This is a genomic window from Streptomyces sp. NPDC018029, assembly GCF_044327655.1.
Lineage (GTDB): Bacteria > Actinomycetota > Actinomycetes > Streptomycetales > Streptomycetaceae > Streptomyces.
Map to the genome: position 1 here is coordinate 57,672 of NZ_JBIRFV010000014.1, position 56,576 is coordinate 114,247.

Sequence of the window (56,576 nt, forward strand, 5' to 3'; positions counted from 1 at the left end):
CGGCCTGAACGTCCTGCGCACGTCCAACCGTCTCTGCCGAGGAGATCGCTCCCGGCGAGCGCACCGGCCGTTTCCGGATCGGCGGCGACCAAGTGATCCGGCGCCGCCCCGGCCGCAGCCGCATCTCAGCGGAGGATGCCGCCCTCGCCCTGGTCGACGAGGTGGAACTGCCCCGCTTCGCCCAACGCCGCCGGAGCGCTCGGGTGCACCTCACGCTCGATGCGCGGCATGATCTCGGGCAGATAGATCTTCTGGATGGCTTCGCCGGCATCGTGGGTCTCCCAGTGGCCCCGAGTCGCCCAGCGCTCGACCAGGACGAACCGGGCCGGATCCTCGTGCGAGTGGTACGCCTCCCAACTGACACAGCCGTCCTCGGCAAGGCACAGCGGGCGCATGCGAGCCAGGGCGTCGAGCCGCTCACGCGTGCCCGGCGCGGGCATCCGTGGACGGGCTGTCGTTCTCCGCCGGGTGGCGTGAGCGAGCGTTCGAGCGTCCGGTCATTCGTCTCATTCGTCGCGCAGGCCGTCGGGACGCATCATGCGCCACATCGCCGGCAGGCTCAGCAGCGTGACCAGGAGGACGACTCCGCCACCGATCCCGGCCATTCCCGCAATGCCGCCCCAGGACACCGCGAGCGGCAGGCCCGCCATCTTCAGCAGCATCGAGCCGAGGCCCAGGCCGCCGACGACGGCCAGGGTCAGGCCGAGCAGGACCGGCAGCGCGGTCTGCCACAGCACCGACAGGCCGAGCGTCGAGCGCGGGGTGCCGAAGGCGACGAGCACCGCGAGCAGCTTCCTCCGCTCACGGAGCTGGTCCAGCATGATCACGAGCATGCTCGCGCCGATCAGCAGCAGCGTGACGGTCGCACCGATGAACAGGCCGCGCTTGATGTTCCTGAACTCCGGTGCCTGTTCGTTCTCCACGTTCTCTTGGACCTCGAGCAAGGGGTCGATCCGCGCGGCGGTGTTGCGGACTCGCTCGGCCGCGTCGCGGTCGGCAGGGTCCAGCTTCACCAGCAGTTCCGTGCCGGCGTCCGCCAGGTCGCGGGTCCTGATCGCCTCGGGCGTGGTGAAGACGCCGGTCGTGAAGGACCCCGCCGGGTCCGGCACCACCTGTGTGGCACGGGCGGTGGCGGGGACGGTCCACAGCTTGGGCGCGGCCTTCGGGGAACCCTCCTCCGAGGCGGCCAGGTCGACCTGTTCGCCCGGGTCGGGGGTGTACACGCCGCCCTTCAGGGGGTCCTCGCCCAACTCGTCGGCGACGGTGTAGACACTGCCGGGCCGGCAGCCTGGGGCCTCGACGACCTGCCGCAGGCTCGCGCAGTCACCGACGATCACGAAGGCTCCGGGCGCGTCGCTGCCGGGCTCGGCGGCATGGCCGAGCGTGTAGGTCAGGGCGGATGTCACGCCGGGCGTGGCCCGCAGGGCGGCCAGGTCCTCGCGCTGCCGGTTCTCACCCTCGTACGCCCCGGTGATCCGCAGCTCGCCGCGGACCGGGCTGCGGCCGGTGGTGTGCGTGTAGCGGCTCTCCAGGCCCGAGAACAGCATGTGCACGGCGATCGCTCCGGCCACCGCGAGGGTGATGCCGCTGACCATGCGTGCGGCCGTGCCGCTGTCCGCCTGCAGGCGCCGGCCGGCGAGTTGCAGCGACAGCGGACCGCCCCGCAGCCGTCCGACGGCGGCCTCCATCGCCCAGGGCAGCAGCGCCGTGACCCCCGCGAGGAGCAGGATCGCGCCCACCGCGATCTTCGGTTCGTTGACCCGGATCTCCGGATCAAGGCCGTCGATCATCGGGAAGAGCAGCGCCACCCCGGCGGCCGGCAGCAGCAGCCGCCACCACAGCCGCCGCTTGACCGTACCGGCGTGCCGTACGACGCCGAGCGGTTCGACGGCGACGGTGCGCAGCGCGAACAACGTGACGGCGACGGCGAGTACCGGCACGCCGACCACGATCAGCGCGGCGAGCACCGGGTCCGGGGCCACGTCGGAGGCGAAGACGCTGATCCGCCACAGTTCGACCGTGCCGATGAGCCGCCGTCCGCCCACGAAGAGCCCGAGGCCCACGGCGAGTCCTGTCAGCGCGCCCACCAGGGCCTCACCGGCCGCGATGCGCCGGATCGTCGCGGTGTCCGAGCCGACGAGGCGCAGCGCTGCCAGCCGCCGGTCGCGGCGCTCGCCCCCGAAGCGGACGGCCCCGGCGATGAGCACCGCCACCGGCATCAGCAGCACCACGATGGCGATGACGAGCAGCAGCATGAGGAACGAGTCGAGTCCCTCGGAGGGGCTCGGGCCGCCGAAGTGGTCGGTCCGCGTCGGGTTGTCGCCCTTCGGGGTCAGGTCGTTCGCCCCCGCGTAGTAGGCCAGTTCGTGTGGGCCGAGCAGTCCCGCCTCGCCGATGGTGCCGGTGACGCGATGGTCCAGACGCTTCTTGAGCAGGGCGCCCTCGGCGGAGTGGAGCAGTTTCTTGAGTTCGGGGGAGACGACCATCTCGCCAGGGGCGGGCAGTTCGTCCAGGCCCGGCGGCAGGACCGGCCTGTCGCCGTCCGGCCGGACGAGCCGCCCGTAGATGTCCTGGCCCCGGTAGGTGGTGTTCGCGCCGCCGGTGACGACCGTCTCGTCGGTCGGTCGCATCGGCGTGCCGTACACGAAGTCGTTGCGGGCCGCGCCGCGGTCGTCCCGGGCGCTCAGCACGGCCGGAACGGCGGAGGCGAGGAGCAGCAGGGCCACGCCCAGGCCGACGCCGACGGCGGTCAGCAGCGTGCGGGTCCAGGCCGGGCGTCCGCCGCTCACCGCGAACCAGGCGCCGAACGCGAGGTCGCGTGCCCAGGCCGCCGGGCTGGTGCGGGCCTCGCTTCGGGCCGCGCGCCGGCGCTTCAGGCGGTCGCGGGTGCGGTGGCCGCCCCTCACGCGGTGCGCTCCATGTCCCGGGACCTGCCGTCGCGTACGACGATCTCGCGGTCGGAGTGGGCGGCGACACGCGCCTCGTGGGTGACCAGGACGACGGCCGCGCCCGTGTCATGGGCGGCTTCGGTGAGCAGTCCGAGGACGAGTTCGCCGGTGAGGGAGTCCAGGGCGCCGGTCGGTTCGTCGGCGAACAGGACGCGGGGCTCCGCGACGAGGGCGCGGGCGAGGGCGACCCGCTGACCCTGGCCGCCGGATATCTCTCCGGGACGCCTGCGGGAGAGGTGGTCGATCTCCAGGCGCTCCAGCCATGCGAGGGCTCGGCGCATGGCGTCCTTGCGGGGGGTGCCGTTCAGCCACAGCGGCAGCGCCACGTTCTGCAGACACGTCAGTTCGGGCACCAGCTGCCCGAATTGGAAGAGGAACCCGAACTCGCTCCGACGCAGCCTGCTGCGTCCGGCGTCCGACAGCGTCGACATGGCCCGGCCCTTGTACGTGACCCGGCCGGCGTCGGGCAGGACGATGCCGGCGAGGCAGTGCAGGAGGGTCGACTTTCCGGAGCCCGACGGACCCATGACGGCGACGATCTCGCCCGGCCGGATGCTGAAGTCGGCGCCATCCAGGGCGTTGGTCGAGCCGTAGGCCTTGCGCAGGCGGGTGGCGGCCAGGATGGGGGCGTTCATGGACGGATCTTCGTGGCGAGCGGGCCGAGACGGGCGACGGTGAACTCTCCCGCCCCCAGAAGTGCGGTGCGGGCGCGACTGCTTGACATGCGGCGCACTCTACATGGCATGTATACCCGGCATGTATACCTGGCTTGTATAGCTGGCTTGTATAGCTGGCTTGTATAGCTGCCCGGGCTCTCCGCCGGGGCGGGGGGCTTCGACCGTCTTGGGGGGCGGGGCTTGAGACTTGGGGGCAGGGCTTGAGGTGGAGGTCCAGCCCTGGCCTGGGGGGCCGGCCCGAGCCGGGGGCTCCGCCCGCCGGGAGGTGACTCCGCCGGGCCTGGCGGTCCGGCCCGTCCCCCGGGCGAATCTGGTCCGGCGTGAGGGTCCCGGAGCGTGGAAGGCGAGTGGGCGCATCTGGCGGGTCTGCTGAGCGAGGACGCGCCTGCCAGCGCGGGCGAGGCGGCGAGTTGGCCCGGAATGCAGTTCCACAGCGGGCGGACTCATGCAGAACAGGCGAGGCAGCCGGAGGACGACCCGCAGAAGCTGTTCACCGAGGCTGTTCTGCACGGGCTGAAGGCGCGGCTGTGCGCCGACGTCGACTCGCTGGACAGCTATCTGCCGCCGCAGGTGGCCGCGATGGCCCGTCGCGTGGCCGAAGCTCTCGAAGTGCCGGAGCCGGCTGCGACGTAACGCCGAGGCCGCACGGTCGCTGGGCAGCGCGAACCCATACGGATACCGGGGATGTCATGGCTGATTCCCCGGGGCCCGTGGTGTGCCCGGCTCGGGGTCAGCTCTTCCCGGCCGCCGTGTCGGCGAGCCAATCGGCGGCTTCGGCGTCGGTCATCATCAGCAGGGCCTGCGTCGGGTGTGCGGTGCCCGGCCTTGGAGGTGTGCTCGGACGGCTGCGCCCGTGGCAGCGGGCGGGCGACGGGGTGGCCAACACGAGCGGGCAGGGCCACTGGAGCTGATTCACCGAGCATCCGTTACACGGCAATCTGTACTTGCTGAGCACTTGCGCGAGTACGCCGACACTCGCCTTCGAGACGGTGATATCCCGCATCCGCCTGCCCCACGCCGGCCCGCGAAGGCCACGGGCCCGGCTCCTGGCCGTTCTGGCCGACCGCGCGTATGCGTCACCTGCCATCCGCAGCCGTCTGCGGCGCCGAGGTATCCGTGCGGTCACCCCACAGCCGTCCGACCATGTCGGCCACCGCCTGCGACAAGGCCGACCCGGCGGCCATCCGCCCGGCTTCGACAGCGAGGCATACCGCACACCGCAGATCAGGTCGGCTCACACACCGCCCCGCATCCCTCAACCTCAACCCATCCCCCCCCCGGCCACCGGCTGGTAACACAGCCACAACGGCACGGCCCACGACGTCACCAACAGCGCGCACCTGCCGTGTAGGGACGGGAAGAGGGTGCCCGCCCCTCAGGGCGAAAACTGCTCTGCACCGTGCAAGATGCTTGTTGCTAAGTGTTTGGTGTGACACCCATAGTGAGCAGGGGCACGAGTTGCTGGGCACTCGTTCGTGTCCCCGGGCCACGGGCCCAAGCAGCCAAGGGGCGACTCCAAGAAATGCGGCATGAACGGACAGCAGGAGGGCTGGTGCAGAACAAATTGCTGTGCGTGGGAATCAAGAGGAGAGTTCTAGGGTGATGGAGAACAAGGTCGCGCAGCGACAGTTGCTGCGGTGGAAAAGAGCACAGATAGACCCGGTAGAGCTCGGATGGCCCCTGCGTACGGGACGAGGTCGGCGCACCAGCGGGCTCTCTCAGGCTCAGGTAGCGCAGGCCCTGTTCGTATCTGAACGCACCTATGCCGATCTCGAGCGCGGCGAAATCGCGTCACCTACTGCGGAACTACTCGACAGCGTGGCCAAAGTTCTCCGCATGAACGAGTCCGAACGGGCCGCCATGTACGTCTACTCTCTGGGGCACCAACCTCCCACGCCCATGGATCCGATGGCCGGCACGACGGTCTATCCGGCATGGCACCAGGCCGTGAGAACCGTCACCGGGCAGCCGTGCTTCATCGTGGACGTAGCGTGGAACGTCCTCGCAGCCAATGATGAGTTCATCCACATGTTTCCGCAGACGCCCGGCGGACCGGTAGCGCTGCCCGAACGAAACTTGATGCGATGGATGCTGCTGCGTGAAGAAGCGCGTGAGCATCACTTGGTGAACTGGGAGAAGGAATGGGCCCCTGCGGCCGCGTCGCAACTGCGCACCGCCGTTGCCGCCCATCCGGACAATGAAGACCTCCAACGCCTGGACAGAGAGATTTACGAGGATCCGGTCGTCGGCCCTATATACCGCAACCCCAGCATGGACTACGTGCATCCCGACGGAGATGCGTGCCCTGTGCGCCATGCAGGATTCACCAACACGGTCAGAGTTTCCAGCGAACAGGACCGCTGTTGCGACAAGCATGCCCCTTCTCAGTTCGGAATGGTGACGATGTGCGTCGCCCAGCCTCTTGCCTCTCCTGGCGCCCGCTTCATCTTCCTTGTGTTCACCCCTGCCTCACCACCAAGCGGGCACAAAGCGGCGCGCTAAGTCTCGGTTCCGTATAGCCCCCCGCCTCCACGACACCCGCGAAGGGCCGACAATCACCGCGCGCCCGAAGTGCTCCCCGCCACTCGACGATCCCGCATGATGCCCGGATGCCCAAACGCCAACCATGCCCGAAGTGTTACGTGATGCGAAGGGCGGCCTCACCAACTCCGGGCTCCCTGGCCAGAAGCAGGGATCATCGTGGTCTCGACCAGCCATGTGGTGCCGCCCGTACGGGAGTGCGGGCAGCACCAGCCAGAACAGCGGCCGGGGGAGGCCGCGTTCGGCACCTGCGCTTCCGCTCCCCCCCGCTACGAGACGGCGCGGCAGGCACAGGAATCAAACGACATCACAAGTCCGCAGCGCAATGACCAAGCTTGCCGAGCCGGAGCACATTTTGCTCACCGGATGAGATCGCGCACGGATTCGGCTCAGCGAAACCGTGGCAAGTCCAGTGCGGGTGCCGGCCCGGTGACGTAGTGATGCCAGCCGCGCCAGCGCGACGTGGCAGCACACCGTTCCATCGCCCGTGTCGCGCCGGCTTGCTGTTGGGCAGTACGGCCGACTTCCTTGCCCGGCGGCCTCACCTGCAACACCGCAAAGTGCAAGGTCAAGTACCCTTGCTGCCTTGTCGCCAGGTGACTTTCTGGAACGCGGTGGCATCGTCCACCAGGCCAGGCGGCTGGTGGGGCACCTCGCGGTAGCGAGGCGCGACCGGTGACTCCGTTCCGCCATAGTCGATCTGCAACGGCTCGGCACCAACAGGCCGTGCGGTCCCTTTACGCCGAGAGCCATAACGTAGGCCCAGCCCTATTCTCCCCGCGCGATGCAGGAAGGAGACACTACGGCGATATCTGGCACCGGCCACGCCCAGTCGGCCAGCCGTTCCATCAAGCCCTCGACGACCAGTGCCTGCACGTGGCAGTGGGCCGTCGCCTGGGGGTGGCCGAGCCAACAGGGCAATGGCAGGGTTACCACTCGGCCCGCGCGCGCCACCGGCAGCTCGACTGCGTCCAGGGCAGTTGTTCCGTCGGCAGTTGCACCACCCCGCTTGGGATCGGTGGTGACGAGGTGGTAGGAGTCGGTGCCGGTTTCCGCGCAGCCTTCGTCGACCGTCTCACCTTCGGCGGCGACATCATGAAGGTGATGGCGGCACTGTTCTTCTCCTCGTGTTCGGTCATGACCTTGAAGAGGCGTACGGCGCCGCGGCGGTCGAGTTCCATGAAGCCCAGCTCGTCGATGCACAGCAGGTCGCCGCGTCCCTAGCGGTTGGTGGTCTTGGTCAGCTGCTTCTCGTCGGCAGCTTGCACCTACTCGTTGACCAGCTTCGTCACCAACACGTACTTGATCCGGTCGACCGACCATTGCGGCTCGGCGTCAAGCGCGATCGGCGGAGTGTGACTTGCCCGTGCCAGGGTCGTCGATGAGACAGAGCGGCAGCCCCTTCTTGATCCATTCGCACTTGGCGCGGGTGTGCACCATGGCCGCCCAGGGCATCGGCCGTTCGCCCCTCTGAGTCTCCGAGATTCCTCCTCCTACGCGCGGAGCCCGGGTAGCGCAAGCCCATATACAGGAACAGGGATTTCCTGATTTTCCCCTGCCGGAAAAAAGTGTTCCTGGCGGCTGCCACCCGAGGGTGACGACAATGGCCGCTCGGATCTGCACGCGCTACGGGAGACGCGTCGGTCCTCGACCGCGAGGGGGAGTTCGTGATGCTGCATCGTGCTGCCGTCATACCGCTGGAGCGGGCAGGCGGCGCTGTGGGACGCACGCTCGCCATCCTGCGAACGATGCGCCAATTGGGTCCGGGTACTCATCCCCTGGCGGCCATCGCTCTGCGGGCCGGCTTGCCCACGGCGACGGCCCACCGGTGCCTGCAGGCACTGCTGAGCGAAGGCGCGGTGGAACGGCAAGGCCCACGCGGCCACTACGCCTTAGTGGAGACACGGCATCTGTTCGCCGACTTCTCCCCCAATTTCGCCGACGACCCTCCAACTGGGCTTAGTTCACCCGGCGTTCGTACTGAGTTGATCACGTTGCAGTCGCGGACCGGCCAGGTCGCGCTGGCGTACGCGGCGATTCTCTTTGGCAGACCGCTGCGCGTGCACGCAGAAAGAGCCCTCGGAGCGCGCGCGGATCAACTAAGTGCCGCTCCCCGCGCATCACTTCAGGCTCTGTGGCGCGCACCTTTGGAGACCGATGCGTCCGGATGGGTCATTCAGGCCTGTCTGGGGGACTCCACTGCAGCTCGGCCATCTCTCCAACGCATCCGTGAGGACGGCTTTGCCGTTGGGTCCTCCCCCGTCATGGGCCGGGACATCCTCGCTGCGCCGGTCTGGCGGGGATCGACCGTAGCAGGCTCAGTCACTCTCCTTGTCGCACACCGCCACTTGCGCAGCACCGTGGTGCGGGACCGCTTCACTTCAGCAGTGATGGACACTGCCGGTGCTGTCAGCCGGCATCTGACCGGCAGCGGACTACCAACCCTCCCGCGCTGACCGTTCCCCCAGCTCCTCCTCAATCTCCACAGGACCCGACTCAGAAGGAATTCCCTTCGTGTCCCGTTCCGTTCCCTTCACCGGCAGCAGCTGCGGTATCGGCCTTGCCTCTGCCCGGCATCGAAAACAGCAGCCGACCGAGTTGCCGTGACATATTGCACGACTGAGCCACCTCAGATCTCCTTACGATCCGCTTCGGCATCATGGACACCGGTGCGGCCGGGCGCCGGGCGCAGTCGATAGTGCCCGGTGTCCTGCTGCTTTCCTTGGGACGAGGATGCGCAGGCGCCGTGCTGGGGGACGCCAGTGCGCAGTATGTCGCGGCGGAACTGGCGTGAGCTCCACGGCGGACACCGTCGAATCAAGCTGAGTTCGTGTCAGCAACCGCGGGGTCGGGGTTTTTGTGCCACGGTCTTCAGGTGGCCTCGGTACCAACTCCCCCACCTTTCAAGCAGGTCGATCGTCTCCCGCAGGCTTTCCCCGGCCTCGGTGAGTGAATACTCCACCCGTGGAGGGACTTCGGGGTAAACCGTTCGTGACACGAGGCCGTCGTCCTCCAATTCCCGGAGCTGCCGGGCGAGCATCCGGTGAGTGACTGTCGGCATATTGCGTTGGAGTTCGCCGAATCGGTGCGTTCCTGACAGGAGATACCTGAGGATCAGCAGCTTCCACTTCCCGCCGATGACCGACAGGACGACCTCGGTGTTGCACCAGTCGGCCATCTCGTCCACGCGCTCACGTACTCGCCTCATGGCCAACACTGTAAGCAGGTATACCGAGCGACACTATGGGGCCGGAAGGGCACCGATGCACATTCAAGACCGTACTTGTGTCGCAAGTTTCATACAGCACACAGTGGTTGTGTGCTGACAGAGACTGAACGGACGACGCCGCACCGGTGGGCAGCGCTGGGCGTGCTGTGTGCCAGCCTGCTCATGGTCGGGATGGACCTGACGGTGCTGCATGTGGCGGTTCCGACGATCTCCAGAGAGCTCTTGCCGAGCGGGGCCGAACTCCTTTGGATCGTCGACAGCTATGCGCTTACCGTCGCTGCCGGGCTGATCACCTGCGGGACGCTCGGGGACCGGTTCGGCCGCAAGCGGATGCTGATGGGTGGCTTCGCGGTCTTCGGCCTCGCGTCGGTGGGTGCCATGCTGTCCGTCACGCCGGTGCAGCTGATCGCCGCTCGGGCGGCCCTCGGTGTCGGGGGCGCGATGATCATGGCGAGTACGCCTGCGATCATCAGGGCTCTCTTTCCCGACAGCCGCGAACGGGCGCTGGCCGTCGGCCTGTGGACCGCCGCGAACAGCGTGGGAGTGTCGGTAGGCCCGCTGTTGGGCGGTGTGCTGGTCGAACACTTCTGGTGGGGTTCGGTTTTCCTGGTCAATGTGCCGGTCGTGGTGCTCGCCCTGGCCGGCGGCGCCCTGCTGGTCCCGGAGTCGCGCAACCCCCGCCCGCACCGATGGGACGCGGTCAGTGCCGTGCTGTCGGCCGCCGGACTCGCTGCCGTGGTGTTTGCCTTTCAGCAGTTGGGAGAGCATGACGGGGTGCCGTCGGCCGTCTGGGGGGTCGGGCTCGTCGGAGCAGTGCTGCTGGTCGGTTTCGTCGTACGGCAGCGCCGGATCGCTGATCCGCTGCTGGACGTCACGCAGTTCGCCGACCGTGGTTTCTCTGTGTCGGCGCTGTGCATCATGGGGTGTTACGGGGCGTACACCGCGCTGTTGTTCCTGCTCACCCAGCGCTTCCAACTCGTGGACGGCTACTCGCCTTTGAGGGCGGGGCTGGCGCTGGTGCCGCTGGCGGCCGCCAACGCCGTCGGTGCGGCCCTGGCGCCGCGCTTCGCGGCGCGGTTCGGTCACCATCGTGGCTTGTGCGGCGGCTTGCTGCTGTGCGCGCTGGCACTGGCGGCGTTCGCGGTGTTCGGCGCCACGGGCAACTACGCGGCCCTGGTCGTCGTGGGGCTCGGCTCCGGGACGGTCATGACGTTGGGGTCGGACTCCATCCTGGGTGCGGCGAGGCTTGAGCGTACCGGTGAGGCCGGAGCCGTTCAGGAGACCGCCTTCTCTCTGGGGGCGGGGCTGGGACTCTCCTTCTTCGGGACCGTGCTCTCCCTGGCCTACCGCTCCGACTTCGATCCAGTGGCCAGCGCCTCGGCGCAGCAGTGGGAGACAGCGCGCAGTTCGGTGGGGGCCGCGTCCGAAGTGGCCGCGCGCGTCGGGGGAAAGGTCGGTGATGGGCTGCTGAACAGTGCGGAGCACGCCTTCGACACCGGCTTCGCGGTAGCGACCGGAAGTGCCGCTGCTGCCCTCGCGCTGCTGAGCGCCTTGGCCTGGAGAGCGTTGCGCGTGCCTGGTGGCAAGCACGAACCCCGGTAAGCGGGAGCGCGGGTAAGGGCACGCGGTGAGCGGGTCACCTTCTACGGCGGCTACGGCGAGGAGCGGGACCGACTCGCCCACGGAGAGCTCACCGGAACATCGGTCGAGCCAACGGAGGTCAGCGTGCTCACCCTGCCCAATGGCCCTGCTCCCCGCCGCCGGCGGGTCGTCAGCCGAGGAAGCAGGATCTACGTCCAGGCCGAGCCATTCACCGCGTGGGGCCTGTTCGACCTCAGCATCTGATATCCAGCCCTGGCAGGACCAATTCGCCCGGTCGCCGACCGTCCGACGCCTGTCCCGCAAGGAGTTCGCCGCAGCTCGTGCCGGCGAGGATCAGACGGTCTTCGACCGGGTGATCGAAATCTTCGACGAGCAGGTGCGCGGCGCTCTTCTGCTGCGCTGATCACCTCACGCCGGGGTGGTATCACGCGCAGGCGGGGCCAGCTTGCGCTCGGCGTGACCGTCGGGCCGAATTCGTGCGTCGGAGTTGTCCATCCGGGCATGTGCCGCGCCCGGTCACAGCCGCCCGCTCAACTCGCCAACCCGTACGCTCACTCGCCAACTGAAGCGCTCAGTCACACCGGGGCTCACGGGCTGATCCGGGTACGGCTGCTACAGGTCGAACTCGAGGTGCTCGATGTCCGTGAACCGGACCTCCTCCAGGCTTCCGGCGCGGCGGCCGTTGTCCTGGAAGTAGACCTCCTTGAGCGCTTCGGCCGCGATCTCCTGGAGGCGGGCGTCGCCGGCGCCCTGCTCCTGGGCCTCGAAGAGGCGGGCGGCGTACTGCGGGGGCAGGGCGACGGTCAGGTGCCGGATGCGGTCCTGGTCGGTTGACCCGATCGGCGCGGTGTAGCCCATGCGGGCACGGGTGTCGATGACGATGCCGCCCGTCGACGCCGCCTTCGCCTTGGCCTTCGCCCGGATCTGGGGCTGCCAGCGCTTCTTCACCTCGCGCTCCAGGCGCGTGGCGAGGTCGGGGCGGGGCTTTTTGATCTGGTTCTTCACGTATCGCTCGACGGTGCGCTGGGAGATGCGCAGCATCTGGGCCACCGTCTTGGTGCCGCCCAGCTGCTTGACCAGGTACCGCATCTGCGGGCCCGCGCTCTTGGGCGCCGGGCGGGTGAACGCCTTCTGCACCGCCTTCTCCAGGCCGTCCCCGATCAGGCTCATCGTCTTCTTCTACTCTCCGTTGTCGACGTCGGTGACGGTGCCGTCCTTGATGTACCGGGCGAGGTTGAGCTCGGGGGCGTTGAACCGCTCGCGGACTTCCTCACCCCACAGGACCTCTTGGGTGCCTTCGTGCTTGACCAGGCCGGGGTTGATGCCGAGCTTGAAGCCGCCGGGCAGCGGCTTGCCGTCCCGGTAGGGCAGGAAGTCCAACGGCGAGGGCCCGTTGGCGGCGTAGACGACGCAGTCGGACAGGATCGCGACCGGGTACTGGCCGGTGAATGCGGCGTGCTTGACGATTTTGCGGTGCAGGTTGATCCGGGTGCGGGAGATGACCGCCGCCCGGATGTCGGGCCGCCACGTCGGGCGCTCCAGGGCCCGCCACCGCTCGCCCGGCCGCCAGCCCTCGCCACGGGGCCGCTCGCGCAGCTTGCCCAGGCCGCCCTTGACCGTCGCCTTGATCGCCGAGATGACGATGGTCAGCTCCGGATCGCGCTCCTTGTAACCGTCCATCGCGGCAAGGAAGTCGGCCGGCGACAGGTCGGCGTCGACGCCGAGGTCGGCCATCGTGGCCAGGTAGGCGTCACGCAGCCGCTGGTACCAGCCGTCCAGGTAGCGGCCGTTCTCGTAGCGGACGTACGCCTCGATCGGCGCGACGTCGTAGCCGAGCTCCGCCGCGTAGGCGACGGTGGGTGTCGCGTACCAGGCCGGGCCCGTCGGGTGGTCGCCCTTCGGCGTGAACGGGGAGGGCAACAGGCTGCCGTCCAGCTCCACCCACTCCTTGCCGGCCTTCACCTTCGACAGGTCGACGTGGGACAGGTCGACCAGCCACGAGCCGGGCAGCTTCGGGTCGAACGCGGGGGCCTTGACGTGTGTCGCCTCGCCGAGGCCGACATTCAGCCCGTTCGCGCCGGCGGCGAAGGCCATGTTCACGTCGAGGCCGACCAGGTAGCGCAGGGTGCACTCGTCGTCGGTCATCGGCCGGGCCCAGTCGTACGCCTCCTCGAACAGCTTCTCCGCCGGGCCGCGCACGTGGAAGCGCGGCAAGTTCAGCTTGTTGAGCACCGGGTGCCCGTCAGGGGCCTCGCACGGCGCGCAGTCCACCGGGTCCGTGCCCAGCGACCCGGGCGTCTTGGTCGCGGCCTGCCGCAGGGCGCCGGTCTCCTCATCGCGCACGGCATGGGTCGGTGGGTGCAGTGCGGTCATCAGCTCCAGGCCGGTGACGGCGGTGGAGCCGCGCGGGGTCATGACCCGGGACGCGTACACGCCGAGGACGCGGGCGAGCTCCGCCGGCGGAAGCTGGGCGGCGTCGCCCCAGAACCGGGGGTCCAGCGCGTTCCACGAGGGGATGCACAGTTGCACGCACTGGCGGTCCGAGCCTTTGGCGGGGCGGTAGATCCGCGCCCACGGCCCAAGGCCACGCTTGGTCAGCTTCCAGTCGGCGCGGGTCAGCTGCTTGATGACCTTGTGGCCCTCCGGGATCCGCCCGGCGTGCTTCTCCTCCTCGGTGAGCGCGACGGGCAGGCCGTAGCGCTCCAGAGCGGCTTCGGTGAGCACGAGCAGCGGGTCGGCCGGCCGTCCCGGGCCGGACAGCTTCGGCTGACCGAGCTTGGCCTCCTTGAGCGTCCAGTCGACCAGGGACGGCAGGGACTTGGCGGGCACGTCCAGGACCAGGCCGCCGACGCAGTACGCCAGCACCTGCCCGTCCTCGACGTCGACGACCGCCAGCGGACCGTTCTCGAACCGCGGATCGGCGGAGCCCGCCGGAGTTCCGTCCGGGGCCGCCTTCTTCGCACTCGGGCGGCGGGACGACGGCCTGGTGGTGCTCGCCGGGCGGGGCGCGGCGGCCGGAGCCGCGGCGACAGGGGCAGGGGCAGGGGGCTGGGTGTTCTCGGTCGCGGTCATGACCGCAGCCTCGGCCGCCTCCCCTGTGGACAGGGGCCGCGCTTTCGCCGGGGCGGCAGTGCCCGCCGGGCGGGGCACGGTGGGAGCGGGGCAGAGGGATTCGGTGGTTTCCTCGACCGCAGCGTCCGGAACCTCTGGCACTTCGTCATCTGCCGGGTCGGGCGCGCTGGTGGACGTGGCGGGCACCGGGGCAGTCGGCCTTTCCGGTGTTGCGGGTGCGGGGTAGAGCTCCGCGAGCTGCCGCAGCAGTCGCGCGTACGCCTCACGCTCGGGGCCGCGCGGCTCGGTCGGCTTCTTCGTCGACTCCCAGGCGGACACCGTGGCCCGACGCACCTTCAGCGCGCCGGCGACTTGGTCCAGCGTCAGACTGTGCGCGGTGCGCAGCCGCTTGCGCTCCTCCGCCGGCGGCAGAGGAGAGCGGGATGCGACCAGCGCGTCGACCGCGTCGAACAACTCGGACATGGAACACCTCCTGGCTCACAGGCTATCCCCAGTAACCGTAAAGTTCGCGCACTTCTACCGTACGAATGGCGTACGACGCGTGTTCGATGGGTGCTGGGTCGGGGCGTAGCCTGCTACTCCCCCACCTTCAGCTCTGTAGTAGGAGAACCACTCCCCTGCCGTGACCTTGCAGCCCGGGCCGATGGTCGGGGCGGTATGGGACTCGGCAAGGGGGACCTCCTCACGGGTGTCGATTCTCCGCGGCTGCGGGCAGAGCGGCGACCGCCTGCTTCAGCGTCATCGGAAGCGCAACCAGGTCGGCGTCGGCGGCCGCAGCCGGAGACGCCGTGGAGCGGCAGGGCGAGGAAGGTTGCAGCCAGGGCCGCTCGGACGAACTCGCGGCTTTAGCGGTAGGCAGTTGTGATTCCGAATCCGGCGGCGAGCCGGGCGTCGGCGCCTCCGCACCGCATGGCCAGGACGAGCAGAGCCTGCCGCCCGGGCCCGGTCCCGAGCCCGCCGCCACCGGATGCCTTCAACTGTTAGAGACCACACGCTCGTTCGCCCTGCTCAGCCGGGGTCCGGAGCGTGCGCGGGCGGGGCGAGCGCACTCGCGATCACTGGCTGACGGCTGGCGCTGCCGCGGGCGCATCATGTCTCTTGCTGGAGCCCTGGAAGCGGGTCTGTCCGGGAGCCCGTCACGGGCGCGGGACGCGCCTCGATTCGGTGGTCGAAGGCAGCGCCCCCGACGCCGACCGTGGTCACCCCGCCGTCGACGGTGAGGACGGCCCCGTTGACGTAGGACGCGGCGGGTGAGAGCAGCCACTTGATCGCCTCTGCGACCTCCTCTGGATCGCCCGGCCGCCGGGCGGGAGTCAACTGGTTCGCCTCCACGTAAGCCGCCTCAACACCGCCTGCCAGTCCCGCCTCTGCCGCGAACCGCGCCATCCGCTGGTCGGCCATCTCTGTACGCACCCAGCCCGGGCACACCGAATTGGCCCGCAGCCCCCGCGGGCCATAGTCGACGGCGAGGGAGCGGCACAGGTGGAGCAAGGCCGCCTTGGACGTTGCATAGGCGGCGTTGCCGACACTGTTACGGAGTGCGGCAACCGAGGCGACCGCCACCACCGCACCGCGGCTTTCCAGCAGATGCGGTAGGGCGGCGCGCAGCAACAAGAACGGGCCGGTGAGGTTGGTCCGGATCAACTCTTCCCAGTCCTCGACCTCTGTGTCGCCTATCGCGCCGCCTCGTCCGATTCCGGCGTTGAGCACTATGCCGTCGAGTCTCCCGTAGGTCTTCACCGTCGTCTCGACGAGTTCACGCACGGCCTCGGGATCCGCGACGTCGGCAGGATGGGCCAGCGCTCCGGTCTCGGCAGCGACTTGCTGCAGCGGCTGCGGTCTCCGGCCAGCGATCACGACCTCGTGTCCGTCGGCCCGCAGCAACCGGGCCGTCGCGGCACCGATGCCCGTTCCCCCGCCAGTGACGACAACAACTCGCCGACCAGTCATGAACGTTGGGCTCCTCACCTGTTGACAACGTGCGGTTCGATCACATGCAGCCCTGTCGAATCCGGATGACCCGCTCTTGTTCAAGCATGTCAGTGGCTGGTCATGTCGCTGCCGATGGTGCAGCGGGTGATGTGCGGGGCGGCGAGTTCACTGATTCTGTGATGTCAGCGGTGTGTACGGCGGTCAGGACGTGGTGGGGGCGGGGACGAAGGCGGCGACTTCGTGGCGAACTAGGAGGACAGGAAGGACATCGCGGTTGATGATGCGGGGCTGTCGCGTTCGGTAGAACCGGCGGCTGGAACCGGCCAGGTGCCCTGAGCGAGGGCTGCGCGTCCGGCATCGCGCAGGGGCAGGGCCAAGAGGTCTCTTCAAGCACCGGCTTACGCAGGACGGCATCCATCCCAGGACATGGCTGATGTGAGTGGAACCGGGCGCGGATTTGCTGCCCATCAGGCAGTAAGACGATCACCGGGCCCAGGGTGCGGAGTGCCGGACATCGTCATGGGTTTCCAAGGCAGGAGCCGCCGCTGACGTCACCATCGGGCGCCAGATCCGTACGGATCAGCGGCGTCTGCCGTGACGGCTGATCCAGCACGTCAGCGTGCTTCAACCTCGCACGAGTTGTCGGTGTCCTCCCACGCCTTCCTTGCGTGACACCGGCTGTCGCCACACTCGAGGCCCTGCCCAGGACTCGAGACGCATTGTCCTTGGCGCCGGACTCGTCGGCGAGCACGACGACGGAGCATGAGTGGGCTCCAAGGAAGTCTTGGAGCCCACTCATGCTCTCGCCGTTCACTTCTGGTGCCGGCGACGATCCAGACGCACGTAAAGGATCAGGAGGGCAATAAAGACGCATGCAGTCCCGGCTGCGAGCCACATATGCCAAGGTTCCCCTTTAGCGCCTGCGAGATGCAGTGACGCAGGCGCCAGCTGTTCCCTCATGGCGCCTACTGCCCCCGCCTACGACGCAGATAGTTGCGGAAGCTCGCCGACTGCATCCAACCGCCCTATCACCACCGCAACAACGACCACAACGAGAATCACCTGTACTGGGGTATCCACTACAGCCTTCCCTCCTGATGCGGTGGGTTACTGGTTGAATCTCAAACACGCCCACGAAACACCAGCCACGGCTCTCTATCGCGCTCGCACGACGCCCCGTCACTCGGTGGTCGTCTTGGAATCGGCAGGCAGGGGTGGGCTACCGCATGGCAGCACACCTCTTCGCTCACTTCCTGCGCTGGCGCATCAGTCTTGTTGCCATGGCAACGCCTAGAATCACGACCACGACAACGATGAGAACCTGACCCCATACGGGGAAGTCAGATCCACCGCCACGCCCGGCTGCTGCTAGAGTCACCATTTCTTCACCCTCCCTTTCTAGAAGGTGTACTGAGCCCTCGCAGAGCATCCAGGGCTTGAGTATTCAGTGCTGATGCCAGCCGTGGTGTCGCCCTCATTGCTCACCGATGCCTTATAGGGGCCCGCCGAACATTCGATGTTGGCGGACGGTCCAGAAGTAGCGTCACTGCTACTGGCGTCGATACCGCCGCTGGCTCCTGGGCTGCCTACACCTGCAGACACACTGGGGTGGACGAATCCGTCGTCATTGATGGCCACGCCACCTCCAATGCAACCACCAAAAGCACAAACCTCACCACTGATGCCGATGGATCCCAGGCCGCCCGGGTCGATTCGGTTGACGGGGTCGCCTTCGGCGTAGAGGTAGGGATTCTCTTCCTGCCCGGAGGGATCCCGCTGGGTGAAGCGGCCGATGTTGGGGTCGTAGTAGCGGGCCGCGTAGTGGTAGAGGCCGGTCGGGTCCTGGTAGCCGCCGGCGAACTGGTAAGGCTGAGTGGTCTTCTCGCTGCTCGTGGAGCGGGTGACGCCGCGAGGGCTGTAGGAGTACGTGTTGGCCTTCGCACCGGCCTCATCGGTGACCGCAACGACGGAGCCGAGCGCGTCGGCGAGGTAGAAGTACGTCTTCCCGTCCCGGGTCATGGAGTTGAGAGTGCCCCCGGGCTCGCGGTTAAAGCCCGTGCCCACACCGGCAGTTGAGGTGGCCGACAGGCCGAGCGGTCCGTTGTGGAAGTAGGTGTCGCCGAGCTTGATGCGCTCGCTCTGGTCCGTGGACCGTACTGACCGTCATACTTCTTGCCGTCCACGGTGAGCGAGGTGAGCTGACTGTGATCCGACCACTTCTCGCCGGTGCGGGTGCCCTCCGGTGTGGAGGCGCCGGCCGTCTCGTTGCCTTCGGCGTCGCAGGACCAGTTGGTGGAGGAGTCGTTCTTGGCGGTGATCTGCTGGGTGTCGTTGATGGTGTAGGTGGTGCCGCGCGGGCAGCCCTCGGCGGTTCCCTGGCTGGTGAGGTTCCCGGCCAGGTCGTAGCAGTACTGCCAGGAGGAGTTGAGCGTGGAGCCCTTCTTCTCCTCGGCGTAGGAGAAGCGTCCTGCGCCGTCGTAGGTGTAGCTGGTCTTCATGCCGGTCACCGCGTCGGTCTTGGTGCGGATCTTGCCGCCGTCGGTCTTGGCGTCGGCGCCGTAGCCGTAGGTCTTGCCGGCCGGGTCCTGGTAGTAGTCGACGTTGCCCGCGGGCGTGTACGCCAGCAGGGTCTGGGAGCCGTCCTGCAGGGTCCGGCCCCCAGACCGCCTACCCCGGCGGCACCGTGCAGAGTGTCGAAGTCGACAACTCCAGCCGCCCCAAAAAACATCAAGGCCACCTCCTCCAAGGGCCCCCTGGTCGACCTCACCTAACCGACTACACCTGGAACGAGGTCAACAAGCTCAAGGAGTTCAAGGACCCGGCCGGCAAGACCACCACGTACAAGTACAACAACAACGACATCCGGCCCCTCGGCTCAGCGTTTGCGGCCCACACCGCCCAACATGGCGACCTCGTCCGGCTCTTCACCGCTCGCCGCCACACGCCAGCGCGAGCGCGAGCACGAGACCATGCCCGTCCAGGAGCTCCAAGCCGTCGAAGAACCGCTCGACCAGGCTCGGCCGGTACGGCTGCAGTGGAACTGGAGTTGTGGTGCCTGCGGATCACCCCGCACGCCGCCGCACACCCGAACGACAAGTGGGTACGTCACATCGCCCCCCAGCGCGACTCCATCGAATCCATCGAATCCACCCTCGGCCTCATCGCCAGCGCCCGCCCGTCTCGTTCGCGGGGGCTGGCCGGTTTCGCCGGACGGCCCCCGGCCGCAGGTCAACAGCGGGAGGAGAAGATGCGTCCACCACTGCAGGTGAATGCGTGGCGGTGGATGCTGTCCAGTGACTTGTCTCCTGCGGCGAGGAGGAACCGTGGAGCGACACGACGGGATCATCGACATCGATTACAGCCACTTCTACGTCACCGAGCGGTTGGAGCACGGCTTCGAGAGCCTCGCCGAGGAATCCGACTTCGCCGGCGGCCGTCCGGTACTGCTTACCCCCGGTCAGTTGACGGTGTGCAGCTGCGTGCAGTCCCACTACGCGCCGGTGGCACTGATCAGCACCGGACCGGACGAGAGTCTCCCGGAGCTCGGGGAGGGCTGGGCGCTGCTGGACACAGTGGAGTACCAGCCGGTGTACGGCGGGCGGATGGAGCTCTGGGGGTGCACCACCGGGCCCTCCAATCCAGCCGTCCATCTGAATGTGCCGACCTCGCACACTCACACGGTTCGGGTGTACGCCAAGGGCCGGGAGGATGCCGACCAGCGGTTCGTGGAGAGCCTTGACAGGGACGAAGTCCTCCACGAAGGGCTGGAGGAGTACGTGATCGTCTTCACGCCTGCCGGGTGGCAGGAGCCGCCACAGCCGGACGAGGAATTGCTGCGTGATTCGTTCCTGCTGGACCCCAGTACTGGACGGCGCAGGGTGCTCCATCCAAAGGAGTAGGCGGCTCGGGAGGCCGCCAGGCGGTCGATGGCAACCGAGCGCCAGGCAGAAAAGATCGATGCGGACGTTGGTGGCCTCTCGCCGCCCCTGCCCATGCCCATGCCAGTCATGGTTCCCTGAGGTCGGTCGAGGTTCAGTGAGACGGGACAGGATCCTCCCTCGGGGTGCCCGGGCGCGAGCTGTGTCCCGTCTCCGAGGAACTGGCCCCCGTCTCAAGGGAACTGGTCCAATCCGTTGGCGGTCTCAGGTAGCCTGGCTCGCCAACTTGTGAGACGCGGTGTGGGCGTACCACTGTGGCTCTCATCCGTGCACGGATGAAGTCACCTGTCGCCAGACCGCTTCGCCCTCTCACTCGATGACTCGACCTGCCCGAACGCGGACAGCACCGCGGCACCGACGGGAACCGGCACTGCGGTAGGGCCTGGACGAAGGCCTCGGCCGCCGCTGTGGCGGGCCGGGGCCTTGGAGTAACACGTCTCTTCAATATCCGATCGTGAAGCGCCGCTGCACGAACTGCGGCAGCTCCGCCTCGTCGATCAGGGCGACCGCCGCATCCTCCGCCGAGATGCGGCTGCGCCCCTCCGCGTCGCGGACCGCCTGGTCGCCGCCGATGCGGAAGCGGCCGGTGCGCTCGCCGGGGGCGATCTCCATGGCGGGGCTGAAGTAGGTCCACAGCCGGTTCGAGGTACGCAGGACGTCGAAGCCGTCACGGGCGCCGCGCGCCGCTGCCGCGTAGGCGCGGGGCAGCCCGAGCTGGTCGAGGATCTCGTGCATGCGCTCGTCCGAGTCGGCGAGCGCCAGCCCGGGCTCGACCTCCAGGCTGCCGGCGCCGCCGATCACGATCAGCCGGGTCCGCGGGTGGCTCTCCAGCGCCTTCGTCAGGGCGTGCGCCACGGTGGAGTGGGTCGTGGGGTCGCCGATCGAGCGCCGGACGGTGTCCTCGAAGTCCTTGGCGGCGTTGCCGGGCTGGTAGGCGCTGATAAGCACGTCGAGGCCGGGCAGCACGGCCGTGATACTCGCTGCGTCCAGGACATCGACGCTCGCCCAGGTGATGTTCTCCCGCTTCTCGTCGGCCCGTGGCCGCGACGCGTCGCGACTGAACGCCCTGACGTGATGCCCCCGTTCCAGGGCCTCGGCAACGACCCGGCTGCCGATGGTCCCCGTGGCTCCGACGACTCCGATGTGCATGGTTCTCCCCCTACTCGCATGCGGCACGAGGGCGCGGTCAACCGGATTGGTTGCGCCCATGCAGCGACTATACGCCGTGAAGTTTCTATACGGCCATCAATTCGGGTAACGCTGTAGAGTGCCCGGGTGGCAGATACGGCGAGCAGGGCGGGAAACACGGGGCGGCGCGAGCGGCTCCGGGCCGAGACGACGGCCGAGATCAAGGATGTGGCAATGGAGTTGATGGCCTCGGGCGGACCCGAAGCCATCACCCTGCGGGCCATCGCCCGCGAGATGGGCATGACGGCCAACGCCATCTACGGCTACTTCGCCACCCGCGACGACCTGGTCACCGTGCTCATCGGCGACGTGTACACCGAGCTGGCCGACGCTGTGGACACCGCGTGGGAGAGCGCCTCCGCCGATAGCCCGGCCACCCGGATCCAAGGCTGGGCCGGCGCCTTCCGGAACTGGGCCCTGGCCAACCCCGAGGGCTTCCGGCTCGTCTACGGCGACCCCGTTCCCGGCTACAACACCCCCCACGGAGGCGCTGCCCCGGAGGCTGCCCACCGGGTCTGCGCCGGGCTCACCGCGCTCGCGGCAGCGGCCTGGCCGTACGCCGAACACCTCCATGAGAGCAGCGAGTTCGAGTGGTCCGACTTCGACGCCGGGCTCGTCGACAAGGTTCGCGCGGACTTCCCCGGCCTGCCGCCCGCCGCCGTCGCGCTCGCCCTGCGCATCTGGGGGCGCCTGCACGGCCTGGTGTCACTGGAGGTCTACGGCCATCTGCGCACCCAGACGGCCAGCCCGGACAAGCTCTTCCGGGAGGAAGTGACCCAGCTCGTGCGATCGTTGGACATCCCGCTGCGCAGCTGAAGCCCCCTTGGGTACAGCACGGCGCATGCAAGATTTTGTTCTTGTCCTTCGACGCGATGATGGACCGGTTCGTCGCTCGCGTGCATGACCTGGACAACCGCTTCGCTCGCCGGGGCGAGCGGGCGGCAGCCGCAAAAGGCCTTCGCGAAGCGTTCGGAGAGCAGTGGACTTCCGAGCCGCTGCCAAGCAGGGCGGCGGTTCGAAACGGCGGAGCCGGACCAGGACAGCTGAGACAACATCCGGCATCCACTCGCGCCGGACCAGATCACCCGGGATTCCCAGCATCCGCACGTCTCAACTGATCTGGTCGCTGCAGGTCACAGGTCTTGGCCGGGGACAGATCATTTGAGACGGGACAAGCTGTCCCGTCTCCGGCGAACGGCTCCCTGCCTCAAGTGATCTGGGCCGACTCGGCTGGCATCTCAGATGATCTGGTCCGTCAGGACTTGTGCATCCGGTCTCACCTGGTCCGGCGGGGTCTCACGCGTCTCAGGTGGCAGTCGGGTTCTGGTCCGGCTTGTGATGGTGAGTGTTCCGGGCGGATTCACCCGGAACACTCACCACGCCAGAGCCGCAGTTGGCTTACCTGGCGAGTTCAACCGGTTCGTCCAGTCTCGTCAGTTTCCGCGGGTTTCTCACCAAGTAGACCCGGGTGATCTGCCCGTTCTCCACGACGAGACTCACCGCCGTGGCCGGCTCCCCGTCGATCTCGATCCGGCCCGCAGGTGCCCCGTTGAGCCACACGGCCGTCGTCGCGAGCGGAGCCGATTCCGCCCGGTTAGTGCGCGCGAGCACCTGCGCCACGAGCTCGACCCCGTGGATCGGAACCAGAGCGGCGGCCGCAAGTCCGCCACCATCGGCGATCAGGACCACGTCCGGCGCCATGACCTCCACGAGCTCCTGCAACTGCCCGGTACGCAACGCGAGCAGGAACCGCTCCACCACGGCCTGCTGCTCCGCCCGGCTCACCGGCACCCGCGGCTGCCGGGCCGCCACATGCCCGCGGGCTCGCCGCGCGATCTGCCGCACCGAGGCCGCGGACTTCCCGATGGCCTCGGCGATCTCGCCGTACGGCAGCTCGAAGACCTCACGGAGCACGAACACCGCCCGCTCGGTCGGCCCGAGCGTTTCCAGGACGGTCAGCATCGCGATCGAGACGCTCTCCGCGAGCTCCACGTCCTCGGCGACATCAGGGCTGGTCAGCAACGGATCCGGCAGCCACTCGCCGACATAGTCCTCGCGGCTGCGCGCCAACGTCCGCAGCCGGTTGAGCGCCTGCCGCGTGACGGTCCTGACGAGGTACGCCCGCGCGTCGCTCACCCGCGACGGGTCGACCTGGGCCCACCGCAGCCAGGACTCCTGCAGTACGTCCTCCGCGTCGGCCGCGGACCCGAGCATCTCGTAGGCGACCGTGAACAGCAGGCTGCGATGGGCGACGAACGGATCCTCGGTCATGCCGTCGACGCTACGCCGGACACCTGAGGGCGCCCGGCCAGCGGGATGTTGCAGGCATCGGAGTAGCCCTGCGAGGTGATCCCATGTGCGGTGTTGCACCTGGCCGCCAGGTTGGCGTAGCCGATGAACACGGTGAGCTCGACCAGTGCCGCCGGGCCGAGGCGGCCGAGCAGACTCGCCGACAGCTCATCGGTGACGGTCGTCGGCGTGTTCGTCATGGCCTCGGCGTACTCCATCACCTCCCGCTCCAACGGCGTGAACACCTCCGACTCCCGCCAGCGCGGCACCTGGCTCGCCTTGGCCAGGTCCAGGTTCTGGTTCAGTGCCGCGAAATAGTTGATGTCGAGGCACCAGCTGCAGCCGACCTGTGCCGCGACGGCCATGTGCGCGAACGTCTTGAGGCTCGCGTCAGCCGCATCCCAGGTGGCCACCTGGGCCGAGAACTCCTGGTTGGCCTCGGCGAGCTTGGGGTTGTTCCACAGCACCTCGTGGGGCTCGGGCACGGAACCGAGCTGCTTGATCAGGTTTTCGCGGAGCCCGGCGGGGAGCTCGGCCTTCGGAATGCGTAGCGCCATGGTGTTCTCCTTGGGCGTCTGCCTGCTTTTTCATGAAGACACCGCCGGGCCCGCGAATGTGACAACCACCCTCGCCACCGCGCATGGATCGTCAGCGCGCACAGGCCGAACCACGCCCGCGCTCAGACGGCAGTGACCGGAAGGTCATTCCTCCGCGCCGGCGCGCCCGGTTCAGCGGCTGCCTCGCCCCAGGAAGCAGTCGAGCCCAACGGCGGAGCCAGACCAAATCACCTGAGACAACACCCGCCATCCCGGCCCCCGGGACCAGATCACCTGGGATTCCCGGCACCCCGGCGTCTCAAATGAACTGGTCGCCGCAGGTCACAGCACTGTCCACGGACCAGATCATCTGAGGCGGGCCAGCCAGTGGCCGGACTCTGTCCACAGGGCCGCAGTTCGAGGGTGTCCTCGAGGTCGCCGCGATCAGCAGGGGCGGCCCGAACGTGCATTGCAGACTCGGCCCCATCCGTCCTCAACGGCGGAATGCGCCCTTTCGCGGTAGCGACGGGCCCCGCGGTGACGCCCAAGCAGATCCTTGCGCATCACTCGCCGACTCAGTTTGAGGAGTTCGTCTACGAGTGGCTGCTGGCCAGACCCGCGGAGCTGAAGGAGTCGTTCCTCGACCGGGCCGCCAAAGGCACCGACCGGCTGAGCGCGGAATACGGCGCAGATTCGGCACGCGCCTACCGGACCGCGAGGCCCGTCAGGCGCCCCCGCCGGACCACACGCCGGTGGAAACCTGGTACCTCCAAAAGCTCCTGGACGTCTACCAGGAGAAGTGGGGCTGTGACCCCGCCGCGGTGGGGCAGGTGCGCGCGCATCCCAAGGCGGGTCCTCACCTGCAACATCAGCGGGAAGCCTTCTACTGCGCCGAGCAGCTGCGGGTGTTCGCCCGCGACAGTGTGCCGGAGGGAACCTTCGAATCGCTGCAGAAGAACGTCCACGACGGTGTCGTCAGTTACCGGTACACGGCGGCGTACCGCCGCAGCGACACCGGATCACTGGCGGAATCGATGACCATTGCGGTCAAGGACATACGCGGCACCTGCGCCGTCGACCTGGGCGGTGTGGACCGCGAGAAGCTCGCCCGCTGCATCGAGGAATGCATCGTCTGTGCCCAGGCGTGTACGGCCTGCTCGGATTCTTGTCGACTGCGCCGACATCTGCACCGCAACCCCGTCCCGCCACTTTGCCGACGGTGGCGTACGCCTGAAGGATCGCGCGGGTGAAGTCTGCGCCGACGAGTGCGAGCGCCACGCCGACCAGCACGGCCACTGCCGCGTGTGCGCCGAGGCCTGCCACCGCTGTGAGCAGGCGTGCAACGACCTGATGCCCCCTGTGCCGAACACCCGGGCCACGTCGAGATCACGCCGGACGGGCCCCTGCGAGCGTCCTTGGGGCAGGCGTGCGACGCTGTTCGTCGCGCGGGATCGAGTGCCGGCGCTTCCCTGCGGCGTGGCAGTGGCTACAGCCACGGTGCACTCGATGGGCGGCGTGCCAAGTCCAGGCACTGACCACCTCCGTGGAGGCTGCGCGCACTGACCAGAGGCGGCGGCTTCGCCCATTCACCGACATGGCCGCCGCTGGGGGCGGTCTGCTGCCCGGGCCGTGGCACGAGAGGAGCCCGGGATGTCGGGGCTGATGGTCAGGCTTTCGTCGGCAGTTGGGCCGGCAGGGCGGCTGCTGGCTGTTCCTGCGCGGGCGGGGGCTGGGGTTTCCCGGTGCGCAGCACCTTGTTGACGTGGGCGGTGTCGAGGGCGTTTTCCCAGCGGGCGACGACGAGGGTGGCGACCGCGTTGCCGGCAAGGTTGGTCAGGGCGCGGCATTCGGACATGAACTTGTCGATGCCGAAGATGAGCATGATGCCGGCGGTGGGAATGGTGCCGACGGTGGTGAGCGTGGCGGCGAGGGCGATGAAGCCGGCGCCGGTGATGCCGCCGGATCCCTTGGAGGTGAGGAGCATGACGGCCAGCAGGCCGAGCTGCTGGCTGATGCTCAGGGGGGTGTCGGTGGCCTGGGCGATGTAGACGGCGGCCAGGGAGAGGTAGATGGAGCTGCCGTCGAGGTTGAAGGAGTAGCCGGTGGGGACGGTCAGGCCGACGATGTCGCGACGGATGCCGAGCCCTTCGAGTTTCTGCATCAGCCGGGGCAGGGCGCTCTCGGAGGACGAGGTGCCCAGGACGAGGACGAACTCCTCGCGCAGGTGGCGCAGCAGCCGGAAGATGTTGATCCTGAGCGCGGCGGTCACCGCGCCAAGGACGACGATCACGAAGAACGCCGAGGTGCCGTAGAAGAGCCCGATGAGCCGGCCGAGGCTGGTCAGGGTGGAGAAGCCGTATGTGCCGATGGTGAAGGCCATCGCGCCGAAGGCGCCCACGGGCGCGGCCAGCATGACGTAGTGCAGGATCTTGAAGACGACGGCGCTCAGGCGCTGGATGCCGTCGACGAGAGGCTCGCCGACGGGACCGACGGCTTTGAGGGCGATGCCGAAGAGGACCGAGAAGAAGAGGACCTGAAGGATGTTGCCCTCGGCGAAGGCGCCGACGGCGCTGGTGGGCACGAGGTCGGTCAGGAAGTGCCACCAGGATTGGCTTTCCCCGTCTTTGACGTACTGACCGGCGTCTCCTGTCAGCTGGAGGTCGCCGGGGTGGGCGTGGACGCCGGCTCCGGGCTGGAAGACGTTGACCGCGACGAGGCCGATGAGCAGAGCGGTGAGGGTGCCGGCCTGGAAGTACAGCAGGGACTTCAGACCGACCCGGCCCACCCGGCCGAGGCTGTCGACGCCGCCGATGCCGGCCACGATGGTCACGAACACGATCGGCGTGATCAGCATCTTGATCGCGGTGACGAAGGTGGTGCCGACGGGTTCCATCGCGGTACCGGCCGAGGGCCACAGCCAGCCGGTGAGGACACCGGCGACGATGGCGGTCAGGACCCAGAAGTACAGCTGCCGGTACCACGGCTTCCTGGGCGCTTCGGCCGGGGAGGGTGCGGGAGCTGCGGGCGGCGGGGCGGATGCTGCCATGGCGTTTCTCCTCGTTGAGGAACGGGGGCACAACCGGGATGCGGAGGGGTCCTCAGGGGGCGGGAGGGCCGGTGGGCGGGCGCGGCTCGGGAGCGTAAGGAGCGCGGGCGCCTGGCGGAGTGTGGGGCGGCGTCGTCCGGGGCGGCGTAGAGAGGGCGCAGGGTCAAGAGAGTGCAGGGTCAGAGGAGTTCGAGGAGCTTGTCGGTGAACTCGGCCGTGGTGGCGGTGCCGCCCAGATCCGGGGTGCGTACGTCGGTCTTGGCCAGGACCGCGGCCATCGCATCGGTGATGTCCCTGGCCGCTTCCGGGTGGCCGAGGTGGTCGAGCATCATGGCGGCCGACCAGATCGCGCCCAGCGGGTTGGCGATGCCCCGGCCCGCGATGTCGGGGGCGGAGCCGTGGACCGGTTCGAACATCGAGGGGAACTCCCGCTCGGGGTTGAGGTTGGCCGCCGGGGCGACACCGATGGACCCGGCCACCGCGGCGGCGAGGTCACTGAGGATGTCGCCGAAGAGGTTGGAGGCGACCACGACGTCGAAGCGGGCCGGTTCGAGGACGAACTTGGCCGCGAGCGCGTCGATGTGCTCCTGGTCCCAGCCGACCTGCGGGAACGAGGCGGCCCGCTCGGCGACGAGTTCGTCCCAGAACGGCATGGTGTGCACGATGCCGTTCGACTTGGTGGCCGAGGTCAGCCGGCCCTTGCGCTGCTCGGCGAGGTGGAAGGCGTAGTCCAGCAGACGTGTGACGCCGGCCCGGGTGAACACGGCCTCCTGTACGGCCATCTCGTCCGGGAAGCCCCGGTTGAGCCGCCCGCCGGCCTCGCTGTACTCGCCTTCCACGTTCTCCCGGACGACGACGAAGTCGACCTCGCCGACCCGCGCCCCTCGCACCGGGCTGTCGATGCCCTCGAAGACTCGGATGGGCCGCAGGTTGACGTACTGGCGGAAGCCGCGGCGGATCGGGATCAACAGTCCCCACAGCGAGATGTGGTCGGGCACCGCGGGGTGGCCCACCGCGCCCAGCAGGACGGCGTCCTTGTCGCGGAGCCGGGCGAGGCCGTCGGCGGGCATCATGGCGCCCTCGCGCAGGTACCGCTCGCACGACCAGTCGTCGTAGGACGTGTAGGAGAGGGTGAAGCCGTGCCGGCGGCCGAGGATGTCGAGTACCTGCTGCGCGGGGGGCAGCACTTCGGTGCCGATGCCGTCACCGGGGATGAGGGCGATGCGGTGGTTCGTCATGCCTTCGATTCCAGCAACGTGCCCAGGCAGACGTCCAAGACCGAAACCGGATCTCCCTTATAGCGGCCGCCTATCAGTCGGTGGCCGCCGTCTGTCAGCCGGTGCCGGTGGGGACGGCCATCCTCCAGAAGGCGGCGGCTGCCGGGGACAGGACACCCCGGCGGCTGATCAGGGCAACATTCAGCGCGGTCGCGGGTTCGATGTCCAGCACGTCGGCCCCTGACCGCCGGGCGATCTCCCGCCAGGAATCCGTCACGACCGCGAGCCCGACCCCGGCCAGCACCAGAGGCAGCAACGCGACCCGGTGCTCCGTCTCCGCCGCCACGCTGAAGTCGATGCCCTGGTCCCGCAGAGAGTCGACGTACGCCCGCATCCCCGTCCCGGGCTGTCCCACGATCAGCCGCTGACCCGCCAGTTCCTCGCACGCCACCGCTTCCCGGCCGGCGAAGGGCCCGTCCGGCGGGACCACCAGCACGAACCGCTGCTCCCCCAGCACATGCGCGCGGACCTCCGTGTCCGGCACCCTCCCGGCTGACGCCAGCAGGCCGAGTTCCGCAGCCCCTGTCCGCACCGCGCCGACGACGTCCCGAGCCGTGAAGACGGCCCGGACGGCCACCGTCACGCCCGGATGGCGGCGGGCGAAGGAACGGATCAACGACGTCAGCGGCTCGACGGCCTGGGACGGCATCGAGGCCACATCGAGGCGTCCTTCCCGCAGTTCGTGGACGGACGCCACGCTCGCCCGGGCGACCTCCAGGCTCCGTACCGCCGCACGGGCCGGTTCGATCAGCGCCCGGCCCGCCTCCGTCAGCACCGCGCGGCGTCCGATCCGGTGGAACAGCTCCGTACCCAGATCACGCTCCAGCCCACGGACAGCCTGTGACAACGACGGCTGCGACACATACAGCGCCGAAGCGGCCCGGTTGAAACCGCCGCGGTCGACGACGGCCAGGAAGTACTCCAACTGCCGGATATCCATGACTTCGATCTTCGATCTTCACTGGCCAGGGAGGTGCCCTCCGCTGTGGGGCCCAGTGTGCCGGATCAGCATGCCGCCCGGCGCGGGGCCGGTGCGGCTCGGAACCGCGGGCGAGTGGCCGGCCAACGTCCACCGAGGCAGTCGTCGCGGTTGATCCGGCCAACGGCAGCCGGGGCCGGCGCGTCACGCGAGCCGCGCCAGGGCCGCCTCCGACGGGCTCCCGGCCGTCGCCTGGTACACGATGATCACCTGTTGCTCGGCGCCGCCGACGGTGAGCGCCTGCCTGCGCAGGGCGAGGTCGCCGACGACCGGGTGCGCGAAGCGCTTGAGCTCGTCACGGGCGGGCCGCGGGGCGCGATACGGCTCGGAGTCGGGCCGAGGCGTGGAGCGGGGTGGCACGGGTGAGTTCGGCACCCGACCAAGCTGTGACCGCGCATGGAGCGTCACCATGACACGTGCCGACCGCCGGGCCGGCGTGGCGTGATCTTGGCCCTGCCAGATGTGACGCACGTCACCCCTTCTTCTTGGCCCATGCACTTACCTAGCCATAAAATGCCGAAATTCTACCTTTTACATAAAAAGCGTGTCTTGCGAAGTTGGTCACCTTAAAAGCTAACCCGCAGCGACGCGAAGTGGACTTTGCGGAAAACGAGAACATGGCCTGTGCGAAGTCGGGTAACCGGGCATGGCCACCTCTGTCTCTTTCGCTGCCATTCTTGACGCGAAGAGTGGGGCATTTCTAAAGTTCAACCGGAGTTCGCAAAAGGCGAATTGGGGAGTTCCTGAACAGGCGTTGCAGCGGGTCGCCGCGCCAGTCAAACGCGCGAACGGTGACATCCGCCCACCTGCCCACGCGGTTATTGCATCCGGAGGACGGCATCATGGCTTCAACTGACCAGGTTTCCACACCGGCGGCCATCCTGCGCGAGGGCGGCGTGTTTTGGATTACCGGACTCGCGGAGTCGGGCAAGACGACGGTATCCAAAATTCTGGCTCGGCAGATCCGCTCTCACGGCATACGGCCAGTCCTGCTGGATGGCAATATCGTGCGGGAGGTCATCGGGGAAACCAGGTCGTTCGACCGTGAAAGCCGACGCAGGATGGCCTACACGTACGCCCGCTTCAGCCGCATGCTGGCCAGCCAGGGACAAGTCGTGATCTGCGCGACCATCTCCCTTTTCCATGACGTACACAAGTGGAACAGGGAGAACATCGAGCGCTACTACGAGGTGTTCCTCGACGTACCGCTGGAAGAGCTGAAGAAGCGAGACAGCAAGGGAGTGTACAGCGAATCGGATGACAAAGATATTGTCGGCATCGGAGTCGAACCAGAATTCCCGGAGAGCCCCGACCTGGAGATAGCAAACTTCTCTGACGTCGACCCGGATGCGGCGGCCTCGCGCATTCTGGATGAATGCCTGACGGGAGCAGCCCGCTGACCGGAACCGTTTCACCCGCAATCAGCCGCATCTCAAGCCCTGCGTGACGGAAGAGGAATCAACGTGACTGTGACCCTCAAGCACGGTGACTTCACCAGCCTGGCCGAGGACTACTCCAAATACCGCGAAGGGTATGCGCCCTCAGTCGTTTCTGCCCTGGTCGGGCTGCTCGGCGGATCCGCCGGGGCCTGCGATGCCGTCGACGTGGGAGCGGGAACCGGCATCTGGAGCCGCATGCTCGCAGAAGCCGGCTTTCGGTCCGTGACGTCCGTCGACCCGAACGACACCATGCGGGCGACCGGGGAGAGGGACTCCGCACACCTCGACATCACCTGGCGCACCGGCAGCGGCGAGGACACCGGCCTGCCCAGCGCGTCGGCGGATCTCGTGACGATGGCGTCGTCCTTCCACTGGGTGGACTTCGACAAGGGCACACAGGAGTTCAGCCGCCTACTGCGCCCCGGCGGGTGGTTCGTCGCCCTGTGGAATCCCCGCTACATCCAGGCCAGCGCCCTGCTCACCGACATCGAAGCGGAACTGGAGAGGCTGAAGCCGGACATGAAGCGGGTTTCCTCCGCCCGGCAGGGGCTCATGGACGAACTCTCCGACCGACTGGCGGCCAGCCCGCACTTTGACGACGTGATGCTCCTGGAGGGACGTCACCACGTGCGGCAGAGTGTCGATCACTACATCGGCGTCTGGCGTTCGGTGAACGATGTCCGTGTACAGCTCGGCGAGGAGAAGTTCGAACAATTCCTCGACTACGCGCGGCGTCGCATCGGTGACGCCGAGACGGTGGAGACCACCTACCTCACCCGCGCGTGGGCAGCCCGTCGCGCGACCGCGTGAATCCGCTGTTGTCTCACCGCGCCAACTGGTGGCGTGACAGACCCCTCGCGCCCGGGCAGGTTGTAGATCATGACTGGCTCTCTCGTTGCTGAATGGATTCGCCGTCATCGGGCGCTTCTGCTCACTGCGCTGCTCACCACCACCAACTTCCTCGTCGTCTTCGACGGCCTGGTGGTCACCGTGGCCCTTCCCGCCCTGCAGCACAGTCTCGGCCTCAGCCAAGCCGGCACGCAGTGGGTCATGACGGCTTACACCCTGCCCCTTGGTGGCATGCTGCTGCTGGGCGGCCGACTGAGCGACCGCTACGGACGCCGTCCGGTCCTCATCACCGGCTTCGCCCTCTTCATCGCCGGCCTGTTGCTGGCAGGGCTGGCCCCGGCACTGTGGCTGCTCCTGCCAGGGCGCATGCTGCAGGGCGCGGGCGCCGCACTCGCGGTCCCCACCTCTTTCGCGATCATCAGCGCGAAAGCCTCCCCGGCCCAGCGCAACCGCTTGTTCGCCGCGGTCGCGGTGGCCGGCGGACTGGGGGCCGCAGGCGGCGCCATCATCGGTGGCGTCGTCACGCAAGGGCTCGGCTGGCGCTACGTCTTCCTGCTCTCCGTGCCGGTCGCACTCCTCGCCGCCTTGCTGGCACCCAAAATCCTCGACCACGAGGCGCCGGCCTTCAAGACCAGCGGCCTGGACCTGCCTGGCGTCGCCCTGTCCATGGCCGGTCTCATGCTGCTCGTCCTGGCCATCACGAACACCGAGAGCGCGGGCGCGCTCTCCCCCGGCACCCTCGGTCCCCTGGTGCTGTCCGCCCTCGCGTTCACCGGCTTCGTCATCCGAGAACGCAGAGCAGCAGACCCCCTCCTGCGTCTGGGCATCCTGCGTGTGCCCTCATTCCGCACTGCGGTACTCGCCATGCCGGCCAACGAATTCGCCTACCAGGGCAGTGTCTTCATCGGGCTGCTCTTCTTCCAACAAGCACTCGGCTACAGCCCCCTCGCCGCGGGACTGGCCTTCAGCCCCCTGGGGCTGGTCGTTCTGATCGGCTCGTCCGTGTCCAACCGGCTTCTTCGCCGCTACCGCTGGACGCTGGTGGCAGCAAGCGCACAGTTCGTCAGCGCAGTCGCCCTGGCGTTGCTCGCCCTGGCCGGTCCGGACAGCGCCTACCTGCCGCACATCCTCCCGAGCCTCCTCATCCTGGGTCTTGGAACCGTAGTCGGCGCTGTCTCTTTCAATGTCGCCGCGGGCAAGGACATCTCCCCCGACGACAAAGGTGTGGGCTACGGCGTCTTCGAGACCGCCAAGTACGTCGCGGGCGTCCTCGCCATCGCGGGGCTGGGCAGTACCGCCGCGGCCCGCACCGCTTCCGCAACAGCGACCGGTCATACCGCGGCGCTGGCATCCGGCTACCAACTGGCCTTCGCCGTCGCAGCGGTCATCGCCGCCATCGGCGGAGTTCTGGTCGCGCTACTGGGCGATTCCCCAGGAGCCGGGACGGGCCGCTCCGGCCAGGCATCGGCGGTCACCGGCACAAGCGACGCACCGTCCTCGCCCCATCCTCCCGTACACGTGAACAGAGGAAAGCGATGAGCGACAAGATCTACTACCTCCTGCACGGCATACAGGACCGGTACAACGCCCTCTACCAGGACAACATCGAAAAGCTCGGCCACCAGGACATCGCCGTCGCCAGCATCGGCGGCTCCGGCCAATCGCTTTTGGGTAATATTCTTCTCGAACTCGGCCTCAACTACGCCGACCCCTACATCGACTCCCTGAACGCCGACGGCACCAGCCATCCCGTGCCTGCCTACGCCGAATACCGCAGCAGGCTGGCAGCCACCGACCACCGCACCTGGGACGGCCAGGAGCTGGGCAGGCCACGGTGGCCCCGTTTCGTGAAGACACATCTCACCCCTGATTTCCTGGCACCACGCCCGCTGCTCGGGGCCTGGATCCTCATCAGGGACCCGCGTGACTCCCTCTACTCCTGGCACAAGTTCCGCACCAACTTCGCGAAAGACCCCGTAGATCTCCTGCCCGGCACCTTCGAGCAATGGCTGGAGCAGCCGGGCCCCGCCGGAGTCAGCCGACTTGAGGACTGGTCGTCGTTCTACGACGCGTGGGATCAGGCGCGCGGCGGTTTTCAGCGAAGCACGGTAACGACCTTCGAGGACCTCAAAACCGACCCGGTACCGGCCCTGCGCAAGAGCCTGGAGGACCTCGAAGTGGACGTCAAACACTCCGACCTCGTACGAGCGGTCGAGCGGAGCAGTTTCGACAACATGCGCGCGCACGAAGAGCAGCGATCGGGCACCGGAGACGGCACCGGCGCCACGAACACCCGCATCATGCGCAGCGGCACACCCAACGAATGGCACAGCTGGATGACGCCCAGCCTGCGCCGAAAATTCGGCGCCGGAAAGATCGCCGACGTAGCCCGACAATTTGGCTACGAGATGACCACAGCCTAGCCTCGATCCTGCATGAGCCCTCGACGGTGCCTCCGTCGAGGGTTTTCTGCTTGCTGGTGGCGGAATTTCGATGTCAGGGACCGTGAAGCTCGGTCTCCCACGCTTCGAACGGAGGCTCCACCTGATAGGCGGGGTCACAGCGTCTGCGGACCCACTGAGCAGCGCGGTACTGGGCCTCACCGTCGTTGAGCGTCTCCCCGTGATCATCAACTTCGAGAACGTTGGCGAAGATCGCAAAAACCGTCTCGAGGTCTGAGCCGTGCTCGAGCAAGTGACGGCGGTAGTCGATTCCGTCAAGAAGCTCGACATCCAATGTGCCATTGCCCAGGTAGAAAGCGAAGAAGCGGAGAGCAGCCCGCACATCTGTCGGAAGGTGTGGCACGAGATCATCCTTTACGAGACCGGTGATGCGTCAGGTCATCCTCGCGGTTGGCTGGGCAGTCCAACTCGGACGGCAGAAGATCCAACTTCACCATCAAAGGACAGCGGAGCCATCGGAACTTTGCGTCCGGTCAACAGGTCGCTGTACGTCGTCTCACCACACGACCGCAACCAACTGGGGGAGGCTGTTGCCGACCCTGGCCTGCGGGGCCAGCCGGGCGGCCGGAGAAGCATCCCCTATCAAGGGGGCCGCAGCTCGCCTCCGTTCCTCAACCGGTCAACCTCGCTCGCCCTCGTCCGGGACCCCGCAGTCGTACAGCCCCCGCAGCAATCGCGCGCACCTGCGCAGACACGGGATCAAGGCCACGATCCCGGTCCCGCGGACCGCGTCCACAGTCGCCTCAAGCGCCAGCGGTCTGCAGCCACGTACGAGAAGTTCGTGGTCCGCTACGAGGCGTACGAGGCGACCGTGCTGGTCGCAGTCCTCAACGAGTGGCTGGTACCGGCGCTTTCACAGCAGGCCCTCGACCACTCCCACACCGTCCGCCACGCTCGCACCGCAGCCGGCGTCCGATGCGGGCCTGGTCGGCGTCCAACTGGTCGCGTTCGGCCCCGACGGAGCATCACTCTCGTATCAGGCACCAGTCCCCCGTCCGGGGGTACAGCAACCGCCCGCATTCCCACGGCAGTCACCGCGGCGTACGTTCCCCTCATGAGCATCCCCACAGAGCCCATCGGCAGCATCCCCCGACCGCCCGCCCTGCTGGACGCCCTCGCTCAGCACGCCCAAGGCCAGCTCTCCGAGGCCGACTTGGCGAAGTTTCAGGCACAAGCCGCCGCAGACACGTTGGCGCATCTCGAGCGCATCGGCTGCCCCGTCCTCGTCGACGGCGAGCAGTCCAAGCCGAGCTTCGCCACCTACCCGCTCAGCGGCCTGGACGCGCTCGCGCCCGACGGCGCGGTCATTCCCTTCGCCGACGGGCACACCCGGCAACTGCCCCGCCTGACGGCCGGACCCTTCCGCTACCAGATCCGCGCCGACACCTACCTGCGCGACGCCCGACGCCACACCGACAAGCCCGTCAAGCAGGCCGTCATCGCGCCCTCCGCTCTCAGCCTGCTCTACCCGCCCGAGCCCCTTGCGGGCTACTCGCGCGAGGCGTTCCTGGCCGACCTGGTCAACGAGGCCGAGGCCGACATCCGAGGGTGCCTCGAGGCGGGCGCGCATGTCGTGCAACTCGACTTCACCGAGGGCCGGTTGTCTCTGAAGCTGGATCCCAGCGGTGGCCTCCTCAACGATTTCGTCGACCTCAACAACCAGGTCCTTGACCGCTTCACCGACGCCGACCGGGCCCGCATCGGCGTCCACACCTGCCCCGGCGGAGACCACGACTCCACCCACAGCCTCGACGTCGACTACACCTCGCTGCTGCCCGACCTCTTCCGGCTCCGGGCCGGCAACTTCTACCTCCAGCTCGCCAGCGAGGCCGACCCCGAGCGCGTACTCGACGTCGTCGCCGCCCAACTCCGCCCGGGCATCCGGGTGTTCATCGGCGTGACCGACCCCATCGATCCACGCGTCGAGACCCCCGAAGAGGTATGCGCCCGCATCCTGCTCGCGGCGCAACGCATTCCGGTCGCACAGCTGGGCACGTGCGACGACTGCGGCTTCTCCCCCTTCGCCGACGACACCTCCACCTCACGCGACATCGCCTTCGCCAAGATCGAGGCCCGGGTCCACGGCACGGCCCTCGCCGCCCAACAGCTCGGGCTGTAACGAACAAACGAGCACCGGCGGGCCGAAACCGCTCCGCGTGCGATTTCGGCCCGCCCCTTCGTCATCCGTTACGGCCTGTCGCTGGATGCGCGATGCTGCCGCCGGTGGGCCGGCTGTGGTCATCTCCGTGGTCGTCTCCGCCGGTGGCGGCCCCGCACCAGGGAGCCCCCCCGAATCCTGCCCCCGGTCTTGACCGTTACAGGGGAGCCGGGTCAGGGCAGGTCCGGCACCGCTCGCCGGAAGTCCTAGTCAGTGGGGGCGGTCTCCCTTTCGGTGCGGGGGAAGAAGGGGAGTTCAATGTGGACGCGGTCGGCGGCGGCGAGGATCTGGGTGGCGTCGTCGACCGGTGGGTGGATGTGGTGGTTGATGCGTTTCTTGACGTCCGCGCCGTCGGCGCCCGAGGCCATCACCCTGCGGTCCCAGCCCCGGGTGAAGACCGCACCGGCGTCGCCCAGGTCCAGGCAGGTGACGTAGGGACCGGGCGTGAAGTCGCGCAGCGGCACGTCGAGCAGGTCGGCCGCCGCGTTGTACCCGGCCACCTTGCCGAGCGGGGTGGCGTGCTGGCAGGACTGCATGACCGTGTGGTCGGCGTCGAATGCCGCTGCGGCCGTGTCGCCGGCGACGAACACGCCGGGCAGGGCGCGCAGTTGCCGGTCCACCGGCACCCGGCCCAGGGAGTCGAGTTCGTCGGAGATCTGCCGGGTGAGGTCACTGGCCGTGAGCCCCGCGCACCAGAGCACCGCGTCCGCCTCGACCCTGGTACCGCCGGAGAGGACGGCGTATCCGTCGCCGACCTCCGTCACCGTTGTCCCGAGGCGGCGTTCCACGCCGAGCTTCTCCAGCGCCGCCTCGATCTCCCGGCGTGGCCCCGGGCCGAGCTGGTCGGCGACCACTTCCGACCGGTCCACCAGCAGCACCCGGCCCCGGGCGGCCAGCGCGGTCGCGGCCTCCAGGCCGACGAACCCGGCGCCGACCACCACGGCACGGTAGTTGTGCCGTTGTCGCAGATGGCCGGTGAGCCGCTGGGCCCCTTCCAGGGTGTCGATATCGAAGAGCCGTTCAGCCCCGGGCAGAGTCCGGGGCCGCACGAGTTCGCTGCCCGCCGCCAGCACCAGGCGGTCGTAAGCGATCTCCTCGCCGTCGGCCACCACCACGCGGCGGCCGGTCTCGATCGTGCTCACCCGGGCCCGCAGATGCCCGACGCCGATCGGCTCCAGGATTCTCCTGAGCTCCACCGTGGCCAGATCCGGCTCCGGTTCGTACAGGCGCGGCCGCAGCACCAGGTGGTCGTTCGGCGCTATGAGCGTGATGCGCAGCTCCGCGTCCCCGCGCGCCAGTGCTGCTCCCGCCGCGCTCCACACGCCCGCGAAGCCGCCTCCGACGATCACAACGTGCCCCATCGTGTCTTCCTTTTCGCCGTCCGTGCCCCTCCGGGCATCGGAGGGGCGACAGGGAGACAAGACGGCGGGCTCAGATGTGACCGAGGCCGGCGAGTTTCTCAGGATTGGCCAGCCTCCTGTACGTCGTGATCCGCCCGTCGGCGATTTCCACGGTGTCGAGCCAGACCAGTTCGCCGCCGCGGTAAGTGGCCAGCGCCGACTGCCCGTTCACCTCGATGATCCGGGATGCGTCGGGACGCCTGATCCGGACCTGCCGGACCATCAGCAGGGCGATCGTCTGCGCGCCGTGAACCGGCCTGCGCGCGGCCGTCGTCTTGCCGCCGCCGTCACCGACATAGACGGCCCCCGGGTGCAGGAGCTCGACGAGCCCGGCGACGTCCCCCGCCTCAGCGGCCGCCTTGAACGCTTCGAGCACACGCTGGGCGTCGGCCCGGGAGGCCCCGGGCGGTGCCTCGGCCCCGGCGACCCGCGCTCGTGCCCGGGAGGCGAGTTTGCGGCTGGCAGCGGATGTGTTGCCGAGCACCTCGGCGATCCGGCCGAAGGGAAAGCCGAAGACGTCGTGCAGCACCAGTGCGACACGTTCAGCGGGAGAAAGTCTCTCCATCACCACCAGCATCGCGGTGCTCACCGAATCGTCCAGGAGCACCTCGGCCGAAGCGTCGGGTCCGGTGAGCAGCGGTTCGGGCAGCCAGGGGCCGACGTAGGCCTCGCGCCGTACCCGCGCGGACTTCAATACGTTGTACGACATGCGGGCGGCCAGGGTCACCAGCCAGGCCCGCAGATCCCGCACCTCGGACAGGTCGGCGTCGGCAGCGCGCAGCCAGACCTCCTGCGCCACGTCCTCGGCCTCGGTCACAGAGCCCAGGATCCGGTAGGCCGTCCCGAAGACCGCGGGGCGATGCGATTGCCAGTCCGCCTCCGCCAACATGCCGGCCAGCGTCATCTGCGGCCTCTCCCCCTCTCGGCACCATGGTCGGCCCTCAACTCTAGGCAGACCGAGCTCCTGAACGATCTCCCGGTCCGAACGGGACGGCCCGAGCACGACAGCGCGCACCGCTCATCGGGTCGGCCATGAGGGGCCGGCCAGCCACCGTCGACTGTCAGAGCCCCATGGCAAGGTCTGCCGCCATGGACACACAGCAGTTCTGGACCTTGGTCGAGCAAGCACGCCGGAAGACCTCCGCCCCGGCGGACGCCGACGCCCTCGCCCAAGAGGCAACCGCGTTGCTGTCCACACGGCCGCTCCAGGAGGTCATTCGCGCCGACCAAACCATCTACCAGCTACTGGCTGACTCCTATCGCGCTCCGCTGTGGGCGGCCGCCTACATGATCAACGGCGGTTGCTCCGACGACGGCTTCGACTACTTCCGCGGCTGGCTGATCATGCAGGGCCGCGAAACCTTCGAACAGGCCCTGGCTGACCCCGAGGCGCTCGCAGACCACCCCGCCATCCGTGACGCGGCACCCGAGGGCTACGAACTCGAATGCGCAGACGCCCTGAGCATCGCCTGGAACGCCCACCTGTCCGTCACCGGACAAGAGATCCCCGACACGGTACCCGCCGTGCAGTACCCCGACCTCGATGCCGCATGGGGCTTCGACTTCGACGACAGCGACGAGCTTGCCCGCCGACTGCCTCGACTGGCCGCGCTGTACGAGTACTGACATACGAGTACTGGCAACGGGCAACGATCAACAGGTGGACCGGATACCCGCTGATCAACCCCATTCAAGTGTCCGCGCTGCCGTCAGCTCGGCCAGGACCTCCGACAGTTCCGGGTTGGACGGCCGCTACCGCAACCCACCGCTGTACCGTCGGCCCTCGCGCCCACTCCAGCTTCGAGCATCGTCCTGCGCTACGTGTCCGTCCGTCGTAGCTATACGAGAACAGGACCGCTGGGTGCTCATGCCCTCCATGGTGGCCGTGACCGCTGTGTGAGGCACGCGTGCTAGTGCCCTTTGCGCTTTCGTAACCGCCCGCGAAGCGGTACGGGCGTGGGCCGTCTTGCAGGTGGCGGAGGGCGGGAAGTGTGTGGTGGCGTCGCGGGTGACGTCGATCGACCAAGGTCTTGATCAACTTATCGGGTGCCGCATAGCGTCAGGGCAGTGGAATCAACGTACCGGCCCGCCGCCCGGGTTGTCTGCCTGGACGCTGCCTGCCGCCTGCTTCTGCTGCGCTGGCGCGATCCGTTCGACGGGGCATGGCTCTGGGAGCCACCCGGTGGTGGCATCGAACCCGGCGAGACACCGCTGGTGGCGGCACGCCGTGAACTGGTCGAAGAAACCGGCCTCGGCCCGGCAGCCGTCCTTGACCGGTCAGTGCTCGTCGACCGTAATGTGCAGTGGAACGGCGAACGGTACGTCGGGACAGAGCATTTCTTCCTGGCTCGATTTGCCGACGAGCAACCGCCCCTGGCACGAACCGGTCTGCTCCCTGACGAGCAGGCCAGCCTGGACACGCACGCTTGGATCGTATGGTCGGAGCTGGCCGCGCTGCCGGACCGGGTTGAGCCTCCGCAGTTGCTGACCGTGCTCGGGACTCTGATGCCGGACGGCCCGTGGTCTGACCGCGGTATTGCATGAGGCGCGGCCGAACGATGGCCGTATGAGGGCGAGTTGGGCTGCGGGGCGCGCTCGGTGCGTTCCTGCGGGGTCCGGAGCGTGTCGGCTGGGCGTGCGCAGGTTGGCCCGCAATGACAGCCCCTGTGCGGCTGTGATGGTGGCTGGTGGCTGGCCACGAGCGGGGCGCCGCCCTGAGCCGCGGCTAGTCCAAGCGCTCGCCCTTCTTCGCCGACTGCCGCTCGGAGCCCTTCGTGTGCCACCACTCGAACAATCGGATGCGGAACTCCGACGCGAGCCTCCGGACCAGATCATGAGCCGGCGCACCATCGAACACCGCCATGGCCGACCGCTCGCTCTCCAGCCGAACACGCCACCGCTGTTTGTAAGCCGTCAGTTCGACAACCAGAGCGAATGACCGTCCCTGCTCCACCACCTCGAGACTCGTCACCTCGAGCTCGGCACTCGCATCGTCCAAACGCCCCATGAGATGCGGAACAAACAGGTCACGTACCTCGGCGGCTGACGGCATAGACACCCCTTCCCTCATCCTTTGACCGCACAGGCTCGCCGGTTGGGCGATCAAGGCCATGTTGTCGGAGCGGTCGGCCTCCCCGTCGAACATCTTGCCCGCTGCGGGTGGCGAGGCGGCACATGGCGCGGACTGCAGAAGGGCCACGGTCACGGTGCCTCGCGACGCGATCGTGGAGGTGGAGGTGGAGGTGGAGGTGGAGGTGGAGATCGAGGAGCTGCGCATCGATCAGAAGGGTCGAGCGTTGAGGCCCTATCCGACACCGGACGTTGACGTTGGCGTTGGCGTTGGCGTTGCGTCAGCGCAGGTATGCGGTGACGTTGACGCTGCCGCCTCAGTCCTCGGGGTGCGCCGGGTTCTGCAGTTGCCAGAACTCGCCGGAGCAGCCCGTCGGCAGAGGGGGGAAGCGGTGCCCCTTCACATCGGTGCTCCAGTGATGCTCTCCGCCGCAGTCACATTCGTAGATCCCGCTGGCAGGCACGATCTCACCGGGATGCCACGACGCCTTCTCCTCGCTCATTGCTCCTGTCTACGACAGGAGGGTGCGCTGCGCGACCCGGGCCACCTGGCCATGGGCCGGCCGCCACGGAGGACCATCACCCGTACTTGCCGGCACTCCCCTGCCCCGCCCTGCGCACATCATCAACTGACGGGTAGTTTCCTGCAGTTGCTCCCCCCGCCCGGCTTCGCGGTTCACAAACACGTACGCCGGAGGGCGACTCTCGGGATGGGCGCCACATGGCTGAATGTGTGGGGGCGCGGGGTGGGGGCGGCGGGAGGGTCGGGCCGGGGTGGGAGGGTGGCTGCGGGGGCCGGGGGCTCGGGGTGGGGTGGCGGGGGTGGTTCGGGTGTGTTGGGCCTGGTCTTCGGCGTCTTGGGGGGCGGGGCGGGGTGGCCGGCGGTGGGTGCGGGCGGGGGGTCCCGGTGGCGTTCCGGTGGGTGTGAGGGGGCTCTGTCGCCGTGGACGCTCTCCGGAAAAAAGGGGCATAACGCAATTGCATGAAATCCCGGAGACTTCTCTGTTCATGGCGGAATCTCATGATACTCTCGCCGCGTTATGCGCTTCGGTCCGGGGGAGGAGAAGCAGCGTGATGATCGGAATGCCAGGGGAGACCGCCCCTGGGGGGGAACTTCCTAAAGATCAGTTCTGTCGGCCCGTCGGGCCCGGCCACTCGACCGAAGTTTCCGGTTCAATCACCCAGATTCCGATCGACATGCTGCGTGACGCGGACTCTCCTCGGCTGACCGGTGTCGACCAGGATCATGTGCGCACTCTGGCCGCCTGCACCGATAAACTTCCGCCGATCATCGTGCACCGAGCGACCATGAAGGTCATCGACGGAATGCACCGGCTGCACGTGGCGCGTCTGAACGGCCAGGAAACCATTGAGGTCCGCTTCTTCGAGGGGTCGAACCGGGAAGCGTTTCTCCTGGCCGTCGAGCTGAACTTGAAGCACGGCCTCGCCCTGACCCTCTCCGACCGCAAGAAGTCGGCGATGAAGATCCTCGAGAGTTTCCCCGAGTGGTCGGACCGGGCGGTCGCCGTGAAGACCGGGCTTTCCGGGAAGACCGTCGGAGTGTTACGCCGTAAATTCGCGGGACAGATCGCCCAGGCCCCTCTCAGGGTCGGGCGCGACGGCCGGGTCCGGCCACTCAATTCCCATAAAGGCCGGCAGAAATCCGCCGGAATTCCGGCCGAAGAGCCGGACATCGTCCTGCGGGAGACCGCCGAGGCGGCCGGCCTGTCCGTGTCCGCAGCCCGGGACGCGCAGAAACGGTTGTGCAGGGAGGAAGGGGCGCTGCCGGGCGCGGCGTCCAAGCCGCGGGCGCCGCAGGGCGGCCTGGAGGCGATGGGCTCGCTCGTCGACACCCTCGCCCAGCTCGAGTCGCTGAAACGGGACCCCGCCCTGAAGTACAGCAACGACGGCCGGGAGATGATCCGCTGGCTCGAAGCCCGCATCATCCGCAGGACCGATCCCGGTCTGGTGCTGCAGGCTCCGCCCCATCAGGCGCGGAAGATCGCCGCCCTGGCCCGTGCGTGCGCGGCGCAGTGGAACTGCATCGCGGTGCGCATGGAGCTCGCCTGCGACGAGTGCGCGCCGGCTTCCAACCCGTAGGCGTACGCCAGTAGCACCCCGGCTCCGACCAGGAGCGCTCCCAGGCTTTCGGCTCCCGGGCTTCCGGGCCTTCGGGCTTTCGGGCCTTCGGCCAGGAGTGCTTCCGGGCTTCGGCCGGCCTCCAGTCCGCCTCCAGCTGGCTTCCGACCAGTTTCCAGCTGGATTCCAACTGAGGAAATTCCGCAGTCGGGTCGCCCTCGTGCCCCGGCCGGGCCTTGGATGAAGGCCGTGGGGTGGGCCGTGTCGGCGGCATCTCCCCCGCGGGAAAGGCGTGCTCCCGGAGGGGAGTCGATGCCGCCGACGGCACCGCGTGCTGTTCGCTCAGCTCGCGTAGCGGTCGAACGTGGACGAGGGCCGGGGGCCTGCGATCACGTCCAGGCGCGGGTCGACCGTGAGGATCGCCTGATGAAGTCGCTGCAACTGCGGCGACGGCTCCACCCCCAGGTCCTCGATCAGGCGGGCCCGCAGGCTCTGGTAGACGTCCAGGGCCGAGGCCTGCCGGCCCGAGCGGTACAGCGCCACCATCGCCTGGGCGTGCAGGCCCTCGTGCCGGGGGTGCCGCGCGATCAGGTCGCTCAGCTCCGCGAGGAACTCACAGTGCCGGCCCAGGCGCAGCTCGGCGTCGATCCGCCGCTCCAGGGTGACCAGGCGGCTCTCCTCCAGGCGGGTCGCCTCGATCTCCAGTACGCAGCCCATGCGCACGTCGACCAGTGCGGCCCCGTCCCACAGGTCCAGGGCCCGCCGGAAGAGGGTGGCCGCCGCCTGGTCGTCGCCGCTGTCGAAGGCGCGCTGTCCGGCGGCCACCAGGCGTTCGTAGCCGTGGACGTCGACCTGTTCGGGCGGGATCTGGAGGAGGTACCCGCCGTACCGGGTGACCAGGACGTCCTTGGCGCTGCGCGGGGCGTCCGGCCCCATCGCCGTGCCAAGGCGCCGGCGCAGTTGGAGGATGTACGTCTGGAGGGTCGTCATGGCGCTTGCGGGCAGGTCGACTCCCCAGATCTCCTCCATGAGTGTCGAGATCGGCACGACCCGTCTCGGGTAGAGGGCCAAAAGCGCCAGGATCTGCCGCGGCTTGCTTGCGGTAGGCACAACATTCACACCATTAACATCGGCACCAAGCGGGCCGAGGACCTTTACCCTCACAGATTCCTCCTAGAATCCGGCGGCTTCGCGTTTGCGAGCCGTCACCGAATCTGATCTGCAGCGCATGTGCGTGGGGCATGGCGACTTCACAGCCTCTCTCTGCTCACCGATCCGTGGGGAACGCCGGCCGCTGAGGCGGCACACGGATCCGCAGATACTCCACCGCTTTTCAGGTATCCCGCTGATGTCGCTTTCGCCGTTGTCCACCGATAGCTCACGGGCCAGCGGAATTGTGTCGACTCATTGCCGGGTGCGGCAAGTGCTTCCCTGGGCGAAGGGGGAGGTCAGTCCCGGTTGAAGCGGAGGTAATACCTCCGCCGCCCTTCCGTCCACGGGGTCTCCCCTGCCGCGCGCGCTTGTAATAGGGTCGGCGGGATTGTGTTCTGTCCGACGTGTCGGACGGAGTGGCGTCCGACACGGCGCCATGTCCTCATTCACGCATTCCTGCGCCCGCGCCCGCCGGCGGAGTTCTGATAATCGCGTGAGAGCGCTCTCGACCGCAGAATGCGCTTTCCCCCTGGTGGGTGATCCGGGCCGCATCCGCGGGATGCCGCCGGGCCTTCGGGTGCCGCGCTGTTCCCCCGAATCGGCCGCCTTCGGCTCACGCGGGCCTCCGCCCGGACGCGAGTGCTGGTTGAGCAGGCCTCCTGAACCCGTCGGGAGTGTGGGTGCGCACCGCTCGGCGGTTGCTCTCAGGCCGGTATGCCCTCCGCGACAAGGAGCACGCGACCATGCCCACAGGTCCCTTGGTTCACGGCGATGCGCCGGGTGGCACACCTTGGTGAGCGGCCGGCACACCGAGGTGTGTCTGGTCGGCGCCGGCCCGCGCGGGTTCTCCCTGCTCGAACGGGTCTGCGCGCAGGAACGGAAGTCCCCGCTGTGGGACCGGGTGACCGTGCACGTGGTCGATCCCGAGCCGCCCGGTGCGGGCCGGGTGTGGCGGCCCGCGCAGTCGCCGCATCTGCTGATGAACACCGTCGCCTCGCAGGTGACGGTGTACACCGACGGCAGTGTCAGTATCCGCGGCCCGCTGGAGGAGGGGCCCAGCCTCTATGAGTGGGCCAGGGCGCTGGGCCGGGGCGCCCTCGCGCCGGGTCCCGCCACGCCCCGCGGCGAGGACGTGCTGGCCGAGGCCCGGGCGCTGGGGCCGGACACCTATCCCACCCGCGCCCTGTACGGGCGGTATCTGACCTGGGCGTTCCAGCAGGTCTTGGCGAACGCGCCGGCGCATGTGGTGATCCGGGTGCACCGGGTGCGGGCGGTGGCCCTGGAAGAGGAGGACGCGCAGGCGGGGCCGGGCGGCGGGGCGCAGGTGGTGGTGCTGGAGGACGGCAGGCGGCTGCGGGGGCTGTCCGCGGTGGTGCTCGCGCAGGGCCACGTGCCCGTCCGCGCGGGGGAACACGAGCGCGAGCTGGCCGGGTTCGCCGCCCGGCACGGCCTGGTCTACGTTCCCCCGGCCAACCCCGCGGATGTGGACCTGTCGCGTATCGCGCCGGGCCAGGACGTGCTGCTGCGGGGGCTCGGCCTGAACTTCTTCGACTACATGTCGCTGTTCACCCACGGCAGGGGCGGCACGTTCGAGCGCGTCGAGGGGCGGCTGGTCTACCGGCCCTCGGGGCGCGAGCCGCGGCTGCACGCCGGTTCGCGGCGCGGCATCCCGTACCACTCGCGCGGCGACAACGAGAAGGGCGCCCACGGCCGTTACCGGCCGCGGCTGCTGACCGTCGAGCATGTCGCGGCGCTGCGTGCGGCGGGCGGGGGGCCGCTGCGGTTCGCTGAGGACCTGTGGCCGCTGATCTCGGCGGAGGTGCAATGCGTCTACTACGAGGCGCTGTTGGCCGCGCGGGGCGAGGACCGCGCGGCGGTGGCCCGGTTCGCCTCGCGTTTCCTGCACGCGGCGCCGGGGCGGGCGCAGGAGGGGGTGCTGGAGGCGGCCGGGATCGGCCGGGCCGAGCGCTGGGACTGGGAGGTCATCGCCCGTCCGTACGGCCCGCGGTCCTTCGGTGACCTGGCGGAGTTCCGGTCCTGGCTGCGGGAGTACCTGGTGCGGGACGTCCGCGAGGCGCGCCGGGGCAATGTGCGCGGGCCGCTGAAGGCCGCTTTGGACGTGCTGCGGGATCTGCGCAACGAGATCCGGCTGGCGGTGGACCACGGCGGGCTGGCGGGCGCCTCGCACCGTGAGGAGCTGGAGGGCTGGTACACGCCGCTCAACGCGTACTTGTCCATCGGCCCGCCCGCCGGGCGGGTGGAGGAGATGCTCGCGCTGATGGAGGCCGGGGTGCTCGACGTGTCCTGTCCCGGCATCCGCGTCACCACGGCCGGTGAGGGGCGGGGGGCGTGCTTCGTGGGGACGTCGGCGCGGGTTCCGGGCGTGCGGGTGCGGGCCACCGCGCTGATCGAGGCGCGGCTGCCCGAGATCGACCTGCGCCGCACGGCCGATCCGCTGCTGCGGCAGCTGCTGGAGTCGAGCCAGTGCGCCCCCTACCGCGTCCAGGACTACGAGACGGGCGGGCTGGCCGTGACGCGCTCGTACCGGCTGCTGAGCGGTGCCGGGGCGGCGCATCCGCGGCGCTTCGCGTACGGGGTGCCCACGGAGTCGGTGCACTGGGTGACGGCCGCGGGGATCCGGCCCGGTGTCGGGTCGGTGACGCTGGAGGACTCCGACGCCATCGCGGGCGCGGTGCTGGCGCTGCCCGCCCCGCCGCGGCCCGCGCCCCGCGCGGGCGGGGGCCCGGCGCCGGAGGCGGTGCACGGCGCGGCGGCGGCTCCCGGCCCCGCGCCGGCACGGCGAACACCAGAGGCACGTCAGGCACCAGAGGCACGTCCGGCACCAGAGGCACGTCAGGTGCGAGGGGCGAGAGAGGTGCAGCCGTGAGTACGACACGCAGCGACCGTGCGGAGTCCGCCCCCGCGGTGCAGCCGGATGCCGGGCTGTTGTCGCCGGTGCGGGTGGGCACCGAGGTCGAGGCCGCGGTCGGGGACCGGGCCTGGCTGCAGGCGATGCTGGACGCGGAGGCGGCGCTGGCCCGGGCGCAGGCCCGCATGGGCACGGTGCCCGCCGCGGCCGCCGAGGCGATCACCGCCGCCGCCCGGGCCGAGCACTTCGACGTACGGGAACTGGCCCTGGCCGCCCGGCAGACGGCGAACCCGGTGGTCGCCGTGGTGGCCGCGCTGACCGCTCTGGTCGCCCGGCAGGCGCCCGAGGCCGCCGAGTACGTGCACCGCGGCTCCACCAGCCAGGACGTCTTCGACACCGGCGCGATGCTGGTGGCGGCGCGGGCCCTGCCACTGATCGTGGCGGACCTGCGGGCCACGGCCGCCGCTCTGGCCCGGCTGGCGGCCGGGCACCGCGACACGGTGATGGCCGGGCGGACCCTGGCCCTGCACGCCGTGCCCACCACGTTCGGGCTGAAGGCGGCCGGCTGGCGGCAGTTGGTGCTGGAGGCGGCCGCGCGCCTCGAGCGGGTCGCCGAGGAGGGTCTTGTGGTGTCGCTGGGCGGCGCGGCCGGCACGCTGGCGGGCTATCTGCAATACGCCGCGCAGGCCGGCGTCGGGGACGGTGCGCAGGTGGTGGAGCAGCTGGCCGGGGCGTTCGCCGCCGAGACGGGCCTGGCCCGCCCTGCACTGCCCTGGCACGCCCTGCGCACGCCGGTCGCCGACCTGGGGGCGGCCCTGGCGCACACCGCGGGCGCCCTGGGCAAGATGGCGGCGGACGTGCAGGTCCTGGCCCGTACCGAGATCGGTGAGGTCGCCGAACCCGGCGGGGCCGGGCGGGGCGTCTCCTCGGCGATGCCGCACAAGCGCAACCCCGTCCTTGCGACCCTGATCCGCTCGGCCGCGGTCCAGGTGCCGGCACTGAGCTCCGTCCTGGCGCAGTGCCTGGCCACCGAGGACGAGCGTTCGGCGGGGCTGTGGCACGCCGAGTGGCAGCCGCTGCGCGAGTGCCTGCGGCTGACCGGGGGTGCCGCCCACGCGGCCGCCGAGCTGGCGGCGGGCCTGAGCGTGTATCCGCAAACGATGCGCGCCAACCTCGATCTGACGGCCGGCCAGGTCGTCTCGGAGCGGCTGTCGGCGTATCTGGCGCCCCGGCTGGGCCGGGCCGCGGCCAAGGAGCTGCTGGGTGAGGCCGTGGAGCGGGCGCGGTCCTGCGGCCGTCCGCTCGGCGAGGTGCTGGCCGAACTGCCCGGCCTGCAGGGCGTGGTGAGCGCCCCGGAGCTGGCGGATCTGCTCGATCCGCGGCAGTACACCGGTGCCGCGGGGGTGCTGGTGGACCGCGCGCTGCGGGACTGACACGGCCGCCCCCCCGGGCGCTCCCCCTCTTTTTTCTGTCCCTTCTCTGTCGAGGCAGGTGACCTCCCGTCGTCCTTTCCCTGTCCCCGCCTTCCGTTCGCATCCGTCCAGCAACCGCCCGACCATCACTCAGCAACCGTCCAGCCGGAGGAATGTCATGCCGCCACTGCCGCCCGCCCGTGTCGTCCGTGCCGTGGAGAGCGTGCGCGCCGCTCTGCAGAGCCTGACGCGCCGACTCGCACCGCCGCCGTTCGCCCTGCTCGAACTCGTCCAGGGCGCCATGGTCAGCCAGGCGATCCATGTGGCCGCCGAGCTGCGTATCGCGGAGACCCTCGTGGACGGCCCGCTGAAGCCGGCGCAGATCGCCGAGCGGGCCGGCGCGGACCCCGAGGCGCTGCACCGGCTGCTGCGGCTCCTTGCGACCTACGGCATCTTCACCGAGCACAAGGACGGGCGGTTCGCGCTGACCCCGATGGCGCGGGCGCTGCTCAAGGACGCCCCGATGTCCATGTACGGCATCGCCCGGCTGATGGGCCATCCCATCCACTGGGAGGACTGGGGGCACCTGGTCGACGCGGTGCGCACCGGTGAGCCGAGCCTGCCCAAGCTGCGCGGCATGGGCGCCTTCGAGTATCTGGAGGCCAACGCGGAGTACGGGGCGATCTTCACCGACGGCATGGGCGCGATGTCGGGCACGGAGACCGAACCGCTGCTGGCCGCCTACGACTTCGCGCGCTATGGCACCGTGGTCGACTTCTGCGGCGGCCGGGGCGATCTGCTGGCCGGTGTGCTGAAGAAGACGCCCGCGGCGCGCGGCATCCTGTGCGACCCGCGGGTGGCCACCAACGGCGCCGCCGCCTTCCTGGCGGAGCAGGGTGTGGCCGGGCGGTGCACGGTCACCGACGGCGGCCTGTTCGACGCGGTGCCCGGCGGCGGTGACGCCTACATCCTCAAGCACATCCTGCACGACTGGCCGGAGCCGCAGGCCCTGGAGATCCTGGGCAACGTCCGCAAGGCGATGAAGCCCGGCGGCCGGCTCCTGGTGATGGAGATGGTCATCCCCGACAAGGTCAACGGCCCGCACTCGGGGAAGCTGGTCGACCTGTGGCTGATGCTGCTGGTCGGCGGCAAGGAGCGCACCCGCGCCCAGTACGCCCAGCTGCTGGCCAAGGCCGGCTTCCAACTGGAGCGCGTGGTGCAGACGCCGGCGGCGATCTCGATCGTCGAGGCGAGTCCGCGCTGAGCGTCGCGGTGCACGCGCCGGCGCCGCGGCCCCCGTTCTTCGGGCCGCGGCGCCGGCTCTTTTTTCAGCGCTGGGATGGTTGCTTGCGGGTGCGCAGGGGGACCTCGCGGACCAGGAGCGCGGCGGCCAGGGCGAGGCCGGCGGCCAGGGACGCCAGCAGGAAGGCGCCCTGGACGCCCTGGGCGACGGCGCTTTGGTAGAGGGTGCGCAGGGCGGCCGGCAGGCGGCCCATGCCATCGGCGTCCAGCCGGGTGTCGCCGGGGGCGCCGCCCTGGCGCCCGCTCATCACCTCGCGTACGCGGTGGTTGAACAAGGTGCCCATGACGGCGACGCCGACCGACTGGCCCAGGGTGCGAAAGAGCGTCATCGCGGCGGAGGCGACGCCCACGTCCTGGGTGCCGACGCTGTTCTGGGCGACGGTCATCACGTTCTGGCCCAGAAAGCCCATGCCGGCGCCGAGCAGGGCCATGAAGAGCGCGGCGGTCGGGCGGGAGGTGCCGGTGCCCAGGTGGGACAGGAGCAGGGTGCCGGTGAGCATGGCGGCCGAGCCGGTGAGCTGGAAGATCTTGTAGCGGCCGGTGCGGGCGACGGTGCGTCCCGAGAGCTGGGAGGCGAGGACCAGGGCGGCGAGCATGGGCAGCAGGAGCAGGCCGGAGCCGGTCGCGGAGACGCCGTGCACGGCCTGTTGGTAGAGGGGGAGGTAGAGGACGGCGCCGAACATCACGAAGCCGTTGGTGAAGCTCAGGACGGCCATGAGGCAGAAGTTGCGGCGGCGGAACAGGTGCGGGGGCAGGACGGGTTCGACGGCGCGGGACTGGGCGTGGACGAAGCCGGCCAGGGCCGCGGCGGACAGGGCGGCCAGCGTCACGATCACGTGCGAGTCCCAGGCGTGTTCGACGCCGCCCCAGGTGACCACCAGGACGAAGGAGACGATGCACACGACCAGCAGGAGGGCGCCGACGTAGTCGATGTGCGCCTTCCTGCGCGGGCCGGTCACCCGCACCAGGCGGGCGATGAGGACGAGGGCCAGGGCGCCGACGGGCAGGTTGATCCAAAAGGCCCAGCGCCAGCCGATCCAGTCGGTGAGGGCGCCGCCGGCCAGCGGGCCGACGATCATGGAGAAGACCATGACGCTGGTGATCATGCCCTGGTAGCGGCCGCGTTCGCGCGGCGGGATCAGTTCGCCGATGACCGCCATGACGCCGACCGCGAGCCCTCCCCCGCCCAGCCCCTGCAGGGCGCGGGCGGCGATCAGCTCCCCCATGTCCTGGCTGAGGCCGCACAGCAGGGAGCCGGTCAGGAACACCGACATCGCCACGCCGAGCCACCGCTTGCGCCCGTACATGTCGCCGAGCTTGCCCCACAGCGGGATGGAGGCCGCGGCGGCCAGGGTGTAGGAGGTGACGGCCCAGGACAGGTAGGTGGTGCCGCCGAGTTCGCCGGCGATGGTCGGCATCGAGGTCGCCACGATCGTGGTGCCCAGCGAGGAGGGCAGCATCGCGAGCAGCAGGGGTATCAGCGCGAGGCGTACGCTGCGCTGCCGGGGGCCGCGCCTGGTCCCCTCGGCCTCGCCCGTCGGCGCGTCCACGGGCTCCTCCTTCTGGCCTGAGCGCCTCATCTGATGTGCATCGTGGCCATCATGCCCCGCACGCCGTGCTCGAACATGTGGCAGTGGTAGAGGTAGTGGCCGCGGTAGGTGTCGAAGACGGCCTGGAGGCGGACGGTTTCGCCGGGGGCGAGGAAGACGGTGTCCTTCAGTCCGCTCTCCCCCGGCTCCGGGGGCCGGCCCGCGCGGTCCAGGATGCGGAACTGCACCAGGTGCAGGTGGAAGTTGTGTTCGGCGCGGGCGTTGGCGTTGGTGACCGTCCAGATCTCGCTGGTGTTGAACTTGATGCGGGCGTCCACCCGCCCGGGCTCGTAGACCTTCTCGTCGATGTAGGCGCCGGGGTGTTCGCCGCCCTCGTCCATGCGCAGCACCACCTCGCGCTCGGCGTCGGGGCGGGGCAGCGGCGGCAGGGTGCGCAGCCGGTCGGGTATCTCGCTGGGGTCGGCGGCCGTGCGCACCACGTCGAAGCGCAGTACTTCGCCGATGTCTGGGGCCGGTCCGCTGCCGGTGGTGTTGGTCAGCACCACGCTGCTGCCCACGGGGTAGCGGGCGAAGTCGACGATGACGTCGGCGCGTTCGCCCGCGGACAGCGCGATGCGGTCGGTGGTGTGGGGGGCGGTGAGCAGGCCGCCGTCGGAGCCGATCTGGACGAGGGGGCCGCCGTCGGCCAGGCGCAGTTCGAAGCGGCGCTGGTTGGAGGCGTTGAGCAGGCGCAGCCGGTATTTGCGGGCGGCGACCTGGAAGTAGGGGTAGGGCACGCCGTTGGCGAGGAGGGTGTTGCGGCCGCGGTCGCCCATGGCGTAGGCGAGTTGGCCCTGTGCGTCGAAGCGGGCGTCGCGCAGGGCGATGACGACTTCGTAGCGTCCCTTGGGCAGGGGCAGGGAGCGTTCGGTGGCGTCGGTGAGCAGGTAGCAGCCGGACAGGCCGCGGTAGACGTTCTCGGCTTCGAGGTGGTGGGCGTGGTCGTGGAACCACAGCGGGGCGTGCGGCTGGCGGTTGGGGTAGTGGTAGACGCGGTCCTCGCCGGGTTCGATGACGTCCATCGGGTCGCCGTCGCTGTCGGGGCGCACCGCGGCGCCGTGCAGGTGGACGGCGGTCGGCACGGTGAGGCGGTTGCGCTGTCTGATCACGACGGGACGGTTGGTGCGGGCCTTGATGACCGGTCCGGGGAAGTGGCCGTCGTAGGTGAGGACGTCGGTGGGGGCGCCGGGCAGGATCTGTGCGCGGGCGGGTTGCATGGTCATCACGTACACGTCGCTCTTGCCGTTGGTGCCCAGGGGTCTCTTCACGGGCAGCAGGGGCATCGGGCGCTGGAACTTGTCCAGGGCCTGGGCGGGCGCGGGGGCCGGGCCGGTGGCGGGCGGGGTGCGCGCGTGGGCGGCGAGCAGCGGGGTGAGGCCGGCGCCGGTCAGTGCTACTCCGGTGGTGGCGAGCGTGGCGCTCAGGGCTCTGCGTCGGGTGATCATGGTGTCTCCAGGGCTGGTGGGCACCGCTGCCGGCGTGGGCGTGGTGGTGGGGCGGAGGCGTCGTGCGGCAGGGTGCGCGCGCGTGCGGTCGGTGCGGGTGGGTGGTGGCGGGGTGGTTATCCGGTGCCGAGCTTGAAGCCCACCCCGCGCACGGTGACGACCCATCCGCTGCCGCCGAGCTTGCCGCGCAGGCTGCTGACGTGGGTGTCGATGGTGCGGCGCGACCAGGAGTCGCCCCACACCTGCTGCAGGAGCTGCTTGCGCGGGATGACCGTGTCGGGCTGGGAGGCCAGCAGGCACAGCAGGTCGAACTCCTTGCGGGTCAGGGCGACCGGTTCGTCGTCCACGGTGACCTGGCGGGAGTCGACGTCGATGCGCAGCCGGCCGTGGTCCAGTTCCCTGGCCGCGGCGGGCTGCCAGCGGGTGCGGCGCATCACCGCCTCGATACGGGCCATGAGTTCGCGCAGTCCGTAGGGCTTGGTGACGTAGTCGTCGGCGCCCGCGTGCAGGCCGAGGACGCAGTCCAGTTCGCCCTGGCGGGCGGTGACGATGATGATGGGGACCCGGCTGACCTCGCGGATCGCCCGGCACACCTCCAGGCCGTCCAGGTCGGGCAGGTCGAGGTCGAGCAGGACCAGCTCGACGTCCTCGTAGGCCTGCAGGGCCGCGCTGCCGTGCCGGACGCCGACGGGGTCGTGGCCGTGGCGGCGCAGCTGGGCCGTGAGGGAGCCGGCCAGGGCGGTGTCGCCGTCCACCACCAGGATGCGCTGGCCGGTGGGTGCCCGGGCCGTTGCCGGGGTGCCCGGCTGGGTGGGCCGGGCGGCCTCGGGCACGGGGGCGAAGGGCTCCAGCAGTGCCGGTGACGGTATGTGGCTCATGCCTCCCCCGTGGAGTGTGCGGTGCCCGGGCGGGCCGCCGGTGTCGCATCCGGCGGCCCGAACGCGGTGGTGGGCTCGCGCGGATGTGCTCTGCTGCCGGTTACGGCTGGGCGGGCGGCCCGGTGAGGGGCTGTCCGGGGTTCAGGACCCATGCCGAGTCGTGCCGGGTGAAGCCCATGCGCGGGTAGTAGCCGGTGGCGGCGGGGGCCGACAGGAGCACCACCTTGGCGTCGGGCGCCTCGCGGCGGGTCGCCTCCAGCAGGGCGGTGCCCACCCCGGAGCGCTGGTGGCGGCGGATGACGGCGATGTCGGAGAGGTAGGTGACGTAGGAGAAGTCGGAGATGCTGCGGGCGATGCCGATGAGGGTGCCGTCCGCTTCCCGGGCGACGACGACGAGGTTGGCCTGGCGGATCATCGCGGCCATCCGCGCGCGGTCCTGCACGGGCCGGCGCTCGCCCAGGCCGGATGCGTGGTAGACCGCGAGGACGTCGTCCAGGTCGAGGTCGGGGCCGTTGACGCGTTCAGTCTTCCAGCTCATCGAGCTTCTCCAATCGCCGCCGTATGACGTCGTGATGGACCAGGAACCGTTCGGGCCGCAGCTCCTGGCGCAGCTCGACGCCCTCGTGGGCCAGGGTGTCGGTGAAGGGGGTGCCGGTGGCCGCCGTGCGGTTCGCGGCGGCCTGCGCCGAGCGGTAGGCGTGCTCGCGCTCGGTGCCCTCGCCCAGCAGCTCCACCAGGACGGCCGAACTGTAGATGAGGCCGTGGGTGCGCTCCAGGGCGGCCCGCATCGCCTGGGTGTTCACGCGCAGGTGCGCCACCAGCTCTTCGGCCTTGGTGGCCTGGAAGTGGGCGACGGCCAGGCTGTCGGGCAGGATGACCCGCTCGACCGACTGGTGAGCCAGGTCCCGCTCGTGCCACAGGGCGACGTCCTCCAGGGCGGTGGTGGCGTAGCCGCGCAGCAGGCGGGCCAGGCCGCACAGCCGTTCGCTGGTGGTGGGGTTGCGTTTGTGGGGCATGGCGCTGGAGCCCTGGTAGGCGGGGGCGCGCTGTTCCTCGACCTCGGCGACCTCGGTGCGCTGCAGCAGCCGCAGCTCCAGGGCGATCTGTTCGACGCAGGCGCCCATGGCGGCGACGGCCTGCACCAGTTGGGCGTGCCGGTCGCGGGCGACGACCTGGCTGGGCGCGGGTTCGATGCCCAGGCCCAGCGCCTGGCACACGTACTCCTCCACGTACGGGTCGATGAGCGCGTAGGTGCCCACCGAGCCGGAGATGGTGCCCACCGCGACGGCCTGGCGGGCGGCGGCCAGCCGCTGCAGGGAGCGGTCGACGGCGAAGGCGTAGCCGGCGAGTTTGTGGCCGAAGGTGGTCGGCTCGGCGTGGATGCCGTGGGTGCGGCCGACCATCAGGGTGTCGAAGTGTTCCAGTGCTCTGGTGACCAGGGTGCGGCGCAGGCGGCGGCCGGCGGCCGCCAGCAGGTCGCCGGCGCGGGCCAGGGTGTGGCCGAGGGCGGTGTCCACCAGGTCGTAGCTGGTCATGCCCAGGTGGACCCAGCGGGCCGAGGATTCGGGGATGTTCTCGCAGTAGGCGGCGAGGAAGGACAGGACTTCGTGGTCGCGGTCCTTCTCGATCTCGGCGATGCGGTGGGCGAGCGGCACCGGGGCGCGGCGCATGTCGTTCAGGGCGTCCTCGGGGACGCGTCCCAGGCGTACTTGGGCCTCAGTGGCCAGGATCTCCACGCGGACCCAGGTGGCGTAGCGGGACTGGTCGGAGAAGAGATCCGCCATCTCGGGCAGGGTGTATCGGGCAATCATGCAACGACCTCTGTTCTCCGGATTGTCAGTACGCCTCGAAGTACTCGCGCTGTTCCCATTCGGTGACCTGGGTGTCGTCGGTGCCGGTGGTGGCGCGCCAGGTCTGGTAGCGGCGCAGTTCGCTCTCCTTGAGCTTGGTCAGGCAGGCCGTCAGCGGGCGGCCCAGGAGCTGGGCGGCGCGTCCGGTGCGGAAGGCGTCCAGGGCTTCGGCCAGGGACTGCGGCACGTACTGGGCGGTGGCCGGTCCTGGCTGTTGGGCGTGGTGTGTGCCGGTGGCGTTGCCGGTCAGGCCTTCCAGGCCGGCGAACAGCTGGGCGGCGATGGCGAGGTAGGGGTTGGCGCACGGTTCGCCGCTGCGGTTTTCGATGTGGGCGCCGGTGCCGGCGCCGACCACGCGGAGCATGACGCTGCGGTCCTCCATGCTCCAGTCCATGCGGGTGGGGGCCAGGGAGTGGCGGGAGTTGAGCCTGCGGTAGCCGTTGACGGTGGGCACCGACAGCAGGAACAGTTCCCGGCTCCAGGCCAGCAGGCCGTCCGCGTAGGCCTTGGCCTGCGGGGACAGGCCGCCTGCGGGGCCTTCGGCGGCGAAGAGGTTGCGTCCGTCGGCGGTGTCAAGGACGGACTGGTGCAGGTGCCAGCCGCTGGGGTCGAAGGCGTCCAGGCGCGGCTGGGACATGAAGGAGGCGTGGTGGCCGCGCTGGGCGCACCAGCGTTTGGTGGCGGTGCGGAACAGCAGCATCGCGTCGGCGGTGTCCAGGGCGGACATCGGGCTGAAGGTGGACTCGACCTGGCCGGGGCCCGATTCGTGTTCCATGGAGCGCAGCGGCAGGCCGAGTGCGCTCAGGTGCATGGCCAGGGGGTCGGTGAGGTGGGCGACGGAGTCGTAGCGGGCGTCGAGGTTGAACTGGTAGCCGGCGTTCAGCGGCGCCACCTGGGGGGCCTGGCCCTGCAGGCCGAAGCCGTTGCCCTGGTTGCCGACCTCGCCCGCCAGCAGCCGGGTGAGGTACCACTCGACTTCCAGGCCCACCACCGGCTGGTAGCCGTGGGCGTGGTAGGCGGCTTCCAGGCGGCGCAGGACGGCGCGGGCGGACAGCGGGTGCGCGCTGCCCTCGCGCAGGTATTCGTCGCCGATGACCCAGGCGGTGCGCGGCTGGGTGCCCGGCAGCAGTTGGAAGGTCAGCGGGTCGGGTACGAGGAGGAAGTTGCCGGCGCCGGCGAGTTCTTCCACGCCCAGGCCGGGCTCCCCCAGGAAGTCGACGGCGATGGCGTGCCCGGTGTCGAAGAGGAAGGGGCCGGGGCTGAAGTTCATGCCGTTGCGCAGCACGGAGCGGAAGGTGTCGGCGGTCAGTGTCTTGGAGCGGGCCAGGCCGTGCGGGTCGGGAAAGACCAGGCGGACGAAGTCGATGTG

The 56,576-nt window shown here is 69.3% G+C and carries 45 protein-coding genes and 6 pseudogenes (1 of these 51 only partly in view); 22 read left to right on the forward strand and 29 right to left on the reverse strand.

Annotation, left to right across the window (positions count from 1 at the left end):
- Positions 1–125: 125 nt before the first annotated feature.
- The 3 genes from ACH4D5_RS34065 to ACH4D5_RS34075 form a co-directional block, all read right to left on the reverse strand.
- Entirely contained in the window at positions 126–440 is a 315-nt protein-coding gene (locus tag ACH4D5_RS34065; RefSeq protein ID WP_398310419.1) for a putative quinol monooxygenase, read from the reverse strand.
- A 66-nt stretch (positions 441–506) separates the two neighbouring features.
- Entirely contained in the window at positions 507–2,906 is a 2,400-nt protein-coding gene (locus tag ACH4D5_RS34070; RefSeq protein WP_398310422.1) for an FtsX-like permease family protein, read from the reverse strand.
- The gene (locus tag ACH4D5_RS34075) at positions 2,903–3,583 is read right to left on the reverse strand and encodes an ABC transporter ATP-binding protein (RefSeq protein ID WP_398310425.1); all 681 of its coding nucleotides are present in this window, start codon (positions 3,581–3,583) and stop codon (positions 2,903–2,905) included. Before ACH4D5_RS34075 ends, ACH4D5_RS34070 begins: the two co-directional genes overlap by 4 nt.
- A 378-nt stretch (positions 3,584–3,961) precedes the next feature.
- Between ACH4D5_RS34075 and ACH4D5_RS34080 the strand changes: the two genes are divergently transcribed.
- From ACH4D5_RS34080 to ACH4D5_RS34095, 4 genes and pseudogenes are all read left to right on the forward strand, one after another.
- Positions 3,962–4,258 (forward strand): hypothetical protein, encoded by a 297-nt coding sequence (locus ACH4D5_RS34080; RefSeq protein WP_398310428.1) that lies wholly within the window; start codon positions 3,962–3,964, stop codon positions 4,256–4,258.
- Positions 4,259–4,314: 56 nt separating this feature from the next.
- Complete coding sequence (locus ACH4D5_RS34085) at positions 4,315–4,536, forward strand: hypothetical protein (protein ID WP_398310431.1); 222 nt, start codon at positions 4,315–4,317, stop codon at positions 4,534–4,536.
- 66 nt (positions 4,537–4,602) lie between these two features.
- Positions 4,603–4,839: pseudogene (locus ACH4D5_RS34090) on the forward strand (IS5/IS1182 family transposase); the annotation flags it as partial.
- A 388-nt stretch (positions 4,840–5,227) separates the two neighbouring features.
- On the forward strand, positions 5,228–6,127 hold the full coding sequence (locus tag ACH4D5_RS34095; RefSeq protein ID WP_398310795.1) for a helix-turn-helix transcriptional regulator: 900 nt from the start codon (positions 5,228–5,230) through the stop codon (positions 6,125–6,127).
- A gap of 968 nt (positions 6,128–7,095) precedes the next feature.
- On the opposite strand, the gene ACH4D5_RS34100 is transcribed toward ACH4D5_RS34095, so the two are convergent.
- A complete protein-coding gene (locus ACH4D5_RS34100; protein WP_398310434.1) occupies positions 7,096–7,347 on the reverse strand; it encodes a hypothetical protein in 252 nt (83 codons plus the stop codon).
- 489 nt (positions 7,348–7,836) lie between these two features.
- On the opposite strand from ACH4D5_RS34100, the gene ACH4D5_RS34105 reads away from it, so the two are divergent.
- Positions 7,837–8,622, forward strand: coding sequence for a helix-turn-helix domain-containing protein (locus tag ACH4D5_RS34105; RefSeq protein WP_398310798.1), 786 nt, complete (start codon positions 7,837–7,839; stop codon positions 8,620–8,622).
- 377 nt (positions 8,623–8,999) lie between these two features.
- Here ACH4D5_RS34105 and ACH4D5_RS34110 read toward each other — a convergent pair whose 3' ends face one another.
- Positions 9,000–9,374 carry a winged helix-turn-helix transcriptional regulator gene (locus ACH4D5_RS34110; RefSeq protein WP_398310437.1) on the reverse strand — a complete coding sequence of 125 codons (375 nt, stop codon included), beginning with the start codon at positions 9,372–9,374 and terminating at the stop codon, positions 9,000–9,002.
- Between the two features lie 111 nt (positions 9,375–9,485).
- Between ACH4D5_RS34110 and ACH4D5_RS34115 the strand changes: the two genes are divergently transcribed.
- A complete protein-coding gene (locus ACH4D5_RS34115; RefSeq protein WP_398310439.1) occupies positions 9,486–10,997 on the forward strand; it encodes an MFS transporter in 1,512 nt (503 codons plus the stop codon).
- Positions 10,998–11,609: 612 nt separating this feature from the next.
- Here the strand turns inward: ACH4D5_RS34115 and tpg are convergent.
- From tpg to ACH4D5_RS34140, 5 genes and pseudogenes are all read right to left on the reverse strand, one after another.
- Complete coding sequence (gene tpg / locus ACH4D5_RS34120) at positions 11,610–12,167, reverse strand: telomere-protecting terminal protein Tpg (protein WP_398310441.1); 558 nt, start codon at positions 12,165–12,167, stop codon at positions 11,610–11,612.
- A gap of 9 nt (positions 12,168–12,176) precedes the next feature.
- The gene (gene tap / locus ACH4D5_RS34125) at positions 12,177–14,531 is read right to left on the reverse strand and encodes a telomere-associated protein Tap (protein ID WP_398310443.1); all 2,355 of its coding nucleotides are present in this window, start codon (positions 14,529–14,531) and stop codon (positions 12,177–12,179) included.
- A 386-nt stretch (positions 14,532–14,917) separates the two neighbouring features.
- Positions 14,918–15,004, reverse strand: a pseudogene (locus ACH4D5_RS34130) (IS5/IS1182 family transposase); the annotation flags it as partial.
- Positions 15,005–15,158: 154 nt separating this feature from the next.
- Positions 15,159–16,019, reverse strand: a complete 861-nt coding sequence (locus tag ACH4D5_RS34135; RefSeq protein ID WP_398310446.1) for an SDR family NAD(P)-dependent oxidoreductase — start codon at positions 16,017–16,019, stop codon at positions 15,159–15,161.
- A 1,380-nt stretch (positions 16,020–17,399) separates the two neighbouring features.
- Positions 17,400–18,655, reverse strand: a pseudogene (locus ACH4D5_RS34140) (RHS repeat-associated core domain-containing protein); the annotation flags it as partial.
- A 407-nt stretch (positions 18,656–19,062) separates the two neighbouring features.
- Between ACH4D5_RS34140 and ACH4D5_RS34145 the strand changes: the two are divergent.
- Together ACH4D5_RS34145 and ACH4D5_RS34150 are read left to right on the forward strand one after the other, a co-directional pair.
- Positions 19,063–19,173 (forward strand): annotated as a pseudogene (locus tag ACH4D5_RS34145) (RacP protein); the annotation flags it as partial.
- A 151-nt stretch (positions 19,174–19,324) separates the two neighbouring features.
- On the forward strand, positions 19,325–19,900 hold the full coding sequence (locus ACH4D5_RS34150; protein WP_398310819.1) for a hypothetical protein: 576 nt from the start codon (positions 19,325–19,327) through the stop codon (positions 19,898–19,900).
- A 480-nt stretch (positions 19,901–20,380) separates the two neighbouring features.
- On the opposite strand, the gene ACH4D5_RS34155 is transcribed toward ACH4D5_RS34150, so the two are convergent.
- On the reverse strand, positions 20,381–21,088 hold the full coding sequence (locus tag ACH4D5_RS34155; protein WP_398310449.1) for an NAD(P)-dependent oxidoreductase: 708 nt from the start codon (positions 21,086–21,088) through the stop codon (positions 20,381–20,383).
- 126 nt (positions 21,089–21,214) lie between these two features.
- Between ACH4D5_RS34155 and ACH4D5_RS34160 the strand changes: the two genes are divergently transcribed.
- The gene (locus tag ACH4D5_RS34160; protein ID WP_398310452.1) at positions 21,215–21,943 is read left to right on the forward strand and encodes a TetR/AcrR family transcriptional regulator; all 729 of its coding nucleotides are present in this window, start codon (positions 21,215–21,217) and stop codon (positions 21,941–21,943) included.
- Positions 21,944–22,525: 582 nt separating this feature from the next.
- Here ACH4D5_RS34160 and ACH4D5_RS34165 read toward each other — a convergent pair.
- Positions 22,526–23,398 carry an RNA polymerase sigma-70 factor gene (locus ACH4D5_RS34165; RefSeq protein WP_398310455.1) on the reverse strand — a complete coding sequence of 291 codons (873 nt, stop codon included), beginning with the start codon at positions 23,396–23,398 and terminating at the stop codon, positions 22,526–22,528.
- Entirely contained in the window at positions 23,395–23,973 is a 579-nt protein-coding gene (locus ACH4D5_RS34170; RefSeq protein WP_398310458.1) for a carboxymuconolactone decarboxylase family protein, read from the reverse strand. The genes ACH4D5_RS34165 and ACH4D5_RS34170 overlap by 4 nt, the downstream gene beginning before the upstream one ends.
- Before the next feature lie 731 nt (positions 23,974–24,704).
- Between ACH4D5_RS34170 and ACH4D5_RS34175 the strand changes: the two are divergent.
- Together ACH4D5_RS34175 and ACH4D5_RS34180 are read left to right on the forward strand one after the other, a co-directional pair.
- A pseudogene (locus ACH4D5_RS34175) lies at positions 24,705–24,878 on the forward strand (ABC-three component system protein); the annotation flags it as partial.
- A 108-nt stretch (positions 24,879–24,986) separates the two neighbouring features.
- Positions 24,987–25,305 (forward strand): annotated as a pseudogene (locus ACH4D5_RS34180) (four-helix bundle copper-binding protein); the annotation flags it as partial.
- A 313-nt stretch (positions 25,306–25,618) separates the two neighbouring features.
- Here the strand turns inward: ACH4D5_RS34180 and dctA are convergent.
- The 4 genes from dctA to ACH4D5_RS34200 all read right to left on the reverse strand — a co-directional run bounded on the left by dctA (position 25,619) and on the right by ACH4D5_RS34200 (position 29,629).
- The gene (gene dctA / locus ACH4D5_RS34185) at positions 25,619–26,998 is read right to left on the reverse strand and encodes a C4-dicarboxylate transporter DctA (protein WP_398310461.1); all 1,380 of its coding nucleotides are present in this window, start codon (positions 26,996–26,998) and stop codon (positions 25,619–25,621) included.
- Between the two features lie 179 nt (positions 26,999–27,177).
- Positions 27,178–28,236 carry a tartrate dehydrogenase gene (locus ACH4D5_RS34190; RefSeq protein ID WP_398310464.1) on the reverse strand — a complete coding sequence of 353 codons (1,059 nt, stop codon included), beginning with the start codon at positions 28,234–28,236 and terminating at the stop codon, positions 27,178–27,180.
- Positions 28,237–28,330: 94 nt separating this feature from the next.
- Entirely contained in the window at positions 28,331–29,215 is an 885-nt protein-coding gene (locus ACH4D5_RS34195) for a LysR family transcriptional regulator (RefSeq protein WP_398310467.1), read from the reverse strand.
- Between the two features lie 183 nt (positions 29,216–29,398).
- Positions 29,399–29,629 (reverse strand): hypothetical protein, encoded by a 231-nt coding sequence (locus ACH4D5_RS34200; protein ID WP_398310470.1) that lies wholly within the window; start codon positions 29,627–29,629, stop codon positions 29,399–29,401.
- Positions 29,630–30,096: 467 nt separating this feature from the next.
- Between ACH4D5_RS34200 and ACH4D5_RS34205 the strand changes: the two genes are divergently transcribed.
- The 4 genes from ACH4D5_RS34205 (at position 30,097) to ACH4D5_RS34220 (ending at position 33,965) form a co-directional block, all read left to right on the forward strand.
- The gene (locus ACH4D5_RS34205; protein ID WP_398310473.1) at positions 30,097–30,654 is read left to right on the forward strand and encodes an adenylyl-sulfate kinase; all 558 of its coding nucleotides are present in this window, start codon (positions 30,097–30,099) and stop codon (positions 30,652–30,654) included.
- A gap of 63 nt (positions 30,655–30,717) precedes the next feature.
- Positions 30,718–31,503, forward strand: coding sequence for a class I SAM-dependent methyltransferase (locus ACH4D5_RS34210; RefSeq protein ID WP_398310476.1), 786 nt, complete (start codon positions 30,718–30,720; stop codon positions 31,501–31,503).
- A 69-nt stretch (positions 31,504–31,572) separates the two neighbouring features.
- The gene (locus ACH4D5_RS34215) at positions 31,573–33,081 is read left to right on the forward strand and encodes an MFS transporter (protein ID WP_398310479.1); all 1,509 of its coding nucleotides are present in this window, start codon (positions 31,573–31,575) and stop codon (positions 33,079–33,081) included.
- Complete coding sequence (locus tag ACH4D5_RS34220; RefSeq protein WP_398310482.1) at positions 33,078–33,965, forward strand: sulfotransferase domain-containing protein; 888 nt, start codon at positions 33,078–33,080, stop codon at positions 33,963–33,965. Before ACH4D5_RS34215 ends, ACH4D5_RS34220 begins: the two co-directional genes overlap by 4 nt.
- Before the next feature lie 73 nt (positions 33,966–34,038).
- Here ACH4D5_RS34220 and ACH4D5_RS34225 read toward each other — a convergent pair whose 3' ends face one another.
- Positions 34,039–34,347 (reverse strand): hypothetical protein, encoded by a 309-nt coding sequence (locus tag ACH4D5_RS34225; protein ID WP_398310485.1) that lies wholly within the window; start codon positions 34,345–34,347, stop codon positions 34,039–34,041.
- A 711-nt stretch (positions 34,348–35,058) separates the two neighbouring features.
- Between ACH4D5_RS34225 and ACH4D5_RS34230 the strand changes: the two genes are divergently transcribed.
- Positions 35,059–36,123: a cobalamin-independent methionine synthase II family protein gene (locus ACH4D5_RS34230; RefSeq protein ID WP_398310488.1), complete on the forward strand. Its 1,065-nt coding sequence runs from the start codon at positions 35,059–35,061 to the stop codon at positions 36,121–36,123.
- A gap of 245 nt (positions 36,124–36,368) precedes the next feature.
- Here ACH4D5_RS34230 and ACH4D5_RS34235 read toward each other — a convergent pair whose 3' ends face one another.
- On the reverse strand, positions 36,369–37,523 hold the full coding sequence (locus ACH4D5_RS34235; protein ID WP_398310491.1) for an NAD(P)/FAD-dependent oxidoreductase: 1,155 nt from the start codon (positions 37,521–37,523) through the stop codon (positions 36,369–36,371).
- A gap of 70 nt (positions 37,524–37,593) precedes the next feature.
- Positions 37,594–38,466, reverse strand: a complete 873-nt coding sequence (sigJ, locus tag ACH4D5_RS34240; protein ID WP_398310494.1) for an RNA polymerase sigma factor SigJ — start codon at positions 38,464–38,466, stop codon at positions 37,594–37,596.
- A gap of 185 nt (positions 38,467–38,651) precedes the next feature.
- On the opposite strand from sigJ, the gene ACH4D5_RS34245 reads away from it, so the two are divergent.
- Complete coding sequence (locus ACH4D5_RS34245) at positions 38,652–39,188, forward strand: DUF4240 domain-containing protein (RefSeq protein ID WP_398310497.1); 537 nt, start codon at positions 38,652–38,654, stop codon at positions 39,186–39,188.
- Positions 39,189–39,629: 441 nt separating this feature from the next.
- Positions 39,630–40,106: an NUDIX hydrolase gene (locus ACH4D5_RS34250; protein ID WP_398310500.1), complete on the forward strand. Its 477-nt coding sequence runs from the start codon at positions 39,630–39,632 to the stop codon at positions 40,104–40,106.
- 181 nt (positions 40,107–40,287) lie between these two features.
- Here the strand turns inward: ACH4D5_RS34250 and ACH4D5_RS34255 are convergent, their stop codons facing one another.
- Together ACH4D5_RS34255 and ACH4D5_RS34260 are read right to left on the reverse strand one after the other, a co-directional pair.
- Positions 40,288–40,839, reverse strand: coding sequence for a hypothetical protein (locus ACH4D5_RS34255; RefSeq protein ID WP_398310503.1), 552 nt, complete (start codon positions 40,837–40,839; stop codon positions 40,288–40,290).
- A 109-nt stretch (positions 40,840–40,948) separates the two neighbouring features.
- Positions 40,949–41,134: a hypothetical protein gene (locus ACH4D5_RS34260; RefSeq protein WP_398310505.1), complete on the reverse strand. Its 186-nt coding sequence runs from the start codon at positions 41,132–41,134 to the stop codon at positions 40,949–40,951.
- A gap of 571 nt (positions 41,135–41,705) precedes the next feature.
- On the opposite strand from ACH4D5_RS34260, the gene ACH4D5_RS34265 reads away from it, so the two are divergent.
- Positions 41,706–42,731: a ParB N-terminal domain-containing protein gene (locus ACH4D5_RS34265; protein WP_398310801.1), complete on the forward strand. Its 1,026-nt coding sequence runs from the start codon at positions 41,706–41,708 to the stop codon at positions 42,729–42,731.
- Positions 42,732–43,052: 321 nt separating this feature from the next.
- Here the strand turns inward: ACH4D5_RS34265 and ACH4D5_RS34270 are convergent, their stop codons facing one another.
- A complete protein-coding gene (locus ACH4D5_RS34270) occupies positions 43,053–43,874 on the reverse strand; it encodes an AfsR/SARP family transcriptional regulator (protein WP_362995861.1) in 822 nt (273 codons plus the stop codon).
- 781 nt (positions 43,875–44,655) lie between these two features.
- Here ACH4D5_RS34270 and ACH4D5_RS34275 point away from each other — a divergent pair.
- The 3 genes from ACH4D5_RS34275 (at position 44,656) to ACH4D5_RS34285 (ending at position 49,407) form a co-directional block, all read left to right on the forward strand.
- On the forward strand, positions 44,656–46,749 hold the full coding sequence (locus ACH4D5_RS34275) for an FAD/NAD(P)-binding protein (protein ID WP_398310508.1): 2,094 nt from the start codon (positions 44,656–44,658) through the stop codon (positions 46,747–46,749).
- Positions 46,746–48,164: a 3-carboxy-cis,cis-muconate cycloisomerase gene (gene pcaB / locus ACH4D5_RS34280; RefSeq protein WP_398310511.1), complete on the forward strand. Its 1,419-nt coding sequence runs from the start codon at positions 46,746–46,748 to the stop codon at positions 48,162–48,164. Before ACH4D5_RS34275 ends, pcaB begins: the two co-directional genes overlap by 4 nt.
- A 157-nt stretch (positions 48,165–48,321) precedes the next feature.
- Positions 48,322–49,407 carry a methyltransferase gene (locus ACH4D5_RS34285; protein ID WP_398310514.1) on the forward strand — a complete coding sequence of 362 codons (1,086 nt, stop codon included), beginning with the start codon at positions 48,322–48,324 and terminating at the stop codon, positions 49,405–49,407.
- Between the two features lie 64 nt (positions 49,408–49,471).
- Here ACH4D5_RS34285 and ACH4D5_RS34290 read toward each other — a convergent pair whose 3' ends face one another.
- From ACH4D5_RS34290 to ACH4D5_RS34315, 6 genes are all read right to left on the reverse strand, one after another.
- Entirely contained in the window at positions 49,472–50,995 is a 1,524-nt protein-coding gene (locus ACH4D5_RS34290; RefSeq protein ID WP_398310517.1) for an MDR family MFS transporter, read from the reverse strand.
- 26 nt (positions 50,996–51,021) lie between these two features.
- Positions 51,022–52,479: a multicopper oxidase family protein gene (locus tag ACH4D5_RS34295; RefSeq protein ID WP_398310520.1), complete on the reverse strand. Its 1,458-nt coding sequence runs from the start codon at positions 52,477–52,479 to the stop codon at positions 51,022–51,024.
- 116 nt (positions 52,480–52,595) lie between these two features.
- Positions 52,596–53,357 carry a response regulator gene (locus tag ACH4D5_RS34300; RefSeq protein WP_398310523.1) on the reverse strand — a complete coding sequence of 254 codons (762 nt, stop codon included), beginning with the start codon at positions 53,355–53,357 and terminating at the stop codon, positions 52,596–52,598.
- A gap of 100 nt (positions 53,358–53,457) precedes the next feature.
- Positions 53,458–53,895: a GNAT family N-acetyltransferase gene (locus ACH4D5_RS34305; RefSeq protein ID WP_398310526.1), complete on the reverse strand. Its 438-nt coding sequence runs from the start codon at positions 53,893–53,895 to the stop codon at positions 53,458–53,460.
- Complete coding sequence (gene purB, locus ACH4D5_RS34310; RefSeq protein WP_398310529.1) at positions 53,879–55,168, reverse strand: adenylosuccinate lyase; 1,290 nt, start codon at positions 55,166–55,168, stop codon at positions 53,879–53,881. The genes ACH4D5_RS34305 and purB overlap by 17 nt, the downstream gene beginning before the upstream one ends.
- Positions 55,169–55,193: 25 nt before the next feature.
- Positions 55,194–56,576 carry the 3' portion of a glutamine synthetase family protein gene (locus ACH4D5_RS34315; protein WP_398310532.1) on the reverse strand. The gene runs 129 nt beyond the window's last position, so the window shows 1,383 of its 1,512 coding nt (coding positions 130–1,512); the start codon falls outside the window, past its right edge; the stop codon is at positions 55,194–55,196.

Coding starts and splice junctions, on each gene's coding strand:
- ACH4D5_RS34265 (WP_398310801.1), top strand. CDS start 41,706: ATGATCGGAATGCCAGGGGAGACCGCCCCTGGGGGGGAACTTCCTAAA.
- ACH4D5_RS34230 (WP_398310488.1), top strand. CDS start 35,059: ATGAGCATCCCCACAGAGCCCATCGGCAGCATCCCCCGACCGCCCGCC.
- ACH4D5_RS34065 (WP_398310419.1), bottom strand. CDS start 440: ATGCCCGCGCCGGGCACGCGTGAGCGGCTCGACGCCCTGGCTCGCATG.
- tap (WP_398310443.1), bottom strand. CDS start 14,531: ATGTCCGAGTTGTTCGACGCGGTCGACGCGCTGGTCGCATCCCGCTCT.
- ACH4D5_RS34155 (WP_398310449.1), bottom strand. CDS start 21,088: ATGCACATCGGAGTCGTCGGAGCCACGGGGACCATCGGCAGCCGGGTC.
- ACH4D5_RS34110 (WP_398310437.1), bottom strand. CDS start 9,374: ATGAGGCGAGTACGTGAGCGCGTGGACGAGATGGCCGACTGGTGCAAC.
- purB (WP_398310529.1), bottom strand. CDS start 55,168: ATGATTGCCCGATACACCCTGCCCGAGATGGCGGATCTCTTCTCCGAC.
- ACH4D5_RS34300 (WP_398310523.1), bottom strand. CDS start 53,357: ATGAGCCACATACCGTCACCGGCACTGCTGGAGCCCTTCGCCCCCGTG.
- ACH4D5_RS34100 (WP_398310434.1), bottom strand. CDS start 7,347: ATGGAACTCGACCGCCGCGGCGCCGTACGCCTCTTCAAGGTCATGACC.
- tpg (WP_398310441.1), bottom strand. CDS start 12,167: ATGAGCCTGATCGGGGACGGCCTGGAGAAGGCGGTGCAGAAGGCGTTC.
- ACH4D5_RS34305 (WP_398310526.1), bottom strand. CDS start 53,895: ATGAGCTGGAAGACTGAACGCGTCAACGGCCCCGACCTCGACCTGGAC.
- ACH4D5_RS34245 (WP_398310497.1), top strand. CDS start 38,652: ATGGACACACAGCAGTTCTGGACCTTGGTCGAGCAAGCACGCCGGAAG.
- sigJ (WP_398310494.1), bottom strand. CDS start 38,466: ATGACGCTGGCCGGCATGTTGGCGGAGGCGGACTGGCAATCGCATCGC.
- ACH4D5_RS34205 (WP_398310473.1), top strand. CDS start 30,097: ATGGCTTCAACTGACCAGGTTTCCACACCGGCGGCCATCCTGCGCGAG.
- ACH4D5_RS34085 (WP_398310431.1), top strand. CDS start 4,315: ATGGCTGATTCCCCGGGGCCCGTGGTGTGCCCGGCTCGGGGTCAGCTC.
- ACH4D5_RS34190 (WP_398310464.1), bottom strand. CDS start 28,236: ATGACGAACCACCGCATCGCCCTCATCCCCGGTGACGGCATCGGCACC.
- ACH4D5_RS34220 (WP_398310482.1), top strand. CDS start 33,078: ATGAGCGACAAGATCTACTACCTCCTGCACGGCATACAGGACCGGTAC.
- ACH4D5_RS34170 (WP_398310458.1), bottom strand. CDS start 23,973: ATGGCGCTACGCATTCCGAAGGCCGAGCTCCCCGCCGGGCTCCGCGAA.
- ACH4D5_RS34260 (WP_398310505.1), bottom strand. CDS start 41,134: ATGAGCGAGGAGAAGGCGTCGTGGCATCCCGGTGAGATCGTGCCTGCC.
- ACH4D5_RS34105 (WP_398310798.1), top strand. CDS start 7,837: ATGCTGCATCGTGCTGCCGTCATACCGCTGGAGCGGGCAGGCGGCGCT.
- ACH4D5_RS34095 (WP_398310795.1), top strand. CDS start 5,228: ATGGAGAACAAGGTCGCGCAGCGACAGTTGCTGCGGTGGAAAAGAGCA.
- ACH4D5_RS34235 (WP_398310491.1), bottom strand. CDS start 37,523: ATGGGGCACGTTGTGATCGTCGGAGGCGGCTTCGCGGGCGTGTGGAGC.
- ACH4D5_RS34215 (WP_398310479.1), top strand. CDS start 31,573: ATGACTGGCTCTCTCGTTGCTGAATGGATTCGCCGTCATCGGGCGCTT.
- ACH4D5_RS34285 (WP_398310514.1), top strand. CDS start 48,322: ATGCCGCCACTGCCGCCCGCCCGTGTCGTCCGTGCCGTGGAGAGCGTG.
- ACH4D5_RS34075 (WP_398310425.1), bottom strand. CDS start 3,583: ATGAACGCCCCCATCCTGGCCGCCACCCGCCTGCGCAAGGCCTACGGC.
- ACH4D5_RS34165 (WP_398310455.1), bottom strand. CDS start 23,398: ATGACCGAGGATCCGTTCGTCGCCCATCGCAGCCTGCTGTTCACGGTC.
- ACH4D5_RS34135 (WP_398310446.1), bottom strand. CDS start 16,019: ATGACTGGTCGGCGAGTTGTTGTCGTCACTGGCGGGGGAACGGGCATC.
- ACH4D5_RS34195 (WP_398310467.1), bottom strand. CDS start 29,215: ATGGATATCCGGCAGTTGGAGTACTTCCTGGCCGTCGTCGACCGCGGC.
- dctA (WP_398310461.1), bottom strand. CDS start 26,998: ATGGCAGCATCCGCCCCGCCGCCCGCAGCTCCCGCACCCTCCCCGGCC.
- ACH4D5_RS34295 (WP_398310520.1), bottom strand. CDS start 52,479: ATGATCACCCGACGCAGAGCCCTGAGCGCCACGCTCGCCACCACCGGA.
- ACH4D5_RS34255 (WP_398310503.1), bottom strand. CDS start 40,839: ATGCGCAGCTCCTCGATCTCCACCTCCACCTCCACCTCCACCTCCACC.